This is a genomic window from Tolypothrix sp. PCC 7601, from assembly GCF_025677855.1.
Classification (GTDB): Bacteria; Cyanobacteriota; Cyanobacteriia; order Cyanobacteriales; family Nostocaceae; genus Aulosira; species Aulosira diplosiphon.
In genome coordinates this window covers 6,574,550-6,632,220 of the sequence record NZ_CP064879.1, presented here as the reverse complement: position 1 = coordinate 6,632,220, position 57,671 = coordinate 6,574,550, and the positions used below count along the sequence as shown (strand labels likewise).

General features: G+C 40.9%; 49 protein-coding genes and 1 tRNA gene (2 of these 50 running past the window's edge). 28 read left to right on the top strand and 22 right to left on the bottom strand.

Going from position 1 to position 57,671, the window contains the following annotated elements; all coding sequences use genetic code 11:
• The 5 genes from pstS to HG267_RS26720 form a co-directional block, all read left to right on the top strand.
• Positions 1–1,089: the 3' portion of a phosphate ABC transporter substrate-binding protein PstS gene (gene pstS, locus HG267_RS26740; protein ID WP_411863262.1), read on the top strand. 39 nt of this gene lie to the left of the window's left edge; 1,089 of the gene's 1,128 nt are visible here — the last part of the coding sequence; its start codon lies off the left edge, out of view; its stop codon occupies positions 1,087–1,089.
• Between the two features lie 213 nt (positions 1,090–1,302).
• Entirely contained in the window at positions 1,303–2,253 is a 951-nt protein-coding gene (gene pstC, locus HG267_RS26735) for a phosphate ABC transporter permease subunit PstC (RefSeq protein ID WP_045872260.1), read from the top strand.
• A 19-nt stretch (positions 2,254–2,272) separates the two neighbouring features.
• Positions 2,273–3,154 carry a phosphate ABC transporter permease PstA gene (gene pstA / locus HG267_RS26730; protein WP_045872259.1) on the top strand — a complete coding sequence of 294 codons (882 nt, stop codon included), beginning with the start codon at positions 2,273–2,275 and terminating at the stop codon, positions 3,152–3,154.
• Positions 3,155–3,210: 56 nt separating this feature from the next.
• Positions 3,211–4,017, top strand: coding sequence for a phosphate ABC transporter ATP-binding protein PstB (gene pstB / locus HG267_RS26725; protein ID WP_045872258.1), 807 nt, complete (start codon positions 3,211–3,213; stop codon positions 4,015–4,017).
• Between the two features lie 272 nt (positions 4,018–4,289).
• The gene (locus tag HG267_RS26720) at positions 4,290–6,461 is read left to right on the top strand and encodes a DEAD/DEAH box helicase (protein WP_045872257.1); all 2,172 of its coding nucleotides are present in this window, start codon (positions 4,290–4,292) and stop codon (positions 6,459–6,461) included.
• Positions 6,462–6,804: 343 nt separating this feature from the next.
• Here the strand turns inward: HG267_RS26720 and HG267_RS26715 are convergent, their stop codons facing one another.
• Positions 6,805–7,515, bottom strand: coding sequence for a hypothetical protein (locus HG267_RS26715; RefSeq protein WP_263419980.1), 711 nt, complete (start codon positions 7,513–7,515; stop codon positions 6,805–6,807).
• Positions 7,484–8,527, bottom strand: coding sequence for a hypothetical protein (locus tag HG267_RS26710; protein ID WP_263419979.1), 1,044 nt, complete (start codon positions 8,525–8,527; stop codon positions 7,484–7,486). The genes HG267_RS26715 and HG267_RS26710 overlap by 32 nt, the downstream gene beginning before the upstream one ends.
• 157 nt (positions 8,528–8,684) lie before the next feature.
• Here HG267_RS26710 and HG267_RS26705 point away from each other — a divergent pair, with 157 nt between their 5' ends.
• Positions 8,685–9,164, top strand: coding sequence for an ankyrin repeat domain-containing protein (locus HG267_RS26705; RefSeq protein ID WP_045872256.1), 480 nt, complete (start codon positions 8,685–8,687; stop codon positions 9,162–9,164).
• Positions 9,165–9,351: 187 nt separating this feature from the next.
• Here the strand turns inward: HG267_RS26705 and HG267_RS26700 are convergent.
• Positions 9,352–9,425, bottom strand: a tRNA-Pro gene (locus HG267_RS26700).
• 241 nt (positions 9,426–9,666) lie between these two features.
• On the opposite strand from HG267_RS26700, the gene HG267_RS26695 reads away from it, so the two are divergent.
• Positions 9,667–10,302 (top strand): YybH family protein, encoded by a 636-nt coding sequence (locus HG267_RS26695; RefSeq protein WP_045872255.1) that lies wholly within the window; start codon positions 9,667–9,669, stop codon positions 10,300–10,302.
• A gap of 31 nt (positions 10,303–10,333) precedes the next feature.
• Here the strand turns inward: HG267_RS26695 and HG267_RS26690 are convergent, their stop codons facing one another.
• Together HG267_RS26690 and HG267_RS26685 are read right to left on the bottom strand one after the other, a co-directional pair.
• The gene (locus HG267_RS26690; protein ID WP_045872254.1) at positions 10,334–10,819 is read right to left on the bottom strand and encodes a YcxB family protein; all 486 of its coding nucleotides are present in this window, start codon (positions 10,817–10,819) and stop codon (positions 10,334–10,336) included.
• A gap of 48 nt (positions 10,820–10,867) precedes the next feature.
• Positions 10,868–12,499 (bottom strand): CocE/NonD family hydrolase, encoded by a 1,632-nt coding sequence (locus HG267_RS26685; RefSeq protein ID WP_045872253.1) that lies wholly within the window; start codon positions 12,497–12,499, stop codon positions 10,868–10,870.
• 315 nt (positions 12,500–12,814) lie between these two features.
• Between HG267_RS26685 and HG267_RS26680 the strand changes: the two genes are divergently transcribed.
• Complete coding sequence (locus tag HG267_RS26680) at positions 12,815–13,183, top strand: hypothetical protein (RefSeq protein WP_045872252.1); 369 nt, start codon at positions 12,815–12,817, stop codon at positions 13,181–13,183.
• Positions 13,184–13,320: 137 nt separating this feature from the next.
• Here the strand turns inward: HG267_RS26680 and HG267_RS26675 are convergent, their stop codons facing one another.
• The 4 genes from HG267_RS26675 to HG267_RS26660 all read right to left on the bottom strand — a co-directional run bounded on the left by HG267_RS26675 (position 13,321) and on the right by HG267_RS26660 (position 16,703).
• Positions 13,321–13,932, bottom strand: a complete 612-nt coding sequence (locus HG267_RS26675; RefSeq protein ID WP_045872251.1) for a hypothetical protein — start codon at positions 13,930–13,932, stop codon at positions 13,321–13,323.
• Between the two features lie 294 nt (positions 13,933–14,226).
• The gene (locus tag HG267_RS26670; protein ID WP_045872250.1) at positions 14,227–15,255 is read right to left on the bottom strand and encodes a zinc-dependent alcohol dehydrogenase; all 1,029 of its coding nucleotides are present in this window, start codon (positions 15,253–15,255) and stop codon (positions 14,227–14,229) included.
• 141 nt (positions 15,256–15,396) lie between these two features.
• Complete coding sequence (locus HG267_RS26665; protein ID WP_071989446.1) at positions 15,397–15,582, bottom strand: hypothetical protein; 186 nt, start codon at positions 15,580–15,582, stop codon at positions 15,397–15,399.
• 53 nt (positions 15,583–15,635) lie between these two features.
• Complete coding sequence (locus HG267_RS26660; RefSeq protein ID WP_096621830.1) at positions 15,636–16,703, bottom strand: glycosyltransferase family 4 protein; 1,068 nt, start codon at positions 16,701–16,703, stop codon at positions 15,636–15,638.
• Between the two features lie 454 nt (positions 16,704–17,157).
• On the opposite strand from HG267_RS26660, the gene xth reads away from it, so the two are divergent.
• Positions 17,158–17,946 carry an exodeoxyribonuclease III gene (xth, locus tag HG267_RS26655; protein ID WP_045872249.1) on the top strand — a complete coding sequence of 263 codons (789 nt, stop codon included), beginning with the start codon at positions 17,158–17,160 and terminating at the stop codon, positions 17,944–17,946.
• 36 nt (positions 17,947–17,982) lie between these two features.
• Here xth and HG267_RS26650 read toward each other — a convergent pair whose 3' ends face one another.
• Positions 17,983–18,432, bottom strand: a complete 450-nt coding sequence (locus HG267_RS26650) for a hypothetical protein (RefSeq protein ID WP_045872248.1) — start codon at positions 18,430–18,432, stop codon at positions 17,983–17,985.
• A gap of 619 nt (positions 18,433–19,051) precedes the next feature.
• Here HG267_RS26650 and hppD point away from each other — a divergent pair.
• The 4 genes from hppD (at position 19,052) to HG267_RS26630 (ending at position 23,477) form a co-directional block, all read left to right on the top strand.
• A complete protein-coding gene (gene hppD / locus HG267_RS26645) occupies positions 19,052–20,191 on the top strand; it encodes a 4-hydroxyphenylpyruvate dioxygenase (RefSeq protein WP_045872434.1) in 1,140 nt (379 codons plus the stop codon).
• Positions 20,192–20,413: 222 nt separating this feature from the next.
• Positions 20,414–22,069 (top strand): alpha/beta hydrolase, encoded by a 1,656-nt coding sequence (locus HG267_RS26640; protein WP_045872433.1) that lies wholly within the window; start codon positions 20,414–20,416, stop codon positions 22,067–22,069.
• 77 nt (positions 22,070–22,146) lie between these two features.
• Positions 22,147–22,533 carry a hypothetical protein gene (locus tag HG267_RS26635; RefSeq protein WP_155539439.1) on the top strand — a complete coding sequence of 129 codons (387 nt, stop codon included), beginning with the start codon at positions 22,147–22,149 and terminating at the stop codon, positions 22,531–22,533.
• A 29-nt stretch (positions 22,534–22,562) separates the two neighbouring features.
• The gene (locus tag HG267_RS26630) at positions 22,563–23,477 is read left to right on the top strand and encodes an ATP adenylyltransferase family protein (protein ID WP_045872247.1); all 915 of its coding nucleotides are present in this window, start codon (positions 22,563–22,565) and stop codon (positions 23,475–23,477) included.
• Here the strand turns inward: HG267_RS26630 and HG267_RS26625 are convergent.
• Positions 23,467–23,619 (bottom strand): hypothetical protein, encoded by a 153-nt coding sequence (locus HG267_RS26625; protein WP_155539437.1) that lies wholly within the window; start codon positions 23,617–23,619, stop codon positions 23,467–23,469. The genes HG267_RS26630 and HG267_RS26625 overlap by 11 nt on opposite strands.
• A gap of 116 nt (positions 23,620–23,735) precedes the next feature.
• On the opposite strand from HG267_RS26625, the gene HG267_RS26620 reads away from it, so the two are divergent.
• On the top strand, positions 23,736–25,097 hold the full coding sequence (locus HG267_RS26620; protein WP_045872246.1) for a cysteine desulfurase-like protein: 1,362 nt from the start codon (positions 23,736–23,738) through the stop codon (positions 25,095–25,097).
• Between the two features lie 49 nt (positions 25,098–25,146).
• Here the strand turns inward: HG267_RS26620 and HG267_RS26615 are convergent, their stop codons facing one another.
• The 3 genes from HG267_RS26615 to HG267_RS26605 form a co-directional block, all read right to left on the bottom strand.
• Positions 25,147–25,845 (bottom strand): response regulator transcription factor, encoded by a 699-nt coding sequence (locus HG267_RS26615; protein ID WP_045872432.1) that lies wholly within the window; start codon positions 25,843–25,845, stop codon positions 25,147–25,149.
• Between the two features lie 514 nt (positions 25,846–26,359).
• Entirely contained in the window at positions 26,360–27,058 is a 699-nt protein-coding gene (locus HG267_RS26610) for a Crp/Fnr family transcriptional regulator (protein WP_045872245.1), read from the bottom strand.
• Positions 27,059–27,290: 232 nt separating this feature from the next.
• Positions 27,291–28,694: an amidase gene (locus HG267_RS26605; protein ID WP_045872244.1), complete on the bottom strand. Its 1,404-nt coding sequence runs from the start codon at positions 28,692–28,694 to the stop codon at positions 27,291–27,293.
• 251 nt (positions 28,695–28,945) lie between these two features.
• On the opposite strand from HG267_RS26605, the gene HG267_RS26600 reads away from it, so the two are divergent.
• From HG267_RS26600 to HG267_RS26590, 3 genes are all read left to right on the top strand, one after another.
• A complete protein-coding gene (locus HG267_RS26600) occupies positions 28,946–30,394 on the top strand; it encodes a hypothetical protein (RefSeq protein ID WP_045872243.1) in 1,449 nt (482 codons plus the stop codon).
• A gap of 421 nt (positions 30,395–30,815) precedes the next feature.
• Entirely contained in the window at positions 30,816–33,209 is a 2,394-nt protein-coding gene (locus tag HG267_RS26595) for an EF-hand domain-containing protein (RefSeq protein WP_045872242.1), read from the top strand.
• Positions 33,210–33,564: 355 nt separating this feature from the next.
• Entirely contained in the window at positions 33,565–34,044 is a 480-nt protein-coding gene (locus tag HG267_RS26590; RefSeq protein WP_155539435.1) for a bile acid:sodium symporter family protein, read from the top strand.
• 74 nt (positions 34,045–34,118) lie between these two features.
• On the opposite strand, the gene HG267_RS26585 is transcribed toward HG267_RS26590, so the two are convergent.
• Positions 34,119–34,961, bottom strand: coding sequence for a protein phosphatase 2C domain-containing protein (locus HG267_RS26585; protein WP_045872240.1), 843 nt, complete (start codon positions 34,959–34,961; stop codon positions 34,119–34,121).
• Between the two features lie 514 nt (positions 34,962–35,475).
• Between HG267_RS26585 and HG267_RS26580 the strand changes: the two genes are divergently transcribed.
• Both HG267_RS26580 and HG267_RS26575 read left to right on the top strand, forming a co-directional pair.
• Positions 35,476–36,681 carry an MFS transporter gene (locus tag HG267_RS26580; RefSeq protein ID WP_052335301.1) on the top strand — a complete coding sequence of 402 codons (1,206 nt, stop codon included), beginning with the start codon at positions 35,476–35,478 and terminating at the stop codon, positions 36,679–36,681.
• Between the two features lie 183 nt (positions 36,682–36,864).
• On the top strand, positions 36,865–37,110 hold the full coding sequence (locus tag HG267_RS26575; protein ID WP_045872239.1) for a hypothetical protein: 246 nt from the start codon (positions 36,865–36,867) through the stop codon (positions 37,108–37,110).
• Positions 37,111–37,309: 199 nt separating this feature from the next.
• Here the strand turns inward: HG267_RS26575 and HG267_RS26570 are convergent, their stop codons facing one another.
• The 6 genes from HG267_RS26570 to HG267_RS26545 form a co-directional block, all read right to left on the bottom strand.
• Positions 37,310–37,441 carry a hypothetical protein gene (locus tag HG267_RS26570; RefSeq protein WP_255325274.1) on the bottom strand — a complete coding sequence of 44 codons (132 nt, stop codon included), beginning with the start codon at positions 37,439–37,441 and terminating at the stop codon, positions 37,310–37,312.
• 797 nt (positions 37,442–38,238) lie between these two features.
• Positions 38,239–38,988 carry an SDR family NAD(P)-dependent oxidoreductase gene (locus tag HG267_RS26565; protein WP_045872238.1) on the bottom strand — a complete coding sequence of 250 codons (750 nt, stop codon included), beginning with the start codon at positions 38,986–38,988 and terminating at the stop codon, positions 38,239–38,241.
• 6 nt (positions 38,989–38,994) lie between these two features.
• Complete coding sequence (locus HG267_RS26560) at positions 38,995–39,660, bottom strand: class I SAM-dependent methyltransferase (RefSeq protein WP_045872237.1); 666 nt, start codon at positions 39,658–39,660, stop codon at positions 38,995–38,997.
• 552 nt (positions 39,661–40,212) lie between these two features.
• Positions 40,213–41,289, bottom strand: coding sequence for a homoserine O-acetyltransferase MetX (gene metX / locus HG267_RS26555; RefSeq protein WP_045872236.1), 1,077 nt, complete (start codon positions 41,287–41,289; stop codon positions 40,213–40,215).
• A gap of 103 nt (positions 41,290–41,392) precedes the next feature.
• Positions 41,393–42,697 (bottom strand): O-acetylhomoserine aminocarboxypropyltransferase/cysteine synthase family protein, encoded by a 1,305-nt coding sequence (locus tag HG267_RS26550; RefSeq protein ID WP_045872235.1) that lies wholly within the window; start codon positions 42,695–42,697, stop codon positions 41,393–41,395.
• Positions 42,698–42,860: 163 nt separating this feature from the next.
• A complete protein-coding gene (locus HG267_RS26545) occupies positions 42,861–43,100 on the bottom strand; it encodes a WD40 repeat domain-containing protein (protein ID WP_052335300.1) in 240 nt (79 codons plus the stop codon).
• A gap of 498 nt (positions 43,101–43,598) precedes the next feature.
• Here HG267_RS26545 and glyS point away from each other — a divergent pair, with 498 nt between their 5' ends.
• Both glyS and murD read left to right on the top strand, forming a co-directional pair.
• On the top strand, positions 43,599–45,749 hold the full coding sequence (gene glyS, locus HG267_RS26540) for a glycine--tRNA ligase subunit beta (protein WP_045872234.1): 2,151 nt from the start codon (positions 43,599–43,601) through the stop codon (positions 45,747–45,749).
• Positions 45,750–45,838: 89 nt separating this feature from the next.
• On the top strand, positions 45,839–47,224 hold the full coding sequence (murD, locus tag HG267_RS26535) for a UDP-N-acetylmuramoyl-L-alanine--D-glutamate ligase (RefSeq protein ID WP_045872233.1): 1,386 nt from the start codon (positions 45,839–45,841) through the stop codon (positions 47,222–47,224).
• Between the two features lie 248 nt (positions 47,225–47,472).
• Here the strand turns inward: murD and HG267_RS26530 are convergent, their stop codons facing one another.
• Positions 47,473–48,225 carry an alpha/beta fold hydrolase gene (locus HG267_RS26530; RefSeq protein ID WP_045872232.1) on the bottom strand — a complete coding sequence of 251 codons (753 nt, stop codon included), beginning with the start codon at positions 48,223–48,225 and terminating at the stop codon, positions 47,473–47,475.
• A 932-nt stretch (positions 48,226–49,157) separates the two neighbouring features.
• On the opposite strand from HG267_RS26530, the gene HG267_RS26525 reads away from it, so the two are divergent.
• The 7 genes from HG267_RS26525 to HG267_RS26495 form a co-directional block, all read left to right on the top strand.
• On the top strand, positions 49,158–50,189 hold the full coding sequence (locus HG267_RS26525; protein WP_045872231.1) for a FecCD family ABC transporter permease: 1,032 nt from the start codon (positions 49,158–49,160) through the stop codon (positions 50,187–50,189).
• The gene (locus HG267_RS26520) at positions 50,186–51,226 is read left to right on the top strand and encodes a FecCD family ABC transporter permease (protein WP_045872230.1); all 1,041 of its coding nucleotides are present in this window, start codon (positions 50,186–50,188) and stop codon (positions 51,224–51,226) included. Before HG267_RS26525 ends, HG267_RS26520 begins: the two co-directional genes overlap by 4 nt.
• Before the next feature lie 129 nt (positions 51,227–51,355).
• Positions 51,356–52,159, top strand: coding sequence for an ABC transporter ATP-binding protein (locus tag HG267_RS26515; RefSeq protein WP_045872229.1), 804 nt, complete (start codon positions 51,356–51,358; stop codon positions 52,157–52,159).
• Positions 52,160–52,310: 151 nt separating this feature from the next.
• Positions 52,311–52,745 carry an EamA family transporter gene (locus HG267_RS26510; protein WP_045872228.1) on the top strand — a complete coding sequence of 145 codons (435 nt, stop codon included), beginning with the start codon at positions 52,311–52,313 and terminating at the stop codon, positions 52,743–52,745.
• 261 nt (positions 52,746–53,006) lie between these two features.
• A complete protein-coding gene (locus HG267_RS26505) occupies positions 53,007–54,008 on the top strand; it encodes a helix-turn-helix transcriptional regulator (RefSeq protein WP_045872227.1) in 1,002 nt (333 codons plus the stop codon).
• Positions 54,009–54,126: 118 nt separating this feature from the next.
• On the top strand, positions 54,127–56,721 hold the full coding sequence (locus HG267_RS26500; RefSeq protein ID WP_045872226.1) for a TonB-dependent siderophore receptor: 2,595 nt from the start codon (positions 54,127–54,129) through the stop codon (positions 56,719–56,721).
• Between the two features lie 15 nt (positions 56,722–56,736).
• Positions 56,737–57,671 carry the 5' portion of an iron-siderophore ABC transporter substrate-binding protein gene (locus HG267_RS26495; protein WP_045872225.1) on the top strand. The gene runs 43 nt beyond the window's last position, so only the first 935 of its 978 coding nucleotides appear in the window; its start codon is at positions 56,737–56,739; its stop codon lies off the right edge, out of view.

Sequence of the window (57,671 nt, the reverse complement as noted above, 5' to 3'; positions counted from 1 at the left end):
GGTGGACAGCAAACCCCAGACAATACGGCTACCAAGGAGACACCTGGTACTGCTACAGATGCTACTGCCTCCAACCCTGATAAAAAGTTGGATCTGGGTGGAAATATCAGCTTGACTGGAGCTGGTGCTTCCTTTCCAGCACCTTTGTACGCAAGTTGGTTTACTGATTTGAACAAAAAATATCCTAACTTGCAAGTTAACTATCAATCAGTTGGTAGCGGTGCTGGCGTTGAGCAATTTATCAAAGGTACTGTAGACTTTGGTGCTAGCGATGTTGCCATGAAGGATGATGAAATCCAAAAGGTACAAAAGGGTGTAATTTTGTTGCCTGTAACTGCTGGTAGTATTGTGCTAGCTTACAACTTGCCTGATGTTCCAGAACTCAAGCTCCCACGAGCAGTTTACACAGATATTTTACTAGGTAAAATCACGTCCTGGGATGACCCTTTAATTGCTAAAGCTAACCCTAGCGCTAAACTGCCTAAACAGCCAATTGCAGTTATATATCGTTCTGATGGTAGCGGTACAACAGGCGTATTTACCAAACACCTTAGTGCTATTAGTCCAGAATGGAAGACTAAAGTAGGTGATGGGAAAAGTGTAAAATGGCCTGTAGGTGTTGGTGCTAAGGGTAATGAAGGTGTGACTGCCCAAATCCAACAAACTCAAGGTTCAATTGGTTACATTGAATATGGCTACGCCAAACAAAATAATCTCAAATTTGCGGCTCTAGAAAATAAAGGCGGTCAATTTATTACACCGAATGATGCGTCTGCATCTAAAACTCTCGAATCAGTAACTTTGCCAGAAAATTTGCGGGAATTTATTACAGATCCAGAAGGGGCAGAATCCTATCCCATCGTTACTTATACTTGGATTTTGGCATACAAGAAGTATGATAATGCTGCCAAAGGCAAGGCCGTAGAGGCAATGATCGAGTACGCTTTAACTGATGGGCAAAAGTTAGCTACGGAACTAGGATATGTTCCTTTACCTCAAAATGTGATTACTAAGGTAGCTGCTGCTGCCGATCAAATCACTCCTGACTATAAGATTGCTGTTGGTGGCAATACCAGTGCTAGTAAATAGCGATTTTTAACTTGAAAGTCAAGAGCTACATTATGGGAGCATATATTTAGTCAATTAAGTTTTGACTAAATAAATTATATAGACTTGTCGCTTGCTTGGTGCTCCCCAACACTTAATCCTAATTTTGAGTTAAATGGGATTAATTGGCGACATTCTTACTAATCTGGTTCTCTCCCACATTTTTCTCGATCTATATTGTTAAAGTCAGTATTCATGGCTACAAATACTCATAATCTGCTCTCAGCTCTTAAAAGTCGCTCCGAAATAGATAAGTCGCTGGATCGGGGCTTTATTTGGCTGACGCGGATTTTTGCACTAGGAATCGCTGCTACTTTATTGTGGATTACCATACAGGTTAGTATTGGTGCCTGGCCTGCCATTCAAGAGTTTGGTGCTGGCTTCATAGCACAGAGCACTTGGAACCCGGTTAATAACCAATATGGAGTATTACCGCAAGTTTATGGAACTTTAGTGAGTTCTTTTATTGGTTTATTGCTAGCTGTACCCATTGGTGTTGGCACTGCTGTTTTACTCAGTGAAAATTTTCTGCCATCAAAAATACGCTTGGTATTAGTATTTTTAGTTGAACTGCTTGCTGCTATTCCTAGCGTTGTATATGGTATTTGGGGAATTTTTGTATTAGTCCCAATCATTACCAATGTGGGAAAATGGCTCAATAGTTCCTTGGGCTTTTTACCCATTTTTAGTACTGCTCCTTCTGGCCCTGGAATGTTGCCAGCTGGAGTAATTTTAGCAATCATGACTTTGCCCATCATCACAGCTATATCTCGTGATGCCTTAATTTCCATCCCTCCTAGTTTGCGTCAAGCAGCTGTAGGGCTGGGTGCAACCCGTTGGGAAACAATTTTTCAAGTTTTGATTCCTGCGGCTTTTTCGGGTATCGTCAGTGCTGTGATGTTGGCCCTGGGTCGGGCGATGGGAGAAACAATGGCGGTGACAATGTTAATTGGAAACTCCAACAACATTAGTCTTTCAGTGTTAGCGCCAGCCAATACAATTTCTTCCTTACTAGCCAATCAATTTTCGGAGGCTAGTGGTTTGCAAGTGGCAGCTTTGATGTATGCTGCTTTAGTTTTGTTTGTTTTGACACTGATAGTTAATATTTTTGCCGAGTTAATTGTTCTTCGTATGAAGCGAATTTAGGGTGGTTGTAGGTTGAATTATGACTACTAGTTATCCGGAAAGCAGCCTAACACGCGCCCCCATGTCTAAGCGGACACTGTTTAACACAGTGATGACTGGTGTTGCATTTACCTGTGGGGCATTGGCGCTTTTACCTTTGTTGGCAGTGCTTTCTTATGTGCTGATTCAAGGCTTTAGCAGTCTCAGTCCCAGCATATTTACAGAATTACCGCCAGCCCCTCTCAGAAAGGGAGGCGGTTTTGGTAATGCGATTTTAGGTACGCTGCTGATGGTTGGGATTGGTGCCTTGATTAGTATCCCTTTTGGGGTTATGGCAGCAATTTATTTAACAGAATTTAGTTCAGGTAAACTTGCGAGAGTTGTACGTTTTGCTACAAATATTCTAAGTGGTGTTCCCTCGATTATTGCTGGGGTATTTGCCTATGGAATTATAGTTTTAACCTTAGTAAAGCTCAACTTAGGTTCTTACTCTGCTATAGGTGGTGGTTTTGCTTTAGCAATTTTGATGTTGCCAATTATTGTACGTACCACTGATGAAGCATTGCAATTAGTCTCGCAAGATTTACGACAAGCATCTTTAGGCTTAGGCGCTACGAAATTTCAAACGGTAGTACAAGTAGTATTGCCGGCAGCTTTACCAGCAATTGTCACCGGTATCACGCTGGCGATCGCAAGAGCAGCAGGAGAAACTGCGCCATTATTATTTACGGCGTTGTTCTCACAATTTTGGCCGACTAGCTTATTCCAACCAACAGCATCGCTGGCTGTGTTGGTTTATAACTTCGCAATTACTCCGTTTAAAAATCTACAGTCACTAGCTTGGGCAGCGTCGCTAATTTTAGTGTTGATGGTGCTGATTACCAGTATCATTGCACGTTGGGCAACTCGCCAGAAAGCTTAGGACAACCTGCATATCTAGGGCAAATTAACTACCCCAAACTTACACTAGACTATTTTATGGCTACTAACATTAGCACAGTTAATGGTACTGACACCGTTTTACGTACAGAGAACCTGAACATTTATTACGGCAACTTTTTAGCTGTGCGGGATATTTGGCTAGATATCCCCAAAAACCGGGTTACAGCATTTATCGGCCCATCTGGTTGTGGTAAAAGTACATTGCTGAGATGTTACAACCGTCTCAATGACCTGATTGAATCTTTCCGGGCAGATGGCAAAGTTTATTATTACGATAAAAATCTGTATGCACCCGACATTGATCCAGTAGAAGTGCGGCGGCGGATTGGGATGGTATTTCAAAGACCAAATCCATTTCCTAAATCTATTTACGACAATATTGTTTTTGGTGCAAAAATCAACGGCTACAAAGGTAATCTGGATGAGTTAGTAGAACGAAGCCTTAAACAAGCGGCTCTATGGGATGAAGTTAAAGACAAACTACGCCAAAGTGCTTTAGCTTTATCTGGTGGACAACAACAACGCTTATGTATTGCGAGAGCGATCGCAGTACAACCAGAAATTATCTTAATGGATGAACCATGTTCAGCCCTTGACCCAATTTCTACGTTGCGGGTTGAAGAACTAATTCACGAACTCAAAGAAAAATATACTATTGTGATCGTGACTCATAATATGCAACAAGCTGCACGGGTTTCTGATAAGACAGCGTTTTTCAATGTCCAACAGTCAGACAAAGGCGGTCGTAGCGGCTACTTAGTAGAATATGATGCGACAGAATTGATTTTCAACAATCCGCAGCAGCAAGATACCAAAGATTATGTCAGTGGTAGATTTGGTTAATTACTAGAAATACTGCTAGACGCAATCATGAGAGGTTTGCACTTATGTAAACGTTACTCTGTTAATTCCCATTAAAGTGGATAAAGTGCAAGTGTGACTGTTAAAAGTTGACAGTCACTAAATTTTATCAAAATTATTGAGAATTTTTCTGATTAATTTTTTAGAATATCAAACTAAGATTCCCAGTTTTATAAAAAAGCTGGGAATTTTGCTTTTCATAACTGATTACAACTGCTATATAATGCTGAACAACTTTTGCAACAAAATATCCTATGAGCGATACTTTTAATCGCCTAGCACCGTTCATTCAAGAATATATTTATGAGCATAATTGGACGGAATTACGTCCCGCACAGATTGCTGCTTGTAAAGTTATCTTTGATACTGATGCTCATTTGTTAGTAGCAGCTGCCACGGCTGCAGGAAAAACAGAAGCGGCGTTTTTACCTGTAGTGACTCAATTACATGAAAAACCCTCAAATACCATAGGTGCATTATATATTGGCCCCATCAAAGCCTTAATTAATGACCAATTTGAGCGTCTCACTGGCTTGCTAAAAGCGGCTGATATCCCAGTATGGCATTGGCATGGTGATGTGAGTCAAAGTCATAAAAATAAGCTGTTAAAAAACCCTAAAGGTATTCTGCAAATTACACCAGAATCCTTAGAAAGCTTATTAGTGAATAAACATCATGACTTAATTCGCTTATGTGGTGATTTACGGTTTGTGGTGATTGATGAAATTCACGCTTTCATGGGTTCGGAACGCGGTTGTCAAATTATTTGTCAATTGCAACGTTTGGCAAACATCACACAAACACAACCCCGAAGAATAGGTTTATCTGCCACACTTGGTGATTATTCAATGGCAGAAGATTGGTTACGTTCAGGAACTGAAAAGTCAGTAATTACGCCAAAAATTGAAGCAGGTAAACGCCAAATTAAATTAGCTGTGGAACATTTTTACCTGAATGATGAAGTTGATGAAATCGAAGTAACTCCATACGATAGATATTTATTTAATCTGAGCGAATCACGCAAGTGTCTCATTTTTGCGAATAATCGCACGCAAACAGAATCTGTCATCGCATCTTTACGGCGAATTGCTACCGAACAAGCATCACCAGACATTTATCATGTACATCACGGTAGTATATCTGCCAGTTTGCGACAACAAGCTGAAAATGCGATGCGCGAACCGCACAAACCAGCAGTTACAGCTGCTACTCTCACTCTCGAATTAGGTATAGATATTGGTCATTTAGAAAGAGTACTTCAGTTAGATTCACCCTTATCTGTAGCTAGTTTTTTACAACGTTTAGGACGGACTGGGAGAAGAGGTGAAGCTGCAGATATGCGCTTTGTTTGTGCAGAAACTCAACCCTCATTAGAAGCACCTCTCCCAGAACAAATTCCTTGGCAATTGCTGCAATGTATTGCAATTATCCAACTTTATTTAGAAGAACGTTGGATTGAACCAATCAAGCCTGTGAAATACCCGTTAAGTTTGCTCTATCACCAGACAATGAGTATTTTAGCAGCAACAGGCGAACTTTCACCTGCGGCTTTAGCTAAACAGGTTTTCAGCCTACCACCATTTGCAGAAGTTTCTCCAGAAGATTTTAAATTATTGCTACGTTATTTAATTGATATCGACCATATTCATAAAACAGAAACAGGTAGATTAATTATTGGTTTGGCTGGTGAGAAGGTTGTCAACAAGTTTCAATTTTATGCTGTCTTTGCTGATAGTCAAGAATATACTGTGAAGCAAGGGTCAACAGAAATTGGGAGTATTTTAAAGCCGCCTCCTGTTGGTAATCAATTTGCCTTAGCGGGGAGAACTTGGGAAGTAGTAGAAATTGACTTCAAAAAAAGGGTAATTACCGTTAAGCCAGTAGAAGGTAAAGCTAGTATTTATTGGCGTGGTGGTAGTGGAATTATCCATACCAAAGTTTTGCAAAGAATGCGGCAAGTATTACTAGAAGATTTAGAATATAGCTACTTACAAACTAACGCTTTGCAAGCGTTACAAAAAACTCGGCAATTATTTAGAAAAGCTGGTTTAGATAAACAGAATATATTACAGTTAGATAAAGGTAAGTGTTGTATATTACCTTGGATGGGAACTTTAGCTTACCGCACATTAGAAAGATGGCTAAATTACTGTTGTCGAGAATCTTTAGAAATTAAAAGTATTGGTGGGGTAAATCCTTATTATCTGATACTTAAATTAGGAAAGGATAAATTTCCATATTTGGCTACAGAAATTGCCGCATTGGCAGAAGAAAGAATTACAGCGGAATATTTAATCAGTGAAGCAGAAGCACCAGAACTGCAAAAATATGATGAATTTATTCCTTACCCGCTATTACGTAAAGCTTTTATTAATGATTATTTAGATATTGAAGAATTAAAGCTGCAAGTTGCACAGTGGTCATAGAATTTTAGATTTTGCGTACTCCTGCAAAGAAGCAAGCTACGCGTAGCGTGTCGTAAAGCCTGCGGCATCGCTTCTCTACGAGACGCTTCGCGAACGCGTCGGGCGGAGCCTCTCGTAGAGAAGACAAAAGTTGCGTGCGGTGAACCACTTGCGATGGAAGGGTTTCCCGGTATAGGCAAAGTGGTGCTAGCGTAGCGTATCCGAAGGATTCACCCGGAGGGGGGTTCCCCCTCGCCCTTGCAAACTTTTCAAGACGGATTTTTGGATCAAAAGCTAAATTCTTTACTTATGTTTTTACTTATGGCTCCCAGTTCGCCCATTTTTTTGGAAGTTAGAAGAAAGACTACTCAGGAGTAAAAGATTGACCATCAAGTTGAGTGTAAATACTGATGGAAAAGCCCAGTAAAGCAAGAATACGCTTCTGCAAAGGTGAAAGAGCGGTCAAGTGAGCATAAATTTCGTTTTTCACCTCAATCAACAGCAGTGTAATCTCTTTAAATGCAGCCAGAATTATTTCTGCGCTAGGTCTTGTAGTTTCGCGCTTCGGATTGCCAACATAAAGACCCGCAAGTTTTTCTTTCTCTTTTTCTAGATTGTGGCGAACCTGGAATTCTAAAAGGTTTAAAACTCGCAAACCAATAGACAGTAGTCTTATTAAACCAGTAATATGGTCTTCACGTTGTAAATATATCGGAGTCAATGAAAGAGGAAAGTTTTTCAGCCTCGCAAATCCTCGTTCCATTAAGTACTCATCTCTATAGGCACGAACTGCTTGTTTTAAACCAAATTCATTTGGATTTTTATTTGTAACGTAAACCCGCCAGCCTAACATTTGAATTTGGTGTTGAACTGCGGAATCGTCAATCTTAAAACTCATGTCAAACCATAGTTCTTCTACTATTCTAGCTTTGCGGTCTCGGTATCTTTTTTGAACTTTTTTAACTCTTTTTGTTTGAATGTCAACTTGAAATAATCCACTTGTTTGATATCTGTTGAAAATAGCTTCACATGTTTCTAACCATTCAAAGTGTGAAGTGAGCTTTTTTCTTGCCACGTCGAGGCACTTTAAGTTTTTCTAGAGCATCTACTGTTTTCTGTATTCGTTCACGTAGATGTTTTTCTGCTGTTTTTTGAATCGCAAATGAGCGCACAATTAATTGTCTTTCCGACCAAGAGATTTCTTGCCCATCAATCTCTATTTCATGGATAATCTCTATTTCAAAGCCATCCGCTATATTTTTGGTTTTGGCATCTGCATATTCGTAATCTATAATTGTTAGTTCTTGTTGACCATCCCAAACTGGTTGGAGATATTTGCTTAGTTCTTCGTTAGATACTTGCTTGGCTGTTAAAGGACATAAGTAAAAATCTCCGCCCAATACTATATGAGTTCTTGTCTTTATTGATGACATTTTACAGTCACCAATATATAACAATTCTGACTTTTTTATTGTTGAACGTACTTTATCTATTGCTGGAATATATAATGGGTCATCTGCTTTTTCTCCTGACAATATTTCCGTCGCTATTGGCATTCCTAATGGGTCTAATGTCGATAGCATTATTTTCACTTGCGCCAAATCCGGACGATTGTCTTTGCTATGACCCCATTGAAATAAGCCTTCTGGGTTAACTCCACAATGACTTGAAGCCGTTGTACTATCTAAACGTACCTGTTCTGGGATAATATCGTACACCCGTAGCAAACTACTTCCTAGTTCCGACTCAAATGAAAACCAGTTTGCATCTATAGATAGGTAACGTAATACTGCTTGCAAACGGTCATCTGCCAAATCGAGCGAGCGTAAAGATTCTTCCGTAAAGCTTTTTAACGTTTCTAACCGCTTACTCACCCAACCTTGAACGTGGTTCAAACGGTGATCTGCTTGCGATAATATGTGTGTTAACCATATTACCACCACACTACCTAGATTTAATCCTTGCCAGTTTCCGTGACATGGAAAATGTTTATCGATTAGTTGTTCTACTCCCATCTGCTCCAGTTGTGTTAGCAGTAGGGGTATATCATCAACTCGTTCGTTTGTAATTCTGGGTTCAAATTCCATAAACCCGAACTTATACCTACTTAGTTCTTTTTGGAATATATCTAGAGGTATACTTTTTTGGCTAACTCAGAAAAAAATGAGCGAACCGGGAGTTTATGGCTTGACCATTGGGTGAAAATTTTGGGTATCAAATAGGCAATGTTGAAATAGGTAAAATATGAGTAAAAAATTAGTAGACGCAGTCAAGACTAATGATATTAACCTGGCAAAACAACTGATTGCTCAAGGTGCGGATGTCAACCAAACGGATAGTAGTGGTAATAGCTTGTTAATTGTAAGTTCTGCCAACGGTAATGCAGCAATAGTAAAGTTGCTAATAGATGCTGGTGCTGATATTAATGCTGTAGACTCCAGTATGAAAGCCACTGCACTACACGCAGCTGCTTATTTAAGACATCCAGAAGTAATGCAGGTATTAGTTGATAATGGTATTGATATCAATGCTCAAGGCCCTTATAACGGCTATACTGCTTTACATGATGCTGTTTGGCAAAATAATATCGAGGGTGTCAAGATTTTAGTAAAATCAGGCGCTAATCTAAATATTAAAGGGAATAACGGTGCTACACCGCTAGAATTAGCAACTCAGAGTAGGCATAAAGAGATTGTTGAAATTCTCAAAGCAGCTAGTTCTTAATTAATCAAGCAATAACAAGATTTGCACTTTCTTAAAAAAGTTTCAGTCAGGGAATCACAACCTGACTGAAACTTAAGCGGCTGTTTGAAAAGTCGGGTAGTTTGTAAAAAAACTCTCTCAGTGTAAGCTGTGAATATTGATAGCTCAATTCAGTTAAACGAACTAATTAGTTAATCTACAACAAAAATCGGGATGACTGGATTCGAACCAGCGGCCCCTTCGTCCCGAACGAAGTGCGCTACCAAGCTGCGCTACATCCCGGCATAATAATTACCATCACTGAAAGATTTTATCACAAACTTTGACAATTTACAAAATAAATAAAGGTTAGGAATGAATTTTCTACCATAGAGTTTAGCATTCAGAACTTGAGTCCTAGATTTTTCTGCACTAAAGTACTTGCTAGGAACTGATAAAAATTAATTTGATTAACCAGTACTGTTCACAGTGGTAAATAATTTGGTAAATTACGCTCAATTAAACTCAATTTAAAAATTTTTATATGCTGAAACAGCTATGGGTAGCCAGACATAGATACAGCCAGCTACTTTGGAGTATTTTGTTCGCACTAGTAATTTGGAATATACCTCAATCGGCTTTGGCAGATGTTAATCAGCAGGATGTCAACAGTATTATTCGCACCCGAGACATTGCGCTACAAGCCCTAAATACTCGCGATTTTTCTAAAATAGAACCTTACTTGCACCCAAGTTTTACGATCACAACAGTCGATAACCAAGTTTTTCACAAAGTGCCTGAGTTTGAGAAGTACTGGAATCAGCAATTCTCGAATACGATCAAAGATATCAAAATGCAGCTTAAAGGAGAACCTGTCAGAACATTTCTTTCACCAGAAATAGATGTTTCTACAGGAGATGCGATCGCATCTTTCTATTTTAAAGATGGTAAAGCAGCTGATATGGCGTTGCGTTGGACAGCAGTTCTGCAAAAAGCCCAAGATAAATGGACGATTCAATCCCTGCATTTCTCCTCGAATATGCTGAATAACCCGGTATTAAATGCTACGCAGCGATGGGGTCAGACTATGGCTGCGATCGCAGGTATAGGTGGCTTTTTGTTAGGAGTAGTCCTAATGTTTGTATTACGCCGCAAATCGAGAGGAATTCGTAGTTCGTAATTCTTAGTTATGTGGAATTTTGCCTTGCAATCTACCACAATTTGATTAGTTGTTTACCTTCTAAAAATAAATCAAATCTGTGTATATCCTTTTCTGATTCAAAAGCGGCTACTGGTAAGTAGTGAAATTGCGCTTTTGTAATATACAAGAAGTAATATTCCCCTTTTTTAACTACTTTCATAAAATGTTCGTATCGCATTTTTGTTAGACTGCCGTCTTCAAAGCAGATGGTAAAAAAGTTTTCATCCATTTCACAGTATCTACTTTGAAAATTTAAGGCAGATGTTCTTCCCTGCAAACGCATCCACAGAGGTACAGACAAAAAATAGGCTATTAAACCTAAGAAATATATCAACCACCAATCAAATCTTTGCAGGATTACCGCTAGAACTATATTAATTGATGTTAAAATCAACAAGATGATGAAGAAAACTTTCATGCGTTTATAATAATCGGTCGCAATAATCCCTCGTAATTCTTTAGCACTAATTTGAAAAGTTTTAGTTTTAATCTGCATAGTTGGTTTCGTATTGATGATTTGTTATCCTGATACTCTTGTCTGCTTTTAAATATCTGCCACAATAGGTAATACAACACGAGAAGTCGCCTCATTTCCGCAACTCACAGTTAAAGTAATAATTTGTGCATTTAGTAAAATTTCGCTACTATTTATTGCACTATTCCCAGAATTCATGGAGTAGGCGGGAAAACAAGCAACGCTCAAACTCAGACGTAAAGCATTACCTTTAGCTATTCGCACACAAGTGGCTTGTAGTTGAATTTTGGTCGGGGGTTTTGCGCCTTCTCGACAATGCACATATCCTTGAGTGATATTATATACTTGCCCATCAGGATGAACTTCGGACAGCACTGCACACAAATCATAACTTGGTTGATCGGCGTTGCAAAAGATTTCTACTATGACATCCCCTGCTAAATGCAAGTCTGTCTCTAGTGGTTCAGTAGTGTAAGTTAATACATCAGAGCGTAAATCAAGATGCGATCGCTCAAATACTCCCGCAGGGATGGCTGCATGACCGCCTAAAGCAGGAACTGGTCGCCAAGGGTCGTGAACCAATACATCAACACAATTTTGGATTTTAGATTTTGGATTTTCGATTAAAGTTCCGGAGTCTTCGCGGATGCTGGCTAGTCCAGTAGTTGATAAGTAATAGGATTGTTGAATTGGTGTTGGGAATTTGGGGAAAGTTCGCCAAATATTACTTCCCATCTCGAATAAGCATACAGGTTCTTCTTTGAGTAAACCTGTATCGACATCTTTAAGAAACTGGTCAAACCAGCGAATTTGCATCCTATCTACAGGACTGGCGGCTTTGGGGCCGAAGTCAACATTACCAACTTTACGACCCCAAGGTAAATGCGCCCAAGGCCCAATTAATAAATGTTGGGGTGTGGTGCTACGCGCTGCCATATCTTTATATAAATGTAGTGTTCCCCGCAAATAAGTATCAAACCACCCGCCTATATGGAACATTGGTAAATCAACGCTTTGCAAATAGCGTTTGGGTGACAGTTCTGCCCAATAATTATCTGCTTGGGGATGGGCAAACCACTCATGATAAAAAGATTCTGGTGCAAGATGTTGCAAAATTTCTGGATTATTTAAAGGAAGATTTCGCGAGGCGGTAAATAATGCTTGATAAGCAACCTTATCTCCTCTTAAACGGGCGGTTTCGGTAGCTAATTGAATTGCCCATGCTAGATTAGTTTGCAAACAGAATGCGCCACCTTCATAAGCCCAATCTGTATACAAATCATAGCCAATCATGGCTGGGCAAATAGTTTTTAAAGCAGCTGGTTGATTAGCAGCAGCATACAGTTGTGTCATTCCTTGATAGGAAAAACCATACATCCCAACTTTGCCATTGCTGTGAGGTAGGTTTGCAACCCAATTTACTGTATCTTCGCCGTCTGCAATTTCGTTGGTAAATAATTTAAATTCTCCCTCAGAAGTACCTCGCCCTCGGACATCTTGAATTACTACGATGTAACCTTGGACCGCATACCAAGTAGGATGGGCATAAACCACAGTTGATGCGATCGCTCTTCCATAAGGTTGTCTCATTAATAATATGGGAAACTCCCCAGCCGCATCGGGACGATAGATATCTGCATCTAACCGCACGCCATCACGTGTATGCATTGAGGCTGTTTGTTTGGGAAGTACTTTGAACATGAGTCTGGAAGAATATATCAATGGCACCATAGATCAGCATAGAGCTACACAGAGACCTGCGATCGCACCACGAAGAGAAAAGGGGGCAAGGGAGCAGGGAGCAGGGGGGAGAATTTATAATCGTAAAAACTGCTGTAAGCGCCTACTATTTCACAGGTAAATCAAATCTTTCCCCCTTTTGCCTTTCCCCTTTTCCCCTTCACCGAACTATATTAGATACACCCTGTTTGGGTAAATTATCAAACATTGGTAAAGGATTAATCATTTTTTTACCAAGTATTACTACTGAGGCAAAATCTGGGGTAAGGTGAATGCATGAATTACGAAACAGCTCGCAAAATCCTCATAGACCAAACAATAACCACCGAGGACAATCCAGATTCCCTGTTAATGCGTATGCAGCAGGGAAAACCGCCAGTTCCCGGTCAAATCACTTCGATTTTGTTGGCGTTAAAAGTGGTGTTTGAGGCCCTCAAAGAAGCTTCTAGTCTCGATAGAGAATTAGCTTACGCTCTTTTTCAGTTAAGTATTAAGCCTTCACAACTATTTGTTGGCGGACGCAGGGCTGGGATTGATTGGCCACCATTGTTGAAGGAAGATTTGTTGCGAATTGCTTTAGCAGCCGAAAGTATCTTTTCTACTAAATGGCAAACTCCACCTTCTGGCGGATTTGGGGGAGTATAGGCAGTACCATGAAAACTTGCAATCAAAAAGATAATGGCGGGTTAGCACGCATTCAAGAATTTTGGGTACAACCCTAAACTGTTGTGCATCTAACCCATCCTATAAAAATTGCCATAAGGCTGCAAATTTCAATCTATTTAACGATTTCGCAGTTCTGCTTCTAATTTGTCTAAATCACTTTTAAGTAAAATAGTCATTTGACCAGTGAAAGCCTTACCTTCCTTAGGCTGGGCTACTTCTATCCAATAAGCATAGCGATCGCCTAGACGCAATTCTCCTTGTAACGCTTCTCTAATGGGAGTTTTGGCAAATCGGGCTGAGTTAATTGCACTCTCATTGGGATATTTATATAGTAGCTGGGCACGTTCAAAATCTTGATAAATATCCAACCCGTAAATTATTCGTAAAGCTTCTTGGAAGCGCTCAAATGTCATGCCGTTAACAGCATCATACATAGTAATGCGCTCAGAACGAATCATGCTACGGTCTTTAGTAAATGCAACTTTACCTGGCGGTAATACCGATGCTAAAAAAGTGAATCGCTGGGCTGCTGTATCGGTCTTTTGTACAAATAAACGCTCTCCTCTGTGGGGACGTAGTGTAGGATGTGCTTGAATCCAGGTAGTTACTTCTTCAGTTTTTTGCCCTGGTAAAGCATTGGCTTTGGAATCAGCAAGCATTCCCACCGATAGCCAAGAAACCAGAGACAACGGCAAAATTAAGCAATTAAGCAGAGATTTGTTTAGCATTTTCTCAATCGGGAATTATATGAAATCACCCCATTAGCTACTCCCAATCGGGTGCTGAATATAGTTTTCCCGTTTCTTGGCAAGATTATTTCATATAAATTTAAAAAAGATTGCTGAATTTGTAAGTTTTTTTACGGATTAGGGCATGGGGCATTGGGCATGGGGCATTGGTAATTGGTAATTGGTAATTGGTAATTTATTCTCCCCCTGCTTCCTCATCTCCCTCATCTCCCTCATCCCCCTCATCTCCCTCATCTCCCTCATCTCCCTCATCTCCCTCATCTCCCCATTCCCTCACGCTGTCAGCGCTACTTTAATTACCTTGCGCGCTTTCATATCATTAAATACTTGCGCTAAATCTTGTAAGGGACGATGTTCGCTGATGAGTAGTTCTAAAGGTAGTCTATGGCTAGCTATTAATGCTAGGGCTGCGCGTACATATTTGGGGGTGTTGTGAAATACGCCCTTTAGGGTAAGTTCGCTATAGTGTAGCTGTTCTGTGTTGACTGTAATAGTTGTATCTCGTGGACAACCACCAAATAAATTAACAGTTGCACCAGGACGGGCACAAGCGATCGCAGTTTCCCAAACGCTGGGTACTCCTGTGGCTTCAATGACGACATCTGCGCCCCATCCTTGGGTGTGTTCTTTGACTACGCCGGGAATGTCGGGAATTTGATGATAGTTAAATGTTTTGGCTGCACCTAACTTTTTACCAATTTCTAATCTTTGGTCGTTACCGCCCCATAGCCATACCTCAGCTTTGGCACTATCAGCTATGGCAGCGACAAACATGAGCCCAATTGCCCCATCCCCGATCACTACTACCCGATCTACGGGTTTGATTTCGGTACGCCCTACGCCATGCAATACACAAGCTAGGGGTTCTGTCATGGCGGCTAATGCAAAGGGCAAGTCATTGGGAATGGGCAGCATATTATGCTGTACTATCGGCGCGGGAATTTTCAGATATTCCGCAAAGGTGCCGTTATTCCAAGTCAAATTTGGGCAGAGGGAATATTCTTGTCGTTGACAAAAAAAACAATTCATGCATGGAGCAGAGTTATTCGCAACAATGCGATCGCCTACTCGCCAACCTGTAACACCTTCACCCAGGGCGACAATTTGCCCAGCTGCTTCATGACCAAACAAAGTAGGTGGTTTCAGCATTCTGGCATGACCACCACGCCGCCAGACTTTTAAATCGGTACCGCAAGTTGTAGCCGCCCCCACCTTAATCACTACCTCACCAGCAGCCGGAGTCGGATCGGATACCTGCTCTAAGCGTAAATCTTCTTGACCATAAAGTAAGGCTGCTAACACAGCTTTTGACCTAAATGAGTAACTCCACCTGATTTTACCAGGTGGAGTCAGTCACAAGTCAGCCTTAATTCCATAGGTCTGTAGTTAACAATTGGGTGCTACAAAATTTAGGATTTTAGCCCTGACTACAAACATATTGCCCTAAGAATTAGCTGTAGGCTGGGGAAGAACACCTGTATTGCGGGTTTCCACATTCGACATCCGGCTCAAATTTAACAGTGGTACTTCTTGTCGGCAAGATAGACAAAACCAATACACTTCACTATGCCGAATATGGCGCAGGAGGGAACCACCACAACAGGGGCAAGTGTTGGCTCTCATACTCATACCGATGTCCTCCCTAAAAAGGTTGTTGAAATGTGAAAAAAAATTTTTGTTAATTAAAGCTGAATCTTGGCAGCATGAATGCGGCCATTGGAAGTTATGCGATCCTTGATAATTTGCTTGTAGACGGCTTCATAACCGTTAACCATTTGGCTGACACTAAATTTGTTTTCTACGTATTGGCGGCAGGTTTGGCGATTGAGGTTTAAAGCTTGCGGAATCATCTGTGCCATTTGTTCATAGTTTTGGCAGATAAAACCTGTTTCACCCTGGGCAATTACTTCTGGTACGGAACCGAGATTCATGGCAATTACAGGTGTACCAGTTGCCATTGATTCAATCATGACTAAACCAAAAGGTTCTTGCCAGGTAATGGGAAAAAGAGTTATGGCAGCATTGCCCAGAAGTTCAGCTTTTTCGGCATGGTTGACTTCGCCTAAATATTGAATTTGCTGACCATCAATGTGGGGAGCAATCTCTTGTTCAAAAAACTTCGAGTCTACTGCATCAATTTTTCCTGCCATTTTTAAGCGCCAACCAGTTTGCTTTGCAATTGCGATCGCATGGTGTGGCCCCTTTTCGGGGGAAAAGCGACCTAAGAATGCCAAGTATTCTGGTTCTTGGGGTTGGGCTTTAAACGGATAATCATCAGGATTAATTCCGTTATAAACAGTGCCAAAGTAGTTTAAGTCTACTTGCCGTTGAGCGTTACTAATACTAATGTATGGTTGCTTTTGATGATGGCGATAAACTTTACGGTTGTCGTTAGTAAAGCTGCCGTGCAGAGTATGTACAGTCGGAGTGGGAACTAAACTCGCTAAAGACAATGCCGAGATGCCTACATGGGAATGAATAATATCAAATTCCTTGGCTCGCTGGTAAACTTGGCTCAGTTCAAGCATTTCATAAACTGCATACTCTTTGACATGGGGGTCTAAGCGTAATGCTCGGGGATAAACTGCTTCCAAATTAGCCAGAGTTTGGGAATCGCCGGAGGCAAATAAAGTAACTTCATGACCACGACGAACTAATTCATCGGTCAAGTGACTTACTACCAGTTCAATTCCTCCATATGTAGGGGGGGGAACTCTTTCCCATAAGGGGGCAACTTGAGCGATCTTCATAATGTTTTGGTTCAGCCGATTAATGTTGTTCTGCAAATGAGAACTTAACTTTAAACTTGGGGGGCGAAGAACTTATAATTAAGCTTCTGAAATTTAAATTAACCAAGTTCATGCCCACAAGTGCAATATCGGTTAACCGTACTGTGCAACAGCACCAAACAATTTCAGATAAACCGTATTTGCCCCCTTGCGACTACAATACCAATGTACAATCTACTGCTGAATAATTTCATCTGTCTTGGGGATCATTGAGACAATTCGACCTATTCTGTAACTTAACCTACTGATTGGAAAAATTTGTAGCTGAAAATACTAAATTCTCCCTTGGGATCAATTGTTTTCAATTCTGATTGATGGAAAAGCGCTTATAACCTAGAGGTTGCATGAATATTAAAAAAATGTAAAAATCCCTCTCATTAATGATTATTAATTAAATTATGTAAATTCGGGATCAATGAAAATCGCTACTTGGAACGTGAACTCAATCCGTATTCGTTTAGAACAAGTTATTGATTGGTTAAATCAAAATCCTGTGGATGTTCTCTGCTTGCAAGAGACAAAAGTAACTGATAGCCAATTTCCGCGATCGCCTTTTGAAGACTTAGGCTATCAAGTATATATATCAGGGCAAAAATCATACAACGGTGTAGCTTTAATCAGCCGACAACCTTTGTTAGATATAAGTACTGGGTTCACCGCAATTGTGCCTAATTTACAACCTGAATGGGACGAGCAAAAACGTGTAATTACTGGAGTCCTTGATAATGTGAGGATTGTCAATCTTTATGTTCCCAATGGTTCATCTATAGGTAGCGAAAAATACGAATACAAGCTGCGTTGGTTAACAGTACTACGGGAGTATTTGCAACTACTATTAAAATCACATCCTGCTATCTGTGTATGCGGTGACTTTAATATTGCTTTAGAAAATAAGGATATTCACGATAAAGCCAAACCAGACAATCACATCATGGCATCTGAAGCAGAACGCCAAGCCTTGCGAGATATACTGACACTGGGATTTGCTGATGCCTTTCGTAAATTCACCTCTGAAGGCGGTCACTTCAGCTGGTGGGATTACCGTACCGCAGCCTTTCAGCGTAACTTAGGCTGGCGGATTGACCATCACTATCTCACACCAGTATTGTATGAGCGGGCAACGAGTTGCATGATTGATGTCGCACCGAGAAAATTGACTCAACCCAGCGACCATACACCTGTAGTTGTGGAATTGGGGATTTAGTAACGCGCGAAAAGCTTACGGATGCGTTACGCTGCGCTAACGCATCCTACCTTGTTCTGGCTGAGGATAAGTCAAAGTCCAGTTATTTTTATCATTTAATTGGTTATATAAACCTTGAAGAATTAGGCGCAGTGCAGTACGAGTTCTGATATATTCTCTCAATAAATGAGTTCCTGGGGCGGCAGATATACCATCATAGTATTGCTTGTAGCCAAATGGTTTGGCACATTCATTGCCAAAACCTTTAACAGTTAATACAAAAAATGGACTTTCCTTGTATTCGTTAGGAACCATGAAGACTCCATAGACATGATGTTTACCACGCCACGGCTGCACGATAACTTTAGCCGCCTGTACTTGGAATTTTTGGGTTTTTGATGACAGGAATGCTTCGGCATCGCAAACAGAATCATTGATAGGCCACCATAAAGTTAAAATTATTAGTGAAATTAGGAAAAGCAAAAAATAGAGAAATGGGCGACGCATAAATTCAACAGTAATTGTTGATGCAATTGCTGCTATCTGATGGGCAATGTTAATGCAGCTTTAGTAGTGAGAAGATTTTTATGAACAGAAGTATCACCTTCCACTACATTTTTTTAAAGCATCTTGTTACTATTAAGATAAGTAATAATTCAATTAAGTTTTGTGGCGATCGCTACTGATTATAATGATGCTAATAAATTTATCAGCAAGCTTTGATTTAACAGTACTATCTAACTATATTGCACTAACTGAGACTGAAGGCAAACTATCTAGGGTATTATTTTTTGAATCATAATAAATGATAAATAAATTACAGTCTTAAATTTTGATTATGCATATTTATCTCCGCACAATTATGGCGCAAATATTTCAAATGTATCGGCTTTTTGACATATAAAAAATCCAATCAATCTAACCATAGAGGGATTCTTTAATAAAACTTTCCTTCTAAACTGCCAATTTATGTATTAAATAAAATTATTTTTTATATTAAATTATACATTACTAAACCAATTTAAATGTACTGGAAAACAGTTACATTATATACTGCTAATTATATGCAAATATATTGTTCAAAAATTGGTATTTAATGATATCTAGTAAAATAGAGGAATTACCCATGCAAACTAGAGAAAATAAAATATTTCCTTTGCCAGAAGAGGATTCCATCAAATTAAAAAAAATTGACTATGTAGAATTTTATGTAGGTAATGCAAAGCAAGCAGCCTACTTTTATTGTAAATGTTTTGGCTTTAGGGCGATCGCCTATGCGGGATTGGAAACTGGAATGCGCGATCGCAGTTCGTATGTTGTCGCACAATCAAATATCCGCTTTGTGTTTACCTCGGCGCTAACACCAGAGGGGCCAGTAGCCGAATATGTGAGGTTACATGGTGACGGAGTGTATAATATTGCCTTGCAAGTAGATGATGCTCGTGCTTGTTTTGCAACTGCGATCGCACGTGGCGCACAACCAATACTAGAACCGACGATTTTTCAAGAACAAAATGGTTATCTTGTGAAAGCAACAATCAAAAGTTATAGCGGTGACCTAGTTCATTCTTTTATCGAGCGTCATAACTATAGCAATTTTGCGCCTCAATATCAGCCGATTGCCAATATATCAAGCAACAATTATGCTGGTTTATTTGATATTGACCACATTGTGATTAATGTCGAATTAGGCAAAATGGATTTATGGGCAGACTTTTATTGCAAAGTACTAGACTTGCAAGAGAGTCAACTATTTACTAGCGATGATATTTCTACTAAATATTCTTCGTTGATGTCAAAAGTTTTGCAAAATAATACTGGTCAAATTAGATTTCCCATTAATGAACCAGCAGCAGGCTATCGTAAATCACAAATTCAGGAATATTTAGATTTTCATTATGGCCCTGGTGTGCAACATATTGCCCTCAGAACCAATAATATTGTGAAAGCAGTCACAGAATTGCGTAATCATGGTGTGGAATTTTTAGAAACTCCAGATATTTATTACGAGAATTTGCAACAACGCATTGGTCAAATTGATGAAGATATAGAGACGTTGCGAGAATTGAAAATCTTACTCGATAGAGATGAAAAAGGATATCTCCTGCAAATATTCACTAAGCCATTAGTAACTAGACCAACATTTTTTATTGAAATTATTCAACGCAAAGGTGCACAAGGGCTAGGTAATGGTAATTTTAAAGCCTTATTTGAAGCCATTGAGCGTGAGCAAGCAGCCCGTGGTAATTTATTACCTTTTAGCTAAAAATTGAAGAGTTTTGCTAGCAAAAGCAGTGGTATGGAAAAGCAATCCAAAATCCAAAATCTAAAATCTAAAATTTAAAATAGGCAAGTTTTGATGCAAATTTATGCTACCTATGTAAACTCTCTATGCTGAACGACACCTGCTAAGATTTTTTACAGCATGGGTAGTAACATACACCAATATCAGCTATATTCCCCTAAGCATGGTAAAAAAAAGATGTTAATGGGAAGAATCTGGGGAAATCTACAAACCGTGAAAGGTGGGTTTTGTGCAATTGCGATCGCGCAAATTTTAGGGACAGCTACCTCTGCAAAAGCGGCGGAAACAGTTGTAGTGAGATATGGCCCGTTTGCAGAATCCTTCGCTGTAGCCGATTTGCAAAAAGCTGCGGAAACTGGAGAGTTTCCCAGAGACATAGCACTTTTCACCAATAAGTTACCGGAAGAACAACGCCGTTCCATATTAGGGGCCTTGAGAATGAAGATACCCCTAAACGTGGTCGCTATTAGTCGCTTATTGAATACGCAAATTGGGACAGCAATTCTCAACGATCTATCTACGGCTTTAGTCAGAAAAGATAGTGCTGGCGTACAAGCATTAAGAGCCGGATTCGTCTTAGGCTCCACTTCACCCGATGGACTTTCTATACTATCTTTTATTAAATCTTATCCGAGTCAACGCTTAGAAATAAATTTACCGCAATCATTTAGAGTTGCCAGCAATTTAAACTCAGGTTTTTGGCTGACGCAACAGTTTATGCTAGCGATCGCACCGCAACTCAACCCCATCACATCGCAACTATCTTTTTCTATTGATCCTAGCGCACCGGGAGTAGCTCAATATCAGGTTCTAGGTTTGGAATTAAATGACCAAAAACGCAACCGCAAAATTCCTGTAGATGTTTATTGGTCAAACTCTTCAACCACAGAAAAACCTGTAATTGTGTTTAGTCATGGTTTCGGATCGGTGCGTACAGATATGCGCTACTTGGCGCAACATTTAGCATCTCATGGCTATATAGTAGCAGCCCTAGAACATCCGGGTAGTAATGAGACATATACCAACTTAGCTTTCAAAAATAACACTAGGTTTATCCAACCCCAAGAGTTTTTAGATCGTCCCAAAGATATTAGTTTTGTCCTTGATGAACTAGAAAAACTCAACCAAACCGCTACTAGTCCCTTACAGGGAAAAGTCGCCACGAATAACGCTATGGTAATTGGCTATTCCTTTGGTGGTGGGACAGCCTTATCACTTGCAGGAGCGGAATTACAATTAGAAGAACTCAAACAGCGTTGTAAAAAGAATGTAGCTGGATTTAGTTTTGGAGAAACCCTGCAATGCGTTGCTCAAGAATTACCAGCTAATAAATATCAGCTACGAGATGAGAGAATTAAAAGAGCGATCGCACTTAGTCCGACCTCTTCTTTAATGTTTGGTAAAAATGGACTGAGAGAGGTGAAAGTACCTACCTTAATCTGGGCGGCTTCCGCAGATAAAACGCTTCCAGCTTTACCCGAACAAGTAATAGGATTCACTAAAATTCCATCTCCTAAATGGCTAGTGGGTATACTTGGCGGTACTCATTTGAGCGTCAAAGACCCCAGTACCACAATGGATCAAGCCACAAAGCTCAATACAGTCTTATCTGGTGGAGAAGTTGTAGGCGAACAAGCTGCAGATATTCGTAAATATTTGCAAGCGATCGCTTTAGCTTTTGCAGCCCAGGGAACTCCTGAAGCGGAAAAATATGAACCTTTTCTCACACCAGATTATGCTCAATTTGCTTCCACTCAAGCATTTCCCATTCGCTTAGTTACTAGAATTCCTACACAAGCAATGCTAGTAGTTAGGCAATATATTAAGAGTGAGGAATAAAGAATGGGGAATGGGTAAGGGGGAATGGGGAATGGGGAATGGGTAATTGGTAATAGTAATTTATTGGGGATTGGGGATTGGCGACTGTGGAGGATTTGCGACAACGCATAATTGAATTTTTTTGCTGGAAGGCGATCGCACCTCTAACAATGTCATTGTATCGAGCGACAATGCGATCGCATCGCCCTACATTGTTAATGTATCGCCCTACATTGTTAATGCATCGCCTTACATTGTTAATGCATCGCCTTACATTGTTAATGCATCGCCTTACATTGTTAATGTATTGCTCTACATTGTTAATGTATCGCCCTACATTGTTAATGTATCGCCTTACAACTAAGTTGCATTTGGCCTTTGTTATTCCCCTTGTCCCCAGTCCCTTTGTCCCCAGTCCCTTTGTCCCCAGTCCCCAATCCCCAGTCCCCAGTCCCCAGTCCCCAGTCCCCAGCGCTTCCTGCTAAAATGTTTCACCGAGCCGGAAGGAAAAAAAATGACAGAGGGAAAAATATTGTTGCAACCTGGCACTTTATGGCAAAGTGTCATAGAACGTACTGAATCTGCTTTGAAATGTGGGGCGTTGCTGTCGATACCAACGGATTTTGAATATATTGAGCAGGATGGTGTACGTTTCTTGGTGAGGATTTTGGCAAATCTTGTGCGTAAGGATGCAGCCAAGAAAAAACAGGCTCAACAAACCGCCACATCCGGTAAGGATTTTAATCCTTTTCTCCCATACGAAGAAGATTTATTTGTTGCAGATATTTCTGAAACTCATGTATGTCTCCTGAATAAATTTAACGTTGTTGACCATCATATATTGATTATTACTCGCGCTTTTGAGGAACAAGAAAGCCTACTTACCTTAGAAGATTTTGCAGCAATGTGGGCTTGTTTAGCGGAATATGATGGTTTAGCATTTTATAACGGTGGTCAAGTTGCAGGGGCCAGTCAGCGACACAAGCATTTGCAAATCGTACCTTTACCTTTGACAACTTCAGGTGATGCAATACCTATTCAGCCGTTGTTAGCAAAAGCAAAATTTCAGGATGCGATTGCAACCATACCAGGTTTACCTTTTAAACACGCTTTTGCAGCTTTAAATTCCCAGTGGGCAGAGTCGCCATTACCAGCCGCAAAAACTACAATGGAACTATATTATGCTTTACTCCATGCTGTAGAGATAGCTGCGGTTAACGATCATAGACAATCTGGTGCGTACAACCTTTTAGCAACACGAGAATGGATGTTAATCGTACCGCGATCGCAAGAAGAATACGAGTTCATTTCTGTTAACTCACTAGGTTTTGCAGGTGCGCTATTAGTGCGAAATCAGCAACAAATGCAACTCCTTAAAGACCAAGGGCCAATGAATATTCTTAAGAATGTGGGTTTTGTTAATTGGTAATTGGGCATGGGGCATGGGGCATGGGGCATTGGGCATTGGGCATGAGTAATGAGTAATGGCTATTCTCCCATGCTCCTCTGCTTCCTCTGCACCTCTGCTTCCTCTGCTTCCTCATCCCCAGTCCCCAGTCCCCATTCCCCAACAAGTGCCGTCCCAAAATTTATGTGTTATCTTTTGCAGCATCACTAATACTGATGTGTCAAAGCCGCTTTAATTCGTAATTCATAACTCATAATTCATAATTTCAGGAGAATCATTATGCATCACTTTGACCTGAAATGGATACGCGGCCAGTTTCCCGCACTCACACAAACAATTAATGGTAAGCCTGTAATTTTTTGTGATGGCCCTGGTGGAACTCAAGTACCGGGTGCAGTGCTTGATGCTATCAGTGATTATTTAGTAAGGTCAAACGCTAATGCTCATGGGGCTTTTGCGACTAGCGCGCGCACAGATGCACTGTTGACGGCGGCGCGTGCTGCTACGGCTGATTTTCTGGGATGTCATAGTGATGAGGTGGTATTCGGTGCTAATATGACCACCCTTACCTTTAGCGTCAGTCGCGCTATTGGTCGAGAATTGCAAGCAGGCGACGAAATTATTGTGACACAGCTTGACCATTACGCCAATGTTTCCCCTTGGTATGCGTTGGAGGAAAAAGGCGTGGTTGTGCGTGAGGTGGGTTTCAATGTGGAAGACTGCACCCTCGATATGGGTGAACTGGAACGGCTAATTAATGAACGTACAAAGTTAGTCGCAATTGGCTTTGCATCTAATGGAGTGGGGACAATTAACGATGTCCCTAAAGTTGTGCGTTTAGCTCATGCTGTGGGCGCATTAGTATTTGTTGATGCTGTTCACTATGCGCCCCATGCGCCTCTCAATGTTCATGCGTTGGATTGCGACTTTCTCGCCTGTTCCGCTTACAAGTTCTTTGGCCCCCACGTAGGGGTTTTGTATGGTAAGCGTGAGCATCTTGCCCGATTAACGCCATATAAAGTCAAACCCGCTCCTGATGATGTCCCATCGCGCTGGGAAACTGGAACTTTGAATTATGAAGGCTTGGCTGGGTTAGTAGCGGCAATAAATTACTTGACAAAATTGGGTTGTCATGTATCACCTAACGTTGATAACGAGTTAATTTCTGCCTTAATCGCAGCGGATAAGGAAGGTATAGAAACATTCCACTGTCCCAGCTTCCTCACTTCTGCAGATTCAGCGACACCTGCAATTACATCTGCTTATCACAGCAGACGGGCGGCTTTGGTAGCAGCGATGTCCAGCATTCAACAATATGAAAGAGAATTGAGTCACAAACTGATTCCGGGATTGTTGGCGATTCCTGGCTTAAAGTTATATGGCATTACCGATCCACAGCGCTTTAATTGGCGAACCCCAACAGTAGGAATTCGATTAGCCGGACAAACCCCCGCAACTGTTGCCAAAGCATTAGGCGATCGCGGAATATTTTCTTGGCATGGTCATTTTTATGCGATCGCTCTGATCGAAAAACTAGGCATAGAACCTACCAGTGGTTTAGTGCGAATTGGACTCACACACTACAACACAGCCGAGGAAATTGAGCAACTATTGCAAGCCTTACAAGAAATTGCGGTCTAGTCAAGTTTTGTAGAGACGCGATTAATCGCGTCTCTTTCCCCATTACCCATTACCTATTACCGATTACCTCCCCCTCAGCAGATTTGTGATTTATAGTATTTGCATAAATCGCCAGTTGTGACCGATTCTTGAGATTGAGACGGTTGAGAATACTTGTCACATGAGTTTTTACTGTGCCTTCAGTAATATATAGCTTTTGAGCAATTTCGCGGTTGGTTGCGCCTACGCCAATCAACTGCAAAACTTCTTGTTCTCGTGCAGTGAGTTCTGATAACTTTGCAGGCGCGGAACTTTCACTAGTTTCGGCTGGAGATGTTTCTTTCGCTAAAAGTTTATCAAATAACCCCGGGCCAAATTGAGTATAGCCATAATGTCCAAAGCGAATTGCATTTGCTAACTCGCTGGAAGGCATATCTTTAAGCAAATATCCTTTTGCACCCGCCCGCATAGCCCCAGCCAAAGAAGTATCATCATCAAATGTGCTGAGAATTAGAACTTTGATATGGGGATAGTTTTCTACAATTAATTTTGTAGCAGTTCGTCCATCCATTTCCGGCATCCGAATATCCATTAACACCACATCAGGCTGGAGTTGTGCAACCATTTCTAAGGCAACTTTGCCATTCTCCGCATCTCCCACTACCTGTAAATCACGTTCCTGTTCTAGCATTGCCTTTAATCCTTGACGAATCAAGCTTTGGTCGTCAACAATTAATAGGCGAATTTTAGCAGATTCATCAATTTTCATAAATTCTACCTCTTGGAAATATTCATAAATAAAGCTATTCATAATCAGTATTGGAAAATGTCTATCGTCGGTATGCTTTTTTGAAATTGATATTGAGTTTGGTAAAAAGGGTAAAGGGTAAGGGCGAAAGGTTCTTTCTGCGTCCTTTCTCCCTTAACCGCAAACAATCGGGATTGAAGTAGTCAACTTCTTTCTAGGTTTAATTTATCGGAACTAATAAGTAAGTTCCATCGAATAAATGTCACGACTTGAAGATGATATTTGTCATGTTGTTCCATGACATTTGTCATGTTTTTGGGGAATGGGTAATGGGGAATGGGTAATGGGTATGAAGAAATACAGTTTAGTTCAGTTAAGAAAATTAATTGATAACAAAACCAAAAAACTAGTTACTCAACAAAAAACAGAACAATAATTTTGGAGGGGGTTTGGGGGACGCAACCGTCACCCAATCGGGGGTTTGGGGGAGAATCCCCCAATTCTACTGGCTTCTTTAATAAGTGACAAAATAAGATTACTCTATGCCACCAAGAGCGATCGCATCTAATTGATTAGTATCAAGAATTGTAATTTTGCCACCTCGACTGTAGGTAATCATTGAGTTGAGGCTTTTAATTAAACGCACGCATTCCTCGTAAGAAATCCCAACACTACGAGCCATAAGGTAGTAAGATAACTTAACTTTTAAAGTCTCGCCTTTTGAAGTTCGCTCAGTTCCAGATTCGGCAGCATAATATTGAATTAATCTGGCAAGCCTGACAATAGCTCTTTCAGAAACTAATCCATGTACTGTTTCATGTAATTGCTGAATCCGATTGTTAAAAACCATCAACATCTGTAAGGCAATTTCAGGATTTTGTTGTATAGCCTTTAATAAAGCATCTCGCTCTACAGTGAGAATTTCACACTCAGATTCAGCCGTTACAGTCGCAGGGGAAATTCCATTTCCTAATAAAGCAGGCGCAGCAAAAATCTCTCCTACTGCTAAGGTACGCAAAATCGTTTCTTTGCCTGTGGTTGCTGTTTTGCTCACTTGAATGGAACCGCTAACAACAGCATATAATTTTGCAGGTAAGCGATCGCCTTCATGGAGAATCATCTCCCCCTTACTATAATGTTGCAGTTGGGTTTGGGGTTGCAAACTAATTTTGTCTGCAGTTGTTAACCCTGCAAACACAGTAATTTGAGAGAGTTGTTCCAATGATGCCTGCATGACATTAAGTAGGTAGGCGAAATTAAAGATAACTGGCTGAGGCTGTCATTTGTCTTTAGTCATTTGTCATTAGTAAGGATGTCAAACCTATTTACGGTTTTTAACATATTTGGGTTTATTTCCACCGACTTACTTATCTTAATAAGGAAACTCAAAACCACTTTCCCCCTTCTTGTAAAGACGCGATTAATCGCGTCTCTACCCCCCTGCCATCCAAGTGATAAAATATGCTTTATTTATCAATAGCAAAAGCTGGACGATGCTGAATCCAAGGATTTGCAGCCTCTAATTGTGCGGCGAGACTGATGAGTGTAGCTTCTGCGCCGGGTTTGCCAATTAACTGTACGCTAATGGGTAAACCGTTACTATCAAATCCTACAGGAAGTGCGATCGCAGGTTGTCCAGTAGCATTGGCTGCGGGACAGGGCGCAATCCAGTTAATAATCTCTTTGAGTGTGTCTTCTGGACTTAAGTCAGCCCATTCGCCTACGCGAATTGGAGAATGCAAATAAACTGGCAATACCAGCACATCAACATTATGGAAAAACCCAACAATTTGTCTAGCGGCGATTTGCATTTGTGATACTGCTTGCAGATATTCACCCGCAGAACCAGAACGCGCCAATAGCCAACGGTTCATTGGTTGCAAAACTTCTGCCGGAATTCCCGAAGCACCTACCCCAGCTTGCCAGATGATAGGAAATGGTTCAATTAATCCGCTAAAATCTGGCGATTTTTCTACAACTTTGTGTCCTAATTGTGCTAACAACTTAACTGTTTGCAAAACTCCTTGTTCACAGCTACTATCTGCTTCACCCAAGGGAGGAATAATCGTTGTATAGGCAATTTGCAATTCTTGGGGTGGTTTCTCGGTAGCAGAGAGGAAGGATGTTTCCGGATCGGGTAACCAATAAGGATCGCCTACTACGTAACCTGACATAGTATCTAAAAGTGCAGCCGCATCGGCAACAGTCCGAGCAATCGGCCCATTAGTGGCAATTCCCGAAAGGCGATCGCCTACAGGAGCATTACTTACTCTACCCCGTGATGGTTTAATGCCTACCAAACCACAACAAGCTGCAGGCCCACGCACTGAGCCACCACCATCGGAACCTTGAGCGATCGCACTCAACCCAGCAGCTACGGATGCGGCTGCACCACCACTAGAACCGCCTGGTGTATAGTCTAAATTCCAGGGATTTCTCGCTGGGGGAAATCCCATAGGTTCACTGTAAGGAAAAGAACCAACTTCGGAAGTGGCAGTTTTACCGAGGATAATAAATCCGGCTTGTTTGATGCGGGTAACTATCCCATCATCATAGGTAGGGATATTGTTGATTAAAGCAGGATTGCCATAAGTACAAGGTACACCAGCTACCGGGTTCAGGTCTTTAATCGAAATTGGTACCCCAAAAAATGGCGGTAACTCTGAACTATTTACCAGTATTTCTGTTTTAGCTTGAGCATCTGCGATCGCTAAATCTGCCGTCACCGTAAAATAGCTGCCTAACTGGGGATTTAACCGCTCAATCCTTTCTAGATATACATTTACCAACTCTAGAGGCGAAAGTTCCCGGCGACGGATTAATTGCGCCAACTTCAGTGCTGGGGTAAAAGCTAAATCAGTGGTATTCATGCGTGAACTACTGAGTAGTTTGAGGTTTTTTCTGCAATTTTCTACTAAGTTTGTTACTTTAGCAGGATTTTCGGGAAATATATCTCTGTAAATGCTGAGATTTGTCAATCAACTAGGATACTAGTACACTTACGTGAAAGTATTGACTAGTATGCAGTGGGCGTAGTTATTTTTTTAATCAAGCCATAACTTCACTGCATCGTAATTTTAATTGTTTGGCATCCACTTGCAACAATCGCCAAGGGATATTTATGGCTGAATTAGAAAAGGTACTGAATGAACTGCCAAAACTTGTTGAAGAGCTAAAGCTAACTGTGGGAAACACTGAAACAATTCAGCAAGAATTAACACGTTTAAGCGAAGCTCAAGAAAAATTGCACAATCTGCAAGTGGCGATCGCTCAAGAATTAGATGTGACAAAATCTCATCAAAATGGATGTAGCGCGATTTCTGCGGTTACAGCCAGAACATTATTGATACCTGACAATTTTTCTACGGATAATGGATTTATTGCCGAAAAATTCGGCAGTTTTAATAAACAGCTTTCCTTAACCGAATTACAAGCCCAAATGGTTCGCTGGCATGAGTGGGGTGAATTGCTTCAGTCTATAGCCAAAGATATGTTAAGCGATGAGCAAATTATTAACCAGCTAAATTGTAATATTAACTATACAAATATTCCCGAAAAATTCCGAGAAATTGAACAAATAATTCCCATTAATTTAGCCTTTGGCAATCAGAAAAAATTAGAATTTCAAAATAAGCAAATTATTACTTATCAATCTGATTTATTAGAAATTCAACAGAGATTATCTATAGTATTTGACAGTATTAATAGCAGCCAGACTATTTTAGTAATTTTGCTAGGATTATCGTTATTCTGTGGGCAAAATGGGCTAGAGCTACAATGGCTATCCGATGAATATGGCTTCATTATCTCTAGTATGGGCAAGTTTCAACCATTAACAGAGTTTATTAATGATTGCGAATCCTATAAAAATAATATCAATACTTTAGTTGAAAATATTAATAGCTTAAAAACGCAAACCGAACAAGCTATAGTTAGCTTACCCCAGAGTGATCCCTTGGGAAAAGCTGCGAAATATTTAGCCAGAAAACGCATCAATTCAATCTTATTTATTGCCTCCAGCGTATTAGTTTTAGGCTTGGGTGGTTGGACAATTTATCACCAAATTACTCAATTCCAGTCAGGCAATGTCAGTGGTAAACAACCAAAAAATGTTGTAGATAAATTCAAAGCTTCTCAAAAACTTGGTCTGGAAGCTTCTTTGATGGTGCAAAAGCCACCACTACCTCTCAAAGATTGGCAGCAAGCAGAAAGCAAATGGCAACAAGCAGTGCAATTATTAGAAAGTATCCCGGAGGGAACCCCAGTCTCTCCTCAAGCGAAGAAACAACTAATTAGCTATCGTACTAAATATGCGGCTATCAGTCAAAAAGTTTTGAATGAAAAGAAAGCTGCTACCAACTTAGAATATGCTCAAAAATTAGCAGTGGAAGCCGAGTTTATTGCCAAAAACGCACCACCAGAATCGGTGATTTTACAACAAGCAAAAGATAAATTACAAGCAGCAATTAACTTATTACAAAGCATTCCCGAAGGGACATCAGTCTCCAAAGAAGTACAAGACAAGCTGACTAGTTATCAAAATAGCTATGAGGCTATTGGTAGTAAGTGATTGGGGAACTCGGGGCCCCCTCTGGGGATAAGGGGGAATGGGGAATGGGGAATGGGTAATGGGGAATGGGGAATGGGGAATGGGGAAGAATAAAAGACAAATACCAACCAATCTCTAACCAATAACCCGTTACAGCCTGATAAATCTCTCAGTGCTTGGTTAGTAATAGCCAAGCGATCGCCATCAAGAGTTACCAATTCAAAATTGATTGACTGTCAATACTGCTCGGTTAAGGATTTTTAAGTCGGAATTTGGTTTGGGGAAAAGGTGAAAGGGTAAGGGTTAAAGGTTTTTTCTTGCCCCTTTTTCCCTTCCCCTTTTGCCCTTAACCGACAAGTATTGGATTGACTGTTACTTGCTTGACTGGGAATTAAAAGCATTCTAAGGTTTTACCGTACTGAAAAAACGGGGGAATGAATTGATGGCAACGGTAGAACTAGAAAAAAAGGTGATGAGTGAAGAAGAAGTAACAAAGCTGTGGGAAGCATTCAAAGTATTTGATGCTGACGGTAGCGGTGCCATCTCCACAAATGAATTAGGGCAAGTAATGCGATCGCTGGGGCAAAGTCCTAGTGAAACCGATTTGCGAGATATGATCAAAGAGGTAGATGTTGACTTATCAGGTAGTATTGATTTTGAGGAATTCAAAACCCTGATGGTGTCAGTACAAGGCGATCGCAAAAGCCGTCTTAAGTTGGCATTTAGTGTGTTTGATGAAGATGGTAGCGGTCAGATTACCACAAACGAGCTACACAGCATCATGAGTCAGTTTGGACTGACGGATCAAGAACTTGATGAGATGATTAAAGAAGTCGATCATGATGGCGATGCCTCAATTGACTTTCAAGAGTTCATGAAACTGGTTCCAGAAGAGTCAGAAATCACCACAGGCTATAAAGATTCACCCATTGCTTTTACTAGTTCCCCAGCAAATAATTCACCCACCGTCACCTCAGATATAGCGGCTACTACGGCAGCACCTACATTATCAACCATCACATCTCCTGCACAGGAAATAAAGAGCGACGACAAAGAAGTAGCGCGACTCAAAGAACTGCTTGCCCTACATCCCCAAGATCAAAAAGAACGCGCCACTTCTCGCCTGCAAATGCAAATCGGGTTATTCCGCCTGATTCAAGGGGCTGCCTATCGCAGCTTCCGTGAAAGTTTTTCCGCCAACCACGAAACCCACCTGCGCGTGAGAAACCTGCCCTACAAAATTACCGACTTTGTGCAGTTTGTCCAAAAAGCGATCGCATTGTATAAAGGGTTAGATGTCGTAGAAAAAGCTTGTTACCCCTTATTAGATGCCGTTGTTGAATCCATCGAAGCAGAATACGCCCGACTCCAACACCGCATCAAGAACTGGAACACCATCGAAAAAACACCCCAGATGCTGGCTGAGGAAAAAGCGATGCAGGAAGCACGGCGTAAATCAATCTCCGTCAGAGAGAAGTTTGCCGCCGGGGTTGAGTTTGCGATTACTGTCAAGAAAAAGCAATTCAGTTTTCGTGATATTGCCTCTGGTGTACTTGCCATCAACGAACTCAACCGTCTCAGACAGATGGAACTGAATGCAGAACTTGCCCCACCACCCGCTAAATCAGCAGGCAATCCCAAAGATTACCTCCAGCAGTGGCACCGGGTTATCCTCTCTGATGCTTCAGAAGAAATATCCGGTGCGATGATGCCTGTAGCTTATTGGTATGAAGATTTTATGCCAAAGCTGCTAGCCGCCTTCAGTGTCAACACTGCCGCAGATATCCCAAGCAACACAGTACTTGATGAAGCGGCGTGCGATCAATGGTATGAAGATACCAAAGCATCTGGAGAATTTGACCGCTATGGGGCAGATGTAGTACAAAACTTTGCTCAATGTACTCCTAAACAAAAGCTAGCCGTGAAGCAGGCATGGCGTTTGACACATCACTATCTCAATGGTGTACAAAAACGGCGTGAACGCCAAGAGTTTGGGCGTGAGTCAGGGGCACTATCCCAGTATGTAGCATTCATTGATGTCTATTTGGCAAGAAGTGACGTGAAGGATTTCCAGATGCGCGTCAGCTTTCCTTATTACATTGGCCCTGCTGTGTGGCGATTTTTCCACACCACAGCAGAAATTGTCTGTACCAAGCCAAATGCAGTACAAAAAGTGGTGGTAGAAATCTTCAAAGATTTCTTTAAACTATTTGCCACAATGTACCCCTGCCCTTACTGTCGTCACCACCTAAATATGTATGTGGTGCAGAACAAAGAAGTCGATATGTACCCAGTAGAATATTTATTGCTGGGACGTGATCCGCAACTGAATAATTTTGAAGTATCGATGGAAGCCAAGCTATCTACAGTTGTAGATGGCCCTGCCTTGCGCTTATTTTTCTGGAAACTACATAACACCGTTTCCTCATCGATCGCTCGCTCTGAAGAATGGTATCACAAGGATGAGAAAGCTTTTTACACTACCCGCTACTGGCCCAGTCTCGATTCCGAATTGGCACGCAGCAAAGCACTCAAACACCTCAGCATCTCCGTTGAGCGACTATACCGCCTCTATGGAATTATTAAACCAGCATCGCGGCTAGCTGGTGTAAGAGCAACACTGCAAAAGCTGTTAGAAAAAGGCGATGAGTCAGGCATTAGGGAAGCTTGCATCCTAGCCCAAGATTATATTCAAGAATTGGAAGCTGCTGCGATCGCCGGACAATTTCTTCAGGAAACCTACCACTTTGATCCGGAAATTGTCGATCAAACTCCCCACTTTACTCCTGAAGAAGAAGAGTATGCCCGCAGTGGCTTATTTGTGGAAGTGATTTAATTGACATCCTCTCACCGCTAACCCTCTAATGTTCTATTACCACAGAACGTTACTATTTTGGAGATGTCTAATACATTCGTGGAGGAAGGGAACAGGGAACAGAGAAAATATTTGTGTAATTAATTCTGTTTAACTAGCTTGAAAAATAGCTGAGGGCGGAGGTAGGCAGCAACATATGTTGCTGTGGTTGGAAAAATTCGCTCTTCAGCAAGTAATTAGGGGTAGTGTTACGGAAGCTGCATCCAAGGGTAAACTAAACAGTTTAGTTTAAAAAGGAAAATCTACGAGTGAACGGTTAGAGTCTGCTTAAATCCCAAAATTAACCCCACTCGCGTGATGATTGAGTGGGGTAAGGGTGATAAAGGTGAAGGGAGGGGCGATCGCGCTTCCTACTACCAACCAGTTAAAGTTTGATGTGCCATATCATGGGTACAAATTAGCCAAAAGCCATGAAAAACTCCATCCCCTTGTGGGTGGAGTTTTTGGGCATGGGGAATCGGGCATGGGGCATGGCGAAGAAATTACCAATGCCCAATGCCCCAAGCTGCGGGGCGGCTGTCCCTCTCCACCCACAAGGGGATGGAGTTTCCCGCCGCTTTCAATAAAAAATGTTTTCGGTTTAATTTTAGGTTATATAGGTGCAGCTATTACAGGTCAACCTAAAGCTATTTGCCGTACAATTTCTATAGAAGTAGGAATGCAAAATTCCGGTTTAGCTGTGGCATTAGCGATCGCACATTTTGATCCAGTAGCCGCAATACTAGGAGCCATATTTAGCGTTTGTCACAATCTTACAGGTTCCCTAATAGCCGCCATTTGGCGAAAATATTCATAATTCAGGCATTAACAGCAGTTTTTGCCACAAATAAGTATGAAAATCTGTCTTTTTCATGCCCTATGCCCCATGCCCTATGCCCCATGCCCTAATTCCAATCGAACATAAGTGCGATCGTCAAATGACTCTCTACCTGGGGCGAGTCCTCTTTGACCTAAATAAATGTCATAAAATAAAGGGTCTTTGGCAATCATTTCTGAGAGAATGGCCTCGCTTTCTATGAGAGTTATTCTTAAATCTGGATAACCATCACTAGCAAGCACTACCGACTTAATTTGTTCGGGAATTTGAATCACTTCAATATATTTCTCAGGGACTTTGTCACCATTAATTACACCATAACCAAAAGGTTCTGCCGGAGAATTACATAACGATGCTTGCAATCTATAGATAGATACTAAAAAATTTTGGCTGGGATCGTTTTGTAATAGTTCGTCAATTGTTTTACCCTGAGCTAGATAGGAATGCACAATCAATGAACGTAACTGAGTTGTAACTTCATCGACTTTACTGAAAGGATTGTGACCTTTACCATCTAATAAATATTGGCAATCTCCAACCCGCCAAAGTTCTCGACGCGCATTAGAGAAGAGTATGATTGCAAAACAGGGCGCAAAAATTGGCACTGTCTCTGATTGAACTCTTGCTAAAGCTTCTTTGACTGCTTGAGTTAACTGCTCAATGGCTTCTGTGGCGCTAGCCTCAGCCGCAAGACTTTCTAAAGCTTGAGCGCCTATTTCTGCTACAAAACGACCAGGAGAAAGCCCATCATAACTAGCACCTGATGCATCTGTAGCGCCATCTAAGACAGCTACAAAGTCCTTAGTAACAACCAGGCGATCATCACCTAAGCTCGGATCTCCGTATTTTGAGCGACTTAATGATTCTACTACTGTGAAGCTGGTGTTTTGATTCATCTCTAATGTCTTACCTCACAGATATCTGTACCAGATATTAAATACTTGTACGAATAAATATCAGGCTATTTACTAAGGGTATTTAATACCTATACCTGTAGATAATGACATAAAATGATTTGGCAATCAACTCAATTACAAAGTTTTTAAACCTACTGAAGCTTTGCGATAAAAACCTTGCCCTTTGAGAGATTTTATGTAACCATTCTATATCGATATTTCGAAAATACTAAAACTCGATACATTTACAGTACTATGTTGATGTGTACATATATCTGTACATTTTTGTGCTGTTTTTAATCTACAAAAACAGCTATATCTAGCTTTTTGTAAGCAATTATCTAGCCTATGATAAAAATTGTTTTACCAATTTCTAAAGATGCTTATATTCATCAGTGATGGCTAAAATTTGTAGAGGAAAAGGATGCATCAGGCTGATTTGTCATGTGGTTGGGAAAAACTATGCTATAAGTCCGGAAATTAAGCAATAACCCAACTTATTAACTACATATTTATGGATTTTCAAGAGCAGTCTCAGAGCAACGATACAACTGCATTTAGCAATCTGCTAGCAAATCGAACGACTGTTTTCACATTAGCGATCGCCTGTGGATTAGCAATAGCAAATGTGTATTACAATCAACCTCTGTTAGCAGATATAAGCAGAAGCTTTCATATCTCTGTACAGCAGGTAGGATTTATCCCGACGCTTACCCAAGTAGGCTATGCAACCGGCTTATTGTTTTTAGTGCCCCTAGGCGATCGCTTAGAACGAAAACAGCTGATTATTAAAATGTTCGGCTTGCTGAGTTGTACCCTAGTTGCAGTCGCCATTTCTCCCAACATCATCTGGCTGGGTGTAGCAAGTTTCCTTCTTGGGTTTAGCAGCATTGTTGCCCATTTAATTCTTCCCTTCGTAGCTCAAATCACCCCGCCCAACCAACGCGGAAAGGTGATAGGTACTTTAATGAGTGGGCTAATTATTAGTGTTTTGCTAGCTCGTTCTGTGAGTGGTTTTGTGGGTAAGCTCATGGGCTGGCCTGGAATTTATTGGATTTCTGCAGGTGTAATGATTGTTCTGGCTTTAGCGATTCGTCAGCAATTACCTGAAAATCGCTCCTCATCACAGATGTCTTATCCAGAACTAATGCAGAGTCTTGCCCATCTTACCTATGAACAGCCTGTACTTCGGGAAGCTGCATTCAATATCGCTTTAATATTTTGCGCTTTTAATGTCTTTTGGGTAACACTAGTTTTCCTGCTAGAATCCCCTGTCTATAACTATGACAGTCAAGTTGCAGGATTATTTGGCTTAGTCGGTTTAGTGGGAGCAGGTACAAGTTCTCTGGTGGGTAGGTTAGTAGACAAATGGGGCGCGAGGCGCGTTGTAGGTATCGCTCTTTGTTGTGCTTTATCTGGCTTTACAATTCTCTGGCTAACAGGGACTCATTTAATGGGTCTGATTTTGGGTGTAATTATCTTAGAGTTGGGAATGCATAGCGCTTACCTTTCCAATCAAATCCGTGTTTATAATCTTGTTCCCAATGCTGAGAGCCGATTGAACACTGTTTATATGGTGATTAACTACAGTGGTGGGGCACTTGGTTCTTTACTTGGTAGTTATAGTTGGGTAATTGGGCAGTGGAATGGGGTTTGTGCTTTGGGGCTTTTCCTATTAAGCTTGGCTGTAATTTTGCACTTTGGCGGACGTAAGAAATAGACTCAGATTCCTAGCAAATTCAGTACTATCCGTAGCACTGGGAAAAATTCATCTTTGATTTTGAGGAAATACACTTATCCCTCAATGCTAAACGGTACTTATTAATCTAGTGAAAGTATCAATTGCCAAGAAATTGAGGAATTGCTAATATTTTGCCTTCTAGATTACCAGCAGGTGCACATTATGGCGGAATCAAACGGCATAATCAAAGATGGCTTTCTCTATCCTCGCAGTCGCTATCATGGTCAAGTAAAACCGCAGAATTTAGTATTTAACGCGAATCTGCAAGAATTTTCTCAAAAAGTTGGTTATATTTCCTCCTTGGAGACAAACGGTAAACTTTCACCAGAGGAAGCTTATCAGAAGATTGAAACAATGTGGGAACAGTTAAAAAAATCCAAATTTGAATTAGGAATCACTTCTGATTAACTGATTTATCAGGGATTGATGACAAAGGCTGACTACAATATAAATAATTTCAAGCTAGATAAGAGTTTCCTATTTTGGTTGTCTAACTATACGACGTTTATTGAAAAGTATTGTATGGCTTATAGTGAGACACAATTGCATTCAGATAAATTATAACTTCCACAGAAATACAAATTATCGGGGCAATCATAAATTGCCCCTAACTGCATATTTGAGCTTCGGCTTTTGTTTTTACTGTTAAAGGTGCTGATAGTGCAAAAACTCCTGCTAATGTATATTGCACCATCCGCTTTAATACAGTGCGACGTTGTGGAAGAAATGGTATTTTCATAACTTTTGAAACGAACTCTAAGCTTATTGAAAAGTTGGTTTATTTGCCACTAATTTTAGTAGCCTAAATAGCTATAAAATCTGTGCCTATCCCTGCGATGTTTATGGCAGATGAAAAGTTGTAATCAGTAAGCTACTAAAAGCCGATTGATTTACCGTATTTTGCTATATAAGAAATTCTTCCACAGTTCGCAAAAAAATGCAACTGGTAAATCAAACATTTTTATCAGCTAATATTTTTTAGAAAAATAAAAATATAATAGGTAATTTATAATTATTAACTTAATTTTTTATAAAAAATTCGCACTTAAAGTAATTAAAAAATATAAATTACTTCTAATGTGAATTAAAAACGCCTCTTATACCATAAGGGTTTCTAGATTAACCCACAATTATTATTTTGGAGCTAGGCTAGGGCTAGCCACGAAATTATAAAGGTTTCAAGATTTAATAACTAATTAAATCTTGAAACCTTGTTAACCTGTTTCTTACAGCAGTTTTCATGTATTTAGACCACAGGCTGATATCTGTATTTCTTTGTTACTTTGCGCCTTTGCGTGAGATATAAAATTGTGGTTCATTTACCTGAAAATAGCTGTAAGTATTTAGAGACCTCCACAAAAAGAAATGCCCAATTGTCATTGCGAATGTAGCGTTCGCGTAGCGTCCCGTTCGCGTAGCGTCTCCGTCAGGAGAAGGGAAGCGAAATGAAGCAACCGCAAAATATTGGGATTGCTTCACTACACTCCGTTTCGCTCGCAATGACAGCTTTTGGATCAATCATTCTGTGGAGTTCTCTTACCATTCTTGTAATGTTGGCCGAATGAGGATTTCATTCACATTCACACGGGATGGCTGGGTAACTGCGTAAACGATCGCAGCTGCAATATCTTCACTTTCTAAAGGTGTCACAGAACGACGACGCGCTTCACTTTGTTGTTTAAAAACTGGGTCGGTAATATGATCATTTATCTCCGTATTGACTAACCCAGGCTCAATAACTGTGATACGGATATTTTGCTTACAAACTTCTTGTCGCAAGGATTCTGAAAAACCGTTTACGCCCCATTTAGTTGCATTATATACACCAACACCAACCCTTGCAGTGCGTCCCGCAACAGATGAAATATTGACGATATGTCCTGCACCTTGAGCTTTTAAAATGGGTAATACCGCATGGGTGACATACAACAACCCCAATACATTGAGATTAATCATCTCCTTCCATTCTGAGGTATTGCCACCATCGATCGCACCAATAACCGCAATACCTGCATTATTGACGAGGATATCTATGCGGCCGAATTCAGTTTTTGTTTTGTGAACTAAATTCTGGACTTGAGCTTCATCTGTCACATCAGTAATAATGGGTAAAGCCTTGCCACCAGTAGTAGCAATTTTTTCTGCCAAGGCATTTAAGCGATCGCCTCTACGAGCAGCCAGAATCACTGCTGCACCTTCTGCTGCTAGTGCTAAGGCGGTGGCTGCACCAATACCAGAGGAAGCTCCGGTAACAATTGCAACTTTGCCGTCTAATTTACCTGTCATGATTGGTTAACGTTTGATTGCTAATGTGAGTCCATCTGCTATAGAAATCAAGCTTAAATCTATGCGATCGTCTTGATGCAGTTTGCTATTAAATTCTCGGATAGCATTGGTAGCTGAGTCTTGCACATCTGCGTTGGCTGCACGTCCAGACCACAGCACATTATCAATGGCAATTAATCCACCTGGACGAATCAGCTTGAGTACTCTTTCGTAATATGCATAATAGTTTTCCTTATCGGCATCAATAAAGGCAAAATCAAAGGTTTCTGCCTCATCTGCTGCCAATAATTTATCTAAAGTCTCGATAGCTGGAGCTAATTTCAGGTCAATTTTTTCTGCTACACCTGCGGCTTGCCAATAACGACGCGCGATGTTGGTAAATTCTTCACTAACATCACAAGCGATGATTTTACCCTCTGGTGGCAAGGCTAAAGCCACACTGAGAGAACTATAACCTGTAAAAACGCCTAACTCCAGAGTCTTCTTGGCTCCTATCAGTTTGACTAAAAAACCGAGAAACTGTCCTTGTTCTGGCGCTACTTGCATATTTGCTCTGGGATGACGCGCCGTCTCTTCCCGCAGTTTGAAGAGTAATTCCGGTTCTCGCAAAGAGATAGACAACAGATATTGATAGAGTTCGTTTGGTAGATGCAGCGTTTTACTAGGAGCCATTAGAGTCAATAACTATGGATATTATTTGAGCTTCATGTTTTAATATACAGTAAATCTATCAAAATACAGTATATTAAAATATGAAGCTATTTTGGAAAAACACCGGTAAGGGCACGGCATCCAAAATATTTGGGGATATCAAATTATCTTAATGGTGCCGTGCCCCTACAAAGAAATTATCTGTCGCCAACATTAATTTGAATTAGTAGAAGACTAAAAAATCTACGAGTAAGATGCCCGTATCACAAGAGCTATATGATTATTTTTTACCTAATTTATCTTTACTACGCTGCATTTTTTAACATAGTAAGTACCTAAACAAAAATATTTACAGTCATTGCGAGCGAAGCGTTCGCGTAGCGTCTCGAAGAGAAGCAATCCCAGCCCTTGCGATTGCTTCATTTCGCTTCCCTTCTCCTGACGGAGACGCTACGCGAACGGGACGCTACGCGAACGCTACATTCGCAATGACATTGTGTAATTAATTTTGTGTAACTACTTATGGTAGATAAATTACAAATAAAAATTAACCCTATTTAAGATAATTACGAATTACGAATTACAAATTTTGAATTCTAAATTTAAAGCTTGGCGGAAGCGAATTATTAGTTTGTTTAGTGCATCTGTATCAATTAAAAATGCATCGTGACCGTAAATTGAAGTTAGCCAAGCTATTTGAGCGTTGGGGATAAAATCGGCTAATTCTTGTTGTTCAATTGGGGGATAAAGAATGTCAGAATCAATACCGACAACTAAAGTAGGTTGTTGAATACTTTGCAAAACAGATTCATAGTCTTTACCTTGAGCAATATCATGATGATCCATTGCTTTGGTAAGAGTAATGTAGGTATTGGCATCAAATCTATCTACTAGCTTTTGACCATGATGTTGTAAGTAGCTAGCGATCGCAAATTGCTCGGCAGATGCATCATACTGCCGTCCAAAGCGTTCTGTAAAGCTGTGCCAATAACGGTAAGTACTCATCGCCATCATCCGCGCTACGGCTAATCCTTGCTTTGGCGGCTGTTCTTCTGTGTAGTTACCACCTTTCCAGTGAGGATCTGCATAGATAGCTTGTCTTTGGGCTTCACTCAATCCGATACACCAAGCTGAATGTCTACCGGAAGTGGCAATGGGTGCGATCGCTTTCACTATTTCTGGATATAATAAAGCCCACTCTAGTACTTGCATTCCACCGAGGGAACCACCAATTACTAGTTGTAGAGATTTAATTCCCAGATATTTAATTAGTTCCGCTTGTAAACGCACCATATCGCGAATTGTGATGACGGGAAATGATGCACCGTAAGGGATTCCGGTTTGGGGATTGATGCTAGTAGCGCCCGTAGTGCCGTAACAACTTCCTAAGATGTTGCTACATAAGATAAAATCGCGATCGCTATCTAGTGCTTTTTTGGAACCTAATAAATCTTTCCACCAGTCATCTGCATCGGCTGAACCAGTTAAAGCATGACAAATCAGCACTCCATTATCGCCTTGTGAGTTTAACTTTCCCCAAGTCCGATAAGCGACTTGAACGCCAGTTAAGACTTCACCTCCCTCTAATTCAAACGGCTGGGAGAGATGGTAATACTGAGTTTGCGGTGAAATGAAGTGCTGGTATTTCATTTATATTAGGGCATGGGTCATAGGGCATGGGGCATAGGGAAGAATAGGAGAAAATCACTAACTATGGACAAATGACAAATGACAAATGACAAATGACCAATAACTAATGACTAATCTTCCCAAATGCTTGCTCGAAATCTTCTTTGATATCGTCGATATGTTCAATACCAACTGAGACGCGGACTAAATCGGGTGTGACACCGGCGGAAACTTGTTCTGTATCGCTTAACTGTTGATGGGTTGTAGAAGCTGGATGAATGACGAGAGTTTTTGCATCGCCAACGTTTGCTAGATGGCTTGCTAATTTCACATTATTAATGAAGGTTTTACCTGCTTCTAATCCGCCTTTGATACCAAAGTTTAAGACTCCACCAAAGCCATGTCTAAGATATTTTTTGGCTCGCTGATGATAAGGATGCTGGGGAAGTCCAGGATAATTAACCCAGGCTATTTGTGGTTGCTGTTCTAACCACTGGGCTAATTCTAGAGCATTGCTGACATGGCGATCCACACGCAGAGATAGAGTTTCTAACCCTTGTAATAACAGAAAGGCGTTAAATGGACTCAATGAAGGGCCAAAATCCCTTAACCCTTCAACTCTGGCGCGGATGATGAAAGCAATATTGCCAAAAGGACTACCGACACCAAACACTTCTTGGAAATTCAGCCCATGATAACCTGGGGATGGTTCAGTAAAGATAGGGAATTTACCATTACCCCAGTCAAATTTACCAGAATCGACAATTACACCGCCAATCGAGGTGCCGTGACCACCAATCCACTTAGTTGCAGATTCCACAACAATATCTGCACCATGTTCAATTGGTCGCGCTAAATACCCACCAGCACCAAAGGTATTATCAACAATGAGGGGAATGCCATTTTCGTGAGCAATATGAGCTAAAGCCGCAAAATCGGGAATGTTGAATTGGGGATTACCAATGGTTTCAACATACAATGCTTTGGTGCGATCGTCGATCGCCTGACGGAAACTTTCTGCGTCGTCGCCTTCCACAAATTTGACGTTGATTCCTAAACGTGGCAGAGAAACTTTAAATTGGTTATAGGTGCCGCCATATAAAAAACTGGTAGAAACAATATTATCTCCAGCTTGAGCGATGGTACTTAAAGCCAAAAATTGTGCAGCTTGACCGCTAGAAGTGGCTAATGCGGCGACACCTCCCTCTAAAGCAGCTATTCGCTTTTCAAATACATCCGTTGTCGGATTCATAATCCGAGTGTAAACGTTACCAAACTCTTGCAGAGCAAACAACCGCGCCCCATGATCCGCATCATCAAAAACATAAGATGTTGTTTGATAAATTGGTACAGCACGGGCATTAGTTCCGGCGGCTGGTTCTTGTCCAGCATGGACTTGCAAGGTTTCAAAGCGATATTTTTCCGACATAGACAATTATCTGCATCAAATATATTTTTCTTTTGTAGCGCCAATAATTAACTATAAGTCTATCGGCTTTTAGTATTTTATCAGCCTAGGCTTGAAGCGCAAGGGGAAGAAGCATTGCTTAACGTTAACTAGTAATTAGACAGCTTGGCTGCTGATGGACAGGCTACATACGCCAAATCTTGATGGACTTATCGCCACTACCACTGATGAGAGTTTTACCATCTTTACTCCAAGCTAAAGCATAAATTCCACCACCATGACCACTCAATTTATTGACTACTTTTACAGTTTTCAAATCCCACAATTGAATTTCTCGGGATAAACTGCCGATAGCAAAAGTTTTGCCATCAGGACTAATAGCTACAGCATTAACAGGGTCAATTCCTATAGAGAAATTATGCATTAATTTTCCGGTTTTCAAGTTCCAGATTTTAATGTTTTTACCATCAGTTTCTTGTAGTGGTAGTTACTGTGAGGGCTTTGAAAATAGAAGATTGCGTTTTCATAGGTATTGAGTAGAGCAACTTTTTGGTAATGCTGTATCAACTTCACTACTGATAAATGAAATTCCGGGTGAAATAAGAAAATTTTCTCGTTTCCCTAGCTCCAGGGAAACGAGAAAATAAAAATTGTTCCCTACTGCACGTTTTCTCTACGATTAACTTCATCAGGCTATAGGTAAAAATCGGAAAAGTCCCAAAAAAAGTAGAAAATTCAGGAACTTCCAAAAATTAAATTATCCAGGCTTCACTACGAAAGCGATGCTCGTCATTCTGCCTCCTCTGCTCCCTCTGCGAAAACAGCGATACGGTATTTTTTTATTTGGAAAGCCCCCAAGGGAGCAGTCAGCATGACAGGCGAGGTAAACTGTTGAAACTGACTGTTTTAGATAAACTGCCTTATGCCGGAATTTTTATTGGAAGTTGGAACAGAAGAACTACCTGCAAGCTTTCTGGGGGATGCCATAGTACAATGGCGATCGCTAATTCCTCAAAGTCTTTCTACTCACAGCCTTACTAGTGATGCAGTGGAGGTTTACGGGACTCCGCGACGGTTGGCGGTACTGATTAAAGGTCTACCATCTCGGCAACCAGACAGGGAAGAGGAAATTAAAGGCCCTCCCGCACAAGCAGCTTTTAAAGATGGTAAACCCACACCAGCCGCCTTGGGATTTGCGAAAAAGCAAGGTGTGGAAATCGAAGCGCTGCAAGTTCGCCCCACTGACAAGGGCGATTTTGTGTTTGTCAACAAAAGCATTGCTGGTCGTCCCGTAGCGGATATTTTAACAGAACTGGTGCCGCAGTGGATTTATGCTTTAGAAGGTAAGCGGTTGATGCGCTGGGGCGATGGGGATGTGCGCTTTTCCCGCCCGATTCGCTGGCTGGTGGCTTTGTTAGATGCAGAGGTATTGCCGATTGAGTTGGTAAATGCTTCTAAGGTAGTGAAAAGCGATCGCATTTCTCGTGGTCATCGTGTCTTACATCCGGAAACGGTCACCATTTCCCAAGCTAATGATTATGTTAGCACTCTGCGGTCTGCTTTTGTGGTCGTGGATGCTGAGGAACGCACCACAACTATCCAAGAACAAGTGAAGGCATCAGTCCAAACGTTAAGCGGTGCTACGGAAATTTACCCAGATTTATTAGCCGAAGTGACAAACTTGGTTGAGTATCCTTCTACGGTGGTGGGTAAATTTGAAGACGAATTTTTGAACTTGCCGACGGAGGTGATTACTACGGTAATGGTCAGTCACCAGCGTTATTTCCCCGTATTTAAAACTGAAAATAGCAAAGACTTATTGCCCAATTTCATCACTATTTCTAACGGCGATCCTAGCAAAGCCGATGTGATTGCTGTGGGTAATGAAAGGGTAATTAGAGCTAGATTAGCCGATGGGCAATTTTTCTATAAAACTGATTTAGCTAAACCTTTAGAAAGCTTTTTACCACAGTTAGAAAAAGTCACTTTTCAAGAAGATTTGGGTTCTCTACGGTTAAAGGTAGATAGAATCGTCAAAATTGCGGGACAAATTGCTAACCAACTGCAATTAACCGAAACTCAACGCCAAAATGTTCACAAAGCTGCATTGCTGTGTAAAGCTGACCTTGTCACCCAAATGGTTTATGAATTCCCTGAATTACAAGGGGTAATGGGCGAGAAGTATGCTTTAGCCAGTGGCGAAAATTCCGAAGTTGCTAGAGCAATTTTTGAGCATTACTTACCCAGGGGCGCAGATGATATTTTACCGGAAACACTTACAGGTCAAGTTGTCGGTTTAGCAGATAGATTAGATACCTTAGTTAGTATTTTTGGTCTAGGTTTAATCCCCAGTGGTTCCTCAGATCCCTTTGCTTTGCGTCGGGCTGCAAATGCTGTAGTTAACATTACCTGGTCAGCAAATTTACCAATCAATTTAGCTGAGTTATTAGCACAAATTACCAGCGATTTTGTCACTGCATATAACAAAGACCAGGCATCATTAATTACCTCATTGCGCGAATTTTTCTTGCAACGTATCCGCACCCTCTTGCAAGAAGAAAAACAAATTGATTATGACCTGGTAAATGCCGTTTTAGGAGAGAATGACCCCGAATATACGGAACGGACACTCAAGGATTTATTAGATGTCCGCGATCGCGCTTTATACTTGCAGCAAATTCGCCGCGATGGTACTTTAGATACCATCTATGAAACTGTTAACCGTTCCACAAGGTTAGCTGCCCAAGGTGATTTGGATACCGCACAGTTAGAACCAGCTAACCTAGTTCGGCAAGAACTCTTCCAAAAGTCCTCAGAAGCAGCTTTCTATAATGCCATAGTCGAATTGGTACCCCAGACCCAAGCTGCACAGCGATCGCGTAATTATGAGCTGCTAATAACAGCATTAAGTAAAATCGCACCTACTGTAAGTACCTTTTTCGATGGTGCTGATAGCGTGTTAGTAATGGACTCCGATCCAGAAATTAAACGCAATCGGTTAAATTTGTTAGGACTACTTCGCAATCATGCCCGTGTTTTAGCGGACTTTGGTGCAATTGTCAAAAATTTGTAGCTTAAATAAACAAAAAGTAGGTGTAATTTTTGCCAATAAACGCTACGATCAGTAGTGCTTAACCAGGGAGACTCTGCTACACACAATCTATGCCTAGATCTGCTGTCATTGGATTAGGAAAATCCGGTATTGCTGCGGCAAGATTGTTGCGACGGGAAGGCTGGGAGGTGGTGCTAAGTGATAGTAACACCTCCGAAACCCTCCTCAAACAACAACAAGAACTTGCTACAGAAAACATAACTGTAAAATTGGGGTACTCCCTAGAATTCAATACAGCTGATTTACCGCAATTAATAGTTGTCAGCCCTGGTGTACCTTGGGAGATTCCGGTATTAGTTCAAGCCAGAGAATTAGGTATTGAAACTATCGGTGAAATGGAACTGGCTTGGCGATATTTACAAACTCCACCTTGGGTAGGTATTACTGGCACAAATGGTAAAACTACTACTACTGCTTTAATTGCAGCAATTTTTCAAGCTGCGGGTTTAGATGCCCCTGCTTGCGGTAACATTGGCTATGCAGCTTGCGAAGTTGCTTTAGCTGCAAAACAGCCAGATTGGGTAATAGGAGAAATCAGTAGTTATCAAATAGAATCTTCTGTAACTCTCGCGCCGAGAATAGGTGTTTGGACGACATTCACGCCAGATCATCTCAGTCGCCACAAAACTTTAGATAATTACTATAAAATTAAAGCCCAGCTCTTACATAAATCGCAACTACAAGTATTCAATGGCGATGATGCCTATTTGAGTAAAGTAGGTTTAAGTGATTGGCCTGATGCCTATTGGACAAGTGTCAAAGGTCAAGATTACCTCATAGGTGACAAAGGCTTTTATATTGAAGATGGCTGGGTAATAGAAAAATTGTCTGCAACCTCCACACCAGAACCGATTGTAGAAGCCTCTGCTTTGCGGATGGTAGGAGAACATAACCAGCAAAACCTCCTCATGGCAGTTGCAGCCGCAAGATTAGCAAAAATTGATGCCGATGCGATTTCCCGCGCTATTCGCGAATTCCCTGGTGTAGCCCATCGTTTAGAGCATATCTGCACTTGGGAAGGTATTGATTTTATCAACGATAGCAAAGCCACCAACTACGATGCAGCGGAGGTTGGTTTAGCATCGGTGAAAAGCCCAGCAATTTTGATTGCCGGTGGTGAAGCCAAAGCCGGTGATGACACAGGCTGGTTAGCCAAAATTCAAGCCCAAGCCGCCGCCGTTTTATTAATTGGTAACGCCGCCCCAGCATTTGCCCAACGTCTGCAAGAGGTGGGGTATGCTAATTATAAAATTGTGGAAACGATGGACAAGGCAATTCCCCAAGCCGCAGAATTAGCCAAAAAGCACCAAGCTACTGTCGTGCTGCTTTCTCCAGCTTGCGCTAGTTTTGACCAATATCCCAATTTTGAAGTACGGGGCGATCATTTCCGCCAACTTTGCTTGGATTGGGTGGGAATCAAACCAATGCAAATTTAAAAATTCGGCGTTGCATAAATACAGTAGCTTTCATTTCGGCTAGTTTGCGGTTAGCTTTGGTATCAGTAACACCAGTTGAGAGGTAATGACGTTTACCCTCAACCCTGATTTTTCAATACTTTCAGGGTTGCTCACAACTCTTACACCCAACCAACATTGACGATTTAGTTTCAGCGCAAGTTATCAATAATATTTAAAGCTTGGAATAAATTAATAGGGGTGTATCTACGCCCCTAAATAAAAACTGGCTAATTTATCAAATTCGGAGAAACAATTTGAGATGGCAGTATTGTTTGAAAATGAGATGTTTGCCAAAAATTTAATATTTGTTCCCCGACTTTTTGCGGATAGAAATAATGAAAAAAATGATGCCCTCTTGGACATTCCCAGAGATAATCTTCAGGTTTAAACCACTTTGACCAGCCTAATAATGCAGGTGAACTGACAATTGGATCATTTTTGCTACCACATACCATCATAGGCATAGAAACTCCATCTTGAGGTAAATCAATTAACTTGAATAGAGAATGTGATAAGGGAGACTGTTCTAAATCTTTATTTAACACCGCCACTAGCTTTTTAGTAGTGTAATGTGGTTGTTCGCCAAAGAGATTGCGAACATTCATTGCTAAAACCTGCTCACGGCTGATAGTAAATAGTTGTCTTTGCAGATAGTAGTGAGCGTGCCAAGTATTTGCAGGTTGAGAAGCGACAGCTAGGAGAGTGAGCGATCGCACTTTTTGCGGGTAGCGCCTTGCATAGATTAATGCGATCGCACCACCCGCACCATGACCTGCTAAATGTATGGAATGGGGACATTGTGACAAATACTCATGCAATAAACTTACAGCCTCATCTATCGAACTACCTTCATCTTTACCGTGACGATATTCCCACTGAGCCACATTCATATATTGCGATATATGTTGTAACAATGGTTGATCGAAACGCTGCAATACAGTACTAGAATTGACCCACACAACATCAATATCATCAGACATAAAAACTCTCAAACCTCAAAAATTAAGTAACTTCAAAACCACAAATATAGGAATCCGCTTTGATTCGGAGAAATTATTTGCGTAGGGAGGGAACAGGGAACTCTTAACAGGGAAGAAGAAATAAAAGTGTACTTAGTTTTTTTCAAAAATCAAATATAAGTCCTATACATACAGAGTTATACCAATTCAAAATTCAACCAGTTAGAGATCATGGTTGTGGTGTGTAAATACTTATTGATATAGATATTCAATAAGCTCCGAGCATATCTTATCAGATTAATTGAGATTTATTTGCAGTAATTTTAGGAGAATTTTTGTCAAACTTACCGTGAGCTAGTCAGGATAACGTATTTACAGCTACTCTAGAATGCCAAATCAGGGTGAATAACAGTAAAAAATGGATATTTGGCAAATATACTCAGGTAAATACCCTTTATACTTGGGATATATTGAGTTTCAACTTCATTTTACCTTGCTTATCTTATTTGAGAGCAAAGAAGTAGCTCGGGATTTGACAATAATTTTGCTTAAATAGTTGATATTTATTATTAATAATGACTCTGGGAATTAAATATTATGCAGATTTAGGAGGCTGCGATCGCGCTCCTTGAATATGACTGTGCAACTATCAAAGGCTGTCTCAGGTTAGTTGCTTTCCCCAACTTTATATTTGCCAATATGCAGATCACCTCGTCTTCTGTTCATGAAACAAACACAGAAGCAGTTGAAAAAAACTACTAATAAGTATAAAGTATAATCTTGAGACTGATCGCTCATTTGAGGCTGCAAAGCTAAATATGAAAGGGATGTACCTTGTATACATACTCAGTAGTTCTATAAAAATTCTCAATTAAGATGTTGGGATTGCAAATGTCAAAGAGGACACAACTAGCTTAACTAAATGAAGATAATTTTCAATTAATCAAAAGATAATGACAAGAGCAACCACAGCATCGCCCCGGAACTGGAACAAACCGAAAATATCGCCATTAGCGGGTCTAATTCTGGGCATACTGATTCTGCTAACTTGCTTGGTGTACAGTGTTACTTTAGGGGCAGCAGAAATATCTATAAACAAGATTCTAGAATCCTTCCTCATCTTTGATGGTTCTTACGAACATCTAGTGATTCAGACAGTGAGATTACCGCGATCGCTCATTGCGCTGCTGGTAGGATCGGCTTTGGCAGTTGCTGGCGCATTAATGCAGGGTTTGACACGCAACCCCTTAGCAGACCCAGGGATTTTGGGTATTGAGTCAGGAGCCGCATTAGCTGTAGTTGCCACAATTTTTGTGTTTGGTAGTCCCTCTGTCAGTGTTTTAACCATTGTGGCGTTTGTGGGTGCAGGCGCAACCGCAATGTTAGTCTACGTTCTAGCCTCTCTAGGAAAAGGAGGAGCTACACCATTAAATCTCACCGTAGCAGGTGCAGCACTCACGGCTTTGATTTCTTCCCTCACCACGGCGATTCTCATAGTTAGTCAACGCACCTTAGAAGAAATTCGCTTTTGGTTAGCTGGTTCCCTAGCTGGAAGGGATATCAATATATTGTTGTCAGCATTACCTTTCGTCGTGATTGGCTTAGTGGTAGCCTTTGCCCTTGGTAGACAAATTACAACCATGAGTCTGGGGGAAGATGTAGCCAAAGGCTTGGGTCAACAGACTCTTTGGGTGAAAATTGCCACTGCGATCGCAATTGTATTACTGGCGGGAAGTTCCGTGTCTCTAGCCGGGCCAGTTGGCTTCATTGGCTTAGTCGTTCCCCATATCGTGCGCTTTTTTATCAAAGCCGATTACCGTTGGATTTTGCCTTATTCCGCAATAGTTGGTGCCAGTTTACTGCTAGTTGCAGATATAGCAGCGCGTGTATTACTCAAACCCCAGGAATTACCCGTGGGAGTAATGACAGCATTGATTGGCGCACCCTTTTTTGTCTACTTGGCTAAATCGAAGGTGAAAAAATGAAATTGGATTGGCTAGTCATCCGTTCCGAGGCGATATCTTTTCGCATAGACCGACGTGTACCTTTGATGCTGCTATGTTTGGCAGTAGCGGTTATGGTAGCGATGGTGATGAATTTAGGACGGGGTGAGTATCCGATTTCGCCCTTAGATATCGTCAAAACTTTGTTGGGTATAGATACAAGTAACCCAGATCATGGGTTTGTGATTTACAATCTGCGCCTACCTCGTACCCTCGTAGCTTTCATGGTAGGAATGGCATTAGCTATTTCTGGGACTATCTTTCAAGGGATTGCGCGTAACCCATTAGCCGATCCTGGCATTATTGGGATCAATGCAGGAGCAAGTCTAGCAGCCGTTGCAGTAATTGTATTATTTCCATCAACACCCATTTATACTTTGCCTTTATCAGCCTTTGTTGGTGCTTTATTAATGGCTGGTTTAATTTACTCCTTAGCTTGGAACAATGGTAGTTCTCCGGTTCTGTTTATTTTAATGGGTGTGGGATTATCTGCGATCGCCAGCGCATTCACCAGCTTATTAATTACCTTTGGCGATATTTATAGCGTCAGTGATGCTTTGGTGTGGTTAGCTGGTAGCGTCTACGGACGCACCTGGGAACAAGTCTTTTCCTTCTTACCTTGGTTAATTATTTTTATCCCAATGGCGATGATATTAGCCAGACATTTAAATGTCTTAAATTTGGGAGATGATGTTGCCAAAGGTTTAGGTACTCGTGTGGAATGGCAACGGGGTTTACTTGTCCTAGTCGGTGTAGCCTTAGCAGGTGCAGCCGTCGCCACAGCGGGAATGATTGGCTTTGTAGGATTAATTACACCCCATTTAGGCAGACAGTTAGTAGGTACAAATCATCAAGGTTTAATTCCCACTTCTGCATTATTAGGCGGAATGCTGGTTGTGGCATCAGACTTCTTTGGAAGAACTATATTTGCACCTATCGAAATTCCCTGTGGAGTGGTAACTGCTGCGATTGGCGCACCTTATTTTCTCTATTTATTAATTCGCAATCGCAAAAAATAGTCAACAGTCAACAGTCAACAGTCAACAGTCAACAGTCAACAGTCAACAGTCAACAGTCAACAGTCAACAGTCAATAGTCAACAGTCAACAGTCAACAGTCAACAGTCAACAGTGAATATAATAACAACTATGAAAGGATTATCCACCAAAAGTTTGTCTTTAGCTTACGATGGCGTGCCTATTATCCGAGACTTAAATTTAGCAATTCCCACGGGAAAAATTACGGCTTTAGTGGGCGCGAATGGTTGCGGTAAATCAACTTTATTACGAGGTTTAGTGAGATTGCTTAAACCTATTGGTGGTACCGTATATCTTGATAGCACTTCGATTTTTAATTTGTCTACTAAAGAAGTAGCACAACAATTGGGAATTTTACCCCAAAGTCCAGTAGCACCAGAAGGATTAACAGTCAGAGATTTAGTTGCTCAAGGTCGTTATCCTTATCAAAATTGGTTGCAGCAGTGGTCAGCTAAAGATGAAAGAATTGTACAACAGGCGCTCTTAATTACAGATTTATTAGAGTTAGCAGATAGAGCCTTAGATACCTTATCTGGCGGACAACGCCAACGTGCTTGGATTGCAATGGCACTGGCGCAAGATACAGATATTTTACTATTAGATGAACCGACTACTTTTTTAGATTTAGCACATCAAATAGAAGTTTTAGATTTGTTATATGAATTAAATCAGTATCAAGGACGAACCATTGTCATGGTGCTGCATGATTTGAATCAGGCTTGTCGTTATGCGGATTATCTAGTTGCTGTGAAACAAGGAAGAATTTTTACGGCTGGCGAACCAAAACAAGTAATGACTGAAGAGATGGTAAAAGAGGTTTTTGGTTTAGAATGTCGTGTTGTTTCTGATCCAGTTTTGGGAACACCCATGTGTGTACCTATAGGACGCAAGGGCAAATTAAGAAGTAAAAAGTAAAAAGTAAAAAGTAGTAGGATGCGTTAGCAGCGAGAATACGACATCATCGCCAAAGCTTTTCGTGCATTACGGCTTACTGAGATTTTTTCAGAAATCAAATCGGATTCCTATAGTACTTTTCAATAATTAGTTATGCAATTGGGGATAAAAAATGTTAGATAACAACGAAGCAACGAGTATATTTTATGCCTTGTTATCAGCATTTTTTGCAGCTTTGACGACGATATTTGCCAAGATTGGAGTCGAAACGATTAACCCTAATGTCGCAACCGCCATCCGCACAGTAGTAATTTTAATCATGGTTTGGGGTTGGGTTGTGGCGAAAGGACAGCTAGATACAATACTGACGATTAGTCCAAAAACCCTACTATTTCTCATCTTATCTGGGTTGTCCACAGGCTTATCTTGGTTGTTTTACTTTCGCGCTTTACAAGTTGGAAAAGCTTCTTTAGTCGCACCTTTAGACAAATCGAGTTTAGTTTTAGTGCTGATATTTTCCGTACTATTTCTTCAAGAACAGTTAACTCTATCTGTGATATTAGGAACTAGCTTGATTGTAACTGGTACACTGATTTTGATTCGTTGAAAGGTCAAGATATTCTCATCGTTCGCGATCGCATCTCCGTTGTGCTTCTATGTAACGATCGCCAAATTTAATTAAGATAGTTTCCTAATTAGATCCTAGAAATTCATGCTTATATGATTACCTTCATTTCCCCACAAACCTTGATTAATCAATCCCAGTTATGACCATCACCCTCAAGCCTATACCTCTATATACAAGCTAGTGTGATATAGTTATTGATAATATATAGCAATTAACTATTTTTGAGTCCACAGCCCCATCATGACATTAATCCTCAATAAATCGGACTGGGATAAAATGTGGCAGCAGACTGTCACCCCTGAACTGCAAAAGTTTGGCTCTGATGCGTTTGAGGAAGTTTTGGAGATGCCGCAAGTTGCTGGTCAAGGTTATTCTGGTCATATAGAACTATCTCCTGGGGTGTCGTTGGGTTTTGCGGATTGCGAATACCACCAGGATTTGACGATCGAGATACCTGCCCACGACCATTTGATTCAAATTAATATTTTATTATCAGGATTCCTTGACTGTGAGGGAGTTCACCCGCGTTTGGATGAGACGCGCAGTTATTTTTCTGGTAGTGGGGTTTCGCCCGCAGTTACCGAAAAGCATCAAAGTGGAGGGCGTTTGAGTTTTGTGAATGTGGAAATTGCGCCACAGGTGCTGGAATCGTTTTTGGACGACAGACAACGCCAACTAGATAATATCAAGCAACTATTCAAGGGTGAGGATTGGAAAGTAGCCTTTTACCCAAAGGTGACAGCAAAAATGCGATCGCTTGCTCAAGAATTATGGCATCCACCTTATCACGGTGCGGCTAAACGTCTTTATTTACAAGCCAAGGTATTTGAGTTATTAGCCTTGTATGTAGACTTAATTGCTGACAGTCAAGAACCAATTCGCAATTTACCAAGGCTCAAACCAGATACAATTGCCCGTATCCATCACGCCAAAGAAATTTTAACCGCCCAAATCGAACATCCACCATCATTATCAGCATTAGCTCAACTAGTGGGAGTGAGCGATCGCACTTTGCAACGCGGGTTTCAAATACTTTTTCAAACAACAGTGGTAGGCTATTTGACACAGTTGCGGTTAGACAAAGCCGAAAAATTACTACGCCAAGGCGATCGCAAAGTTGCAGAGGTAGCGAATCTAGTAGGCTATGGACATTTAGGTCATTTTTCCGCAGCATTTAAACAACGATTTGGCATCACACCCAGTCAATGTTTGGCAGGTAACAAGGCGGTTTTTGGCAAATAAATGGCGGTTTTTGGATAGACACCTGGCGATCGACTTTCCTATACTACCCCTAATTGCTATTAAGAATAATTAGCAATAAGTTGCTTGGGTTTGATATTTTTATTGTGTGTGAGGAACGATGAAGCGTTGGTGTTTGTCCGCTAATGTGAGTTTATGGTTTCTAATCAGCCTTTCTGGATACTTCAATATGATGTTAGTACAACCAGGATGGGCAAAGGATAAAACCCAAAATCCAGAAGTACCGTCTTTAAACCCACAAATAATCAAGAATTCCCCAATTCCCCAAATTAGTGACATTGAACTTCCTGCTACCAGCGCGCAGATGTTGGTACAGACACCACAAACTAATGTTGTACCAATTACAGGTGTCAAAGCCAATCCCACAGATAAAGGTGTAGAAGTAATTTTAGAGACAACCCAAGGAGAACAACTACAAATCACAAATCGTACTGAAGGTAATAACTTTATTGCAGATGTTCCCAATGCTCAGTTACGTTTATCTTCGGGCGAAGCTTTCACCTTCCGTTCAGAAAAGCCAATTGCGGGAATTACGGAAATCACAGTTACAAATATTGATGCCAATAATATAAGAGTCATGGTAGTGGGTGAGAAAGCTGTGCCCACAGTTGAGTTGTTTGATGGGGATGAAGGGCTGATTTTTGCAATTGTATCTCCGACAACGACAACCCAACAACCCCCAGAACAGCCAGCAGCGCAGCAAGATGAGCCAATCGAGTTGGTAGTTACAGGAGAAGAAGAGGGATATCGCATACCCAATGCTTCAACCGCAACGCGGACAGATACACCTCTGCGAGATATTCCCCAATCGATTCAAATTATTCCCCAACAAGTATTGCGGGATCAACGCGCAGATATATCTAGTGCGTTGTTAAATGCTCCCAGTGTACGTAACGCAGCACCTTCTAACTTTGATTCATTGCGCTTGCAAGTGCGAGGCTTTTTTAGCCAACCCACATTGAATGGAATTAAAGAAACTAACGGTTTAGCCTCTAACGTGGGGCCTGATTTGACAGGAATCGAAAATATCGAAATTCTTCTAGGGCCAAACTCAGTTTTACTTGGTTCCACATCTCCAGGTGGAACAGTGAACTTTGTCACCAAACAGCCTTTACGAGATCCTTACTACTTTATTGAAGCAACTGTAGGTAGTTTTGATTTTTATCGTGGTGAGGTGGATTTATCGGGGCCTCTAGATGATGATAAAAAAGCCCTTTATCGGCTGAATGCATCTTACAGAGAACAAGGGTTTTTTACAGATTTGAGCCAAACTAGAAACTTAGTAATTGCGCCGGTTTTGAGTCTAGAACTGAGCAAAAATACAAATCTGACCATTGAAGGAACTTATAAATACTTAGAGCAGGAAAACTACAATTTAGGGTTACCGGCGATTGGAACGCTATTTTCTAATCCAAATGGCGAGATACCTCGTAGTCGCATTACCAATGAAGGCGAGCTGAATGTGACAACTACCAGGCTGGGATATCGATTAGAGCATAAATTTAATGAGAATTGGTCATTAAATAATTCTTTTCGGTATGGATACCTGAACTACGATAGTGCTGGTGTCAATATTGGGACAAGGCTTTTAGACGATAATCGCACCCTACTGAGAACAGCTAACGATTCCAACGATCGCTATCGTGATTATAGACTCACAACAAATGTGATCGGCAAGTTTGCCACAGGTGCAATTGAGCATCAATTACTATTTGGTATCGATTTAGGAAGGCTGAACAATACCTTAAAATTTACAAGTAGAATCGGCGCACCCATTGACATATTCAATCCGATTTACGGTCAAGCACCAGGAGCAGTTACATTTGAGCTTGATACTAATACCGTCACTGATGAGCTGGGTTTTATAGTACAAGATCAGGTAACAATTGCCGATAATTTAAAATTACTCCTAAGTGGTCGATTTGATACCTTCACCCAAATCAATAGAGACTTTCTCGCCACAACAGAAACCAGTCAATCAGGAAGCGCGTTTAGTCCCCGTATAGGTATTGTATATCAGCCAATCCCGGCTATTTCCCTGTATGCAAACTATAGCCGCTCCTTTGAACCTGCTATTGGTCAAGCCTTTGATGGGAGCGACTTTGAGCCGACAAAGGGTACACAGTATGAAGTTGGGGTGAAAACCGATTTTCATGATAGGCTTTCGGCTACACTAGCTTTCTATGACGTTACCCAATCGAACGTTTTAACTGAAGACCCCAATAATGTAGGTTTTTCCATACAAACAGGAGAACAGCGCAGCCAGGGTATTGAACTCAGCCTTGCAGGTGAAATATTACCAGGATGGAATGTGTTTGCTAGTTATGCCTATAACGATGCCCGTGTTACCCAAGATAATAGCATTCCCGTAGGTAACCGCGTACAACGGACAACGCCCCATGCTGCTAGCTTATGGACAACCTATGAAATTCAACGTGGTAACTTGCAGGGTTTAGGCTTTGGTTTGGGATTGTTTTATGTAGGCGATCGCACTGGCGACACTGGAAATACATTTGAAGTACCTAGTTATTTCACTACAGATGCTGCTATTTTCTACAAAAAAGACAGATTACGTGCAGCAATCAATATCAAAAACCTCTTTAACGTAGACTATTTTGAAAATGCTTTTAGTCGCTTGCGCGTCTCTCCTGGTGCGCCATTTACCGTCCAGGGAACTATTTCTTGGGAGTTTTGAAAAGTCTAGGTTTTCATGAACAGGTTTCTTTATCGTCTCACCTCTGTGCTATGTCTAGTAATTACGATATTTACACTTGTTTGCGCTTGTAGCAAAAGTGTTTCTGATGAAGTTGCGACTTCACAATCTCCACAACCAAGTCTAGAATGTCGAGTAGTAGAACACGCCAGAGGAGAAACTTGTATTCCCCTCAATCCACAACGAATTGTCACCTTAGATTTCAATAGTTTTGCAGCTATTTTGGCTTTAGACATCAAACCGATCGCCACTTGGATTACAACGGAAATAGAAGATGACTTTCCTTACTTTCAAGGAAAAGCAGATGGAGTAGAAATATTAAGAAGTTCTAGCAGTCAAATTAATTTAGAAAAACTTGTTTTACTCCATCCCGATTTAATTATTGTGATTTCTCATCCAGGATTTGCCGGAATTTATAAATATGTATCGCAAATAGCACCCACAGTAATTCTACCTTGGGTTGAAACTCAAGGAAATTGGAAACAACACATTCAAGATACTGCTAAAATTTTCAACAAGACAGAAACAGGTATTCAATTAATAAATTACTATAACCAACGTGTTAACCAATTAAAGCAGACAGTTGGTAATAATCATCAAAAAAATCGCATATCATTTGCTTATGTCGCTGCCGGGAGATTAGTAATTACTCGTCAAAAATCTTTTGCAGGGGGAATTTTACATGACATTGGCGTATTAAATCCTATATTTGCCGAATCTGGTGACAATGATTTACCTCTTTCGGAAGAATTGTTACCCAAGATTGATAGCGATATCCTGTTTATTGCACCGCTACAAAAAGATGATTACTCAGTTATCCAACAGCTTCAGCAAAAGCCTTTATGGTTTAAAATCAAAGCTGTACAACAAAATCAAGTTTATCTAGTAGATTTTTCTGTTTGGCGGGGATTGAATATTCTTGCAGCTTATGC

Coding starts and splice junctions, on each gene's coding strand:
- pstC (WP_045872260.1), top strand. CDS start 1,303: ATGGCTACAAATACTCATAATCTGCTCTCAGCTCTTAAAAGTCGCTCC.
- pstA (WP_045872259.1), top strand. CDS start 2,273: ATGACTACTAGTTATCCGGAAAGCAGCCTAACACGCGCCCCCATGTCT.
- pstB (WP_045872258.1), top strand. CDS start 3,211: ATGGCTACTAACATTAGCACAGTTAATGGTACTGACACCGTTTTACGT.
- HG267_RS26720 (WP_045872257.1), top strand. CDS start 4,290: ATGAGCGATACTTTTAATCGCCTAGCACCGTTCATTCAAGAATATATT.
- HG267_RS26710 (WP_263419979.1), bottom strand. CDS start 8,527: ATGGAATTTGAACCCAGAATTACAAACGAACGAGTTGATGATATACCC.
- HG267_RS26705 (WP_045872256.1), top strand. CDS start 8,685: ATGAGTAAAAAATTAGTAGACGCAGTCAAGACTAATGATATTAACCTG.
- HG267_RS26695 (WP_045872255.1), top strand. CDS start 9,667: ATGCTGAAACAGCTATGGGTAGCCAGACATAGATACAGCCAGCTACTT.
- HG267_RS26690 (WP_045872254.1), bottom strand. CDS start 10,819: ATGCAGATTAAAACTAAAACTTTTCAAATTAGTGCTAAAGAATTACGA.
- HG267_RS26685 (WP_045872253.1), bottom strand. CDS start 12,499: ATGTTCAAAGTACTTCCCAAACAAACAGCCTCAATGCATACACGTGAT.
- HG267_RS26680 (WP_045872252.1), top strand. CDS start 12,815: ATGAATTACGAAACAGCTCGCAAAATCCTCATAGACCAAACAATAACC.
- HG267_RS26675 (WP_045872251.1), bottom strand. CDS start 13,932: ATGCTAAACAAATCTCTGCTTAATTGCTTAATTTTGCCGTTGTCTCTG.
- HG267_RS26665 (WP_071989446.1), bottom strand. CDS start 15,582: ATGAGTATGAGAGCCAACACTTGCCCCTGTTGTGGTGGTTCCCTCCTG.
- HG267_RS26660 (WP_096621830.1), bottom strand. CDS start 16,703: ATGAAGATCGCTCAAGTTGCCCCCTTATGGGAAAGAGTTCCCCCCCCT.
- xth (WP_045872249.1), top strand. CDS start 17,158: ATGAAAATCGCTACTTGGAACGTGAACTCAATCCGTATTCGTTTAGAA.
- HG267_RS26650 (WP_045872248.1), bottom strand. CDS start 18,432: ATGCGTCGCCCATTTCTCTATTTTTTGCTTTTCCTAATTTCACTAATA.
- hppD (WP_045872434.1), top strand. CDS start 19,052: ATGCAAACTAGAGAAAATAAAATATTTCCTTTGCCAGAAGAGGATTCC.
- HG267_RS26640 (WP_045872433.1), top strand. CDS start 20,414: ATGGGAAGAATCTGGGGAAATCTACAAACCGTGAAAGGTGGGTTTTGT.
- HG267_RS26630 (WP_045872247.1), top strand. CDS start 22,563: ATGACAGAGGGAAAAATATTGTTGCAACCTGGCACTTTATGGCAAAGT.
- HG267_RS26620 (WP_045872246.1), top strand. CDS start 23,736: ATGCATCACTTTGACCTGAAATGGATACGCGGCCAGTTTCCCGCACTC.
- HG267_RS26615 (WP_045872432.1), bottom strand. CDS start 25,845: ATGAAAATTGATGAATCTGCTAAAATTCGCCTATTAATTGTTGACGAC.
- HG267_RS26610 (WP_045872245.1), bottom strand. CDS start 27,058: ATGCAGGCATCATTGGAACAACTCTCTCAAATTACTGTGTTTGCAGGG.
- HG267_RS26605 (WP_045872244.1), bottom strand. CDS start 28,694: ATGAATACCACTGATTTAGCTTTTACCCCAGCACTGAAGTTGGCGCAA.
- HG267_RS26600 (WP_045872243.1), top strand. CDS start 28,946: ATGGCTGAATTAGAAAAGGTACTGAATGAACTGCCAAAACTTGTTGAA.
- HG267_RS26595 (WP_045872242.1), top strand. CDS start 30,816: ATGGCAACGGTAGAACTAGAAAAAAAGGTGATGAGTGAAGAAGAAGTA.
- HG267_RS26585 (WP_045872240.1), bottom strand. CDS start 34,961: ATGAATCAAAACACCAGCTTCACAGTAGTAGAATCATTAAGTCGCTCA.
- HG267_RS26580 (WP_052335301.1), top strand. CDS start 35,476: ATGGATTTTCAAGAGCAGTCTCAGAGCAACGATACAACTGCATTTAGC.
- HG267_RS26575 (WP_045872239.1), top strand. CDS start 36,865: ATGGCGGAATCAAACGGCATAATCAAAGATGGCTTTCTCTATCCTCGC.
- HG267_RS26570 (WP_255325274.1), bottom strand. CDS start 37,441: ATGAAAATACCATTTCTTCCACAACGTCGCACTGTATTAAAGCGGATG.
- HG267_RS26565 (WP_045872238.1), bottom strand. CDS start 38,988: ATGACAGGTAAATTAGACGGCAAAGTTGCAATTGTTACCGGAGCTTCC.
- HG267_RS26560 (WP_045872237.1), bottom strand. CDS start 39,660: ATGGCTCCTAGTAAAACGCTGCATCTACCAAACGAACTCTATCAATAT.
- metX (WP_045872236.1), bottom strand. CDS start 41,289: ATGAAATACCAGCACTTCATTTCACCGCAAACTCAGTATTACCATCTC.
- HG267_RS26550 (WP_045872235.1), bottom strand. CDS start 42,697: ATGTCGGAAAAATATCGCTTTGAAACCTTGCAAGTCCATGCTGGACAA.
- HG267_RS26545 (WP_052335300.1), bottom strand. CDS start 43,100: ATGCATAATTTCTCTATAGGAATTGACCCTGTTAATGCTGTAGCTATT.
- glyS (WP_045872234.1), top strand. CDS start 43,599: ATGCCGGAATTTTTATTGGAAGTTGGAACAGAAGAACTACCTGCAAGC.
- murD (WP_045872233.1), top strand. CDS start 45,839: ATGCCTAGATCTGCTGTCATTGGATTAGGAAAATCCGGTATTGCTGCG.
- HG267_RS26530 (WP_045872232.1), bottom strand. CDS start 48,225: ATGTCTGATGATATTGATGTTGTGTGGGTCAATTCTAGTACTGTATTG.
- HG267_RS26525 (WP_045872231.1), top strand. CDS start 49,158: ATGACAAGAGCAACCACAGCATCGCCCCGGAACTGGAACAAACCGAAA.
- HG267_RS26520 (WP_045872230.1), top strand. CDS start 50,186: ATGAAATTGGATTGGCTAGTCATCCGTTCCGAGGCGATATCTTTTCGC.
- HG267_RS26515 (WP_045872229.1), top strand. CDS start 51,356: ATGAAAGGATTATCCACCAAAAGTTTGTCTTTAGCTTACGATGGCGTG.
- HG267_RS26510 (WP_045872228.1), top strand. CDS start 52,311: ATGTTAGATAACAACGAAGCAACGAGTATATTTTATGCCTTGTTATCA.
- HG267_RS26505 (WP_045872227.1), top strand. CDS start 53,007: ATGACATTAATCCTCAATAAATCGGACTGGGATAAAATGTGGCAGCAG.
- HG267_RS26500 (WP_045872226.1), top strand. CDS start 54,127: ATGAAGCGTTGGTGTTTGTCCGCTAATGTGAGTTTATGGTTTCTAATC.